Origin of the sequence: Paucisalibacillus algeriensis, assembly GCF_000577245.1 — a bacterium.
In the GTDB taxonomy this organism is placed as follows: domain Bacteria; phylum Bacillota; class Bacilli; order Bacillales; family Amphibacillaceae; genus Ornithinibacillus.
This window is the reverse complement of the sequence record NZ_CBYO010000011.1, coordinates 288357-346027: the sequence shown is the minus strand read 5'-3', so window position 1 is coordinate 346027 and position 57671 is coordinate 288357. Positions and strand designations below refer to the sequence as shown.

Here is a 57671-nt window from a genome sequence, read left to right as displayed (position 1 = left end):
TGAAAAAATACTTTCCGATATACAAAAAGGTTCTGTAAAGAAAGGTATTTTTCTAAAAACTGTTTTTAATTTTACAACTGAATCTGTTGAAACAATTAAAGGAGATAAGGAAATCACCATCCATGAGGTGACAGGTACTTCTTCGAAATCTTCTAATGAAGTATTAGGGACCTGTCCGAACTGTGACGGGAATATTATGGAGGGTAGGAAAGGGTTTGGATGTAGCAATTGGAAAAAAGGCTGTAAGTTTGTTATTTGGAAAAATGATAAGTACTTATCATCATTAAAGAAAAAACCAACCAAGACAATGGTTAAAGGCCTATTAAAAAATAAAAGAGCTTATGTAAAAGGATTAACTAGTAAACAAGGTAAGAAATTTAATGCTTATCTAAGCTATGAAAAGAATCCGGCAAATGACTACTATTCTTGGAATATGGAATTTGAAGATAAGAACAAATAAAAAGAGGATGATATGAGGGTAATTCCCATATCATCCTTTTAATCTATTACGATTCATTTGATAGTTTTAGTATATCAAATAGCTTGAATAAAACACTTAGTAAAATTCCTACGACTGTAGCGAGTCCCATACCAGCAAGTGTTACTTCACCAATGCTGATGCTTGCTCCGCTGATACCAATTACTAGGATTACACATGTAAGAATTAAGTTCTGTGACTTATTATAATCCACATTTGCTTCAACTAACATACGAATACCACTTGCTGCAATGATACCGAATAATAGTAATGAGATTCCTCCAAGTACAGGAACAGGAATGGAATTAATTAGTGCTGCAAGTTTTCCAACAAATGAAAGTAAGATAGATAGTACTGCTGCTCCACCAATAATCCATGTTGAGTACACTCTTGTAATAGCTAGTACTCCGATATTTTCACCATAAGTAGTGTTTGGAGTTGAACCAACAAAACTAGATAGGATTGTTGAAATCCCGTTACCAATGAATGAACGGTCAAGACCAGGATCTTTTGCTAAATCTTTTTTAACGATATTGGATGTTACAAAAAGATGCCCAATATGTTCTGGAATAAGTACTAATGCAGCTGGAATTATTATTAAGATAGCTGACCAGCTAAACTGCATGGTGTGTAATTCCGGAATTGCAATCCAATCTGCTTCTTTTACAGGGGTAAGATCAACTAACCCAAAGAAATAAGCAATAATATATCCACCAACAAACCCAATTAGGATTGGAATTATCTTAAAGAATCCTCGGAAAGTAACCCAACCAATTATTGTAATTCCAAGGGTTAATAATGACACTGTAACAGTGGTCGCATTAATACTTTCCCCAGTTAATCCAGCTTGACCAGCGGCAACTGGTACTAACTCTAACCCAATAACTGCAACAATAGCCCCCATTGCAGCGGGAGGGAATAAAATATCAATCCATCTTGTCCCTACCAATTTCACTAATAACCCAACGAGTGTTAGAATGATTCCGACTGCTAAGAATCCGCCTAAAGCATACCCATAACCAAATTTATCGATAACTAATGTTACAGGTGCAATAAAAGCAAAGCTAGAACCCAAATAAGCTGGAATTTTTCCTTTCGTAATGAAAATGTACAAGAGTGTTCCGATACCATTCATTAATAGAATAGTTGCTGCGTTTACACCAAAGATAATCGGAACTAAAACAGTAGATCCGAACATTGCAAATAAGTGCTGGAAACTTAATGGTAAACTTTGTAAGAATGGTAAACGTTGATCTACTTGTATTTCATCATATTTTGCCATAGTAATTCTCTCCCTTAATAGATTGTTCATCAGTTACCAGGTAAGAGATAATAAAAAAACACCTTGCCCGAAAAAGGACAAGGTGCTATAAAGCATGAGGATATAGAAATGGATAGACCATTTCTATGAATATATAAGACAGCCGTACTGCCTTACACACCTTGCCAGTCTCACAGGACTGAATTAAAGGTAACCGTATGAACTTAAGTACATATTACACGTAATAAAGAATTATGTCAATCTGCTTTTTTAGGATGTATATAAAAGCAAACCTTAGAAAAAATATACACATGAGATACATAACTTTTATATTTACCATGATAGGAATATTACTTGTGCCAACGGTAGTAAATGCTGACAAAATGGTGACTGTTAAACTCAGGAACTATATCGGAAACACAAATGAACTAGACATTAGAATCGAAGGAGACTATTTTAGTTTAGACCCAACATTACATTTACTCGAAGGAGTGAGCTATACATTATCACTAAAGAAAGGAGAGCTATATCTAAAACATGAGGAACAGAAGAAACAAAAAATAAACGGAGGATTAATTTTAGTTCCACGAGACTATGACATAAACCATGTAGTATATATAAATGACAGACCATATTTAGGTGCGATGGAATTCATTATCGAAGAGGATCATTCCATACGTCCAATAAACCAATTACCATTAGAAGATTATTTAAAGGGTGTTGTTCCTTTTGAAGTTTTTTCATCATGGGGACTTGAAACATTAAAAGCGCAAACTTTAGCAGCTAGAACATATGCTGTTTCTAAAATGGACCATGTAATGGATGACACCATCAGCTATCAAGTTTATGGTGGGTATGAGTGGGACGTCAATACAACAAAGGCGGTAGAAGAAACAAAGGGCGAGGTAATAACGCATAATAACCGATTAGTTGAAACATTTTATTCAGCGAGTAATGGTGGTGTAACGGAAAATAATGCGAATGTGTGGGGAGGACAACCTTTAAATTATTTTCCTATTAAAGATGATCCTTTTGATCCAACACATCCTTGGGAATATTCGTTGCACGAGACACAAATTAACTATGAAAGTATTGATTTCAGTAATCCAAACTGGTGGGAAGATACGAAGGAAAAAGATAAAGATATTACCAATACAATAAAAAGTTGGTTAAATCGAAATGGTTATCCAGGTGATATCAAGATATTAACCATACCTGAATTTCAATTAAAAGGAGATCAACTAGCCTCTGGTAGAAGTGTTAGTGGCTCGATAAGCATGACATTTATGAGACGTATTTTAGATGGGTTGGTCTTGTTTGAGCAAATTCAATTAAAAGACGTGAATCTCAATCGAATTCGTCCAATGATTGGTGGGACCATTTTTAAAAGTTATTTAATCGATTCCCTTCAGCTAGAAAGTGGTGTATATACGATGAAGGGTAGAGGGTTCGGACATGGAGTGGGTATGAGTCAATGGGGGGCGCACTTCATGGGAGAGCAAGGAAAAAATTACAAGGAAATAATTTCATTTTATTATCCAGGTACTACAATAATGGATATATCATCCGATACATTGAAGCAATTGAAATAGAAATAGCCCATAATCAGGTGAAAACAGAGGCATTTTAGCCTCTGTTTTTTATGACTTAAAAACCCATGAGCCTATGGTTATTTATTTTTAACGTACAAATTAATATCATAAACATCTTTCATTTCTTTTTTGATAGCATCTACCTTGTCCTGTAAGTTCATGTTTTTGGAATCATTAAGGTGATCAATTACTTCTTTTCGTACGTTATTTAGTTTATCTTTCTCTTTTTTTAGCTTCTTTTGAAAAAAATTATAATAGACAAAAGCAAGTGATATTAAGCCAATATTAAACAAATAATAAGGATTCAATATGATATTTGCAAATGTTGTAAATGGGTCAGAAACATAACGTAAGTCTACAACATAAAGAATCGAAAATAAAACGAGTAAAAGCAGTAAGGCTGCTATAAGAAAGTTATTACGTAATCTCTCAAATCGTTTCTTCTTATTACTTTTCTTAATGACTTCTTTTAATTGGTGTATTGTTTCAGAAGAAAGATTTTCCACGGTTTTTAATGGCATTACTAATCCCCCCTATATATCATATTTATGCTAGTCCGGTAGTATTTAATCATTCTTTTATAAATGTACTTAGTATCGGATACAATCAACAAATATGCATAATACTATACTGTTTACATTAAAGAGTTATATCGCAATAATAGTGAAAAGGGTGAATGATCTTTGAATACAAAGCCTCGGATTGTTGTATTAGGTGCAGGCTATGCAGGCATGATGACAACAAAGAAACTAATGAAAAATCTCTCTCCAGAAGAAGCAGAAATAGTATTAGTCAATAAGCATAATTATCATTATCAAACAACATGGCTCCATGAATTAGCAGCTGGTACAATTAATCAAAATCAAGTTCGAATAATGATTCGGGATATCATTAATCCGAATCGGGTACGTCTAATCTATGACACGGTAGTTAAAATTGATAAAGATGACAGCCGAGTTATATTGGAAAATAGCGAATTGACATACGATTACTTAGTTGTGTGCTTAGGGTATGAAACCAACACATTTGGAATAAAAGGAATGAATGAACATGCATTCTTTATCGAGGATTTCGATTCTTGTCGTTTAATTCGTGAACATATAGAATATCAATTTGCGAAATACAATAATGATCCAGATGCTGACGAATCCAGTCTGAACATTCTGGTTGGTGGCGGTGGCTTTACAGGAATTGAATTTATTGGTGAACTTGTAGAAAAAGTTCCTAAACTATGTAAAAAATATGATATTGATAGAGGAAAAGTGAAAGTTATAAATGTCGAGGCAGCACCTAGTATACTACCTAACTTTGACAAAGATTTAGTAACATATGCCAAAAAATCATTACAAGAACGTGGTGCCCATATCATGGAAGACACACGCATAAATGAGTGTACACAAGAAGGGTTTATTGTAGGAGAAAACAATGAATTAATCAAGGCAGGAACTATTGTTTGGACAGGCGGTGTTACTGGTAATTCGATATTAGGTACATCAGGTTTCGAACTGACAAAAGGAAAGGTAATGGTTCATGGTGACCTGAGAGCACCTGGTTACGACAATATCTTTATACTTGGTGACTGTGCATGGGTAATGAATAAGCAAGAGAACCGTCCATACCCACCAACTGCACAAGCTGCGATGCAACATGCAACAACTTGTGGGAATAATATAAGGGCTCTTATTCATAATGAACCTTTAGAAGAATTTGTCTTTAGCGATAAAGGAACTGTAGCAAGTCTAGGAGTCACAGATGGAATGGGAGCTATTTTAGGTGATAAAAAGTTATATGGTAAGTCAGCGGCAGCTATGAAAAAAATTGTCGATGATCGCTACTTATTTTTACTAGGTGGTCCAATACTCTTATTGAAAAAAGGTAAGGTTCGTCCATTTTAACAATGATTATAACATTATTTTTGCTTGGATTCGACTTAGGGCAATGGATTAAAATTGAACTGTCAATCTAAGTTTTTTAATAAAATGAGGTGGTTTCATGAAAAAAATATGGAAATGGTTTTTAATTGGGATGGCGGCTATCGTTGGCTATATGGTTACTTGTCGTTCATTAGAAGATAAGCGAGATTTTAGATAGTGACTCCCACCTTGCTAATTATAGTAAGGTGGGTTTTGTTACGCATGAATTATTGGTTTCTTCTAATACTAAATTCAGGAGGTGTTGACCATTAATGAAAAAGATTATATTACTAATGTTTTTGTTTGTATTTGCATCCTCTATTGAATTGGCCGCAGAAAACAAGTTAATTATATCGGATGGTGACGTTAACGAAACACTCATGCGAAATGATTTTACTTATCGACACATAGATTCTATCTTTCTTGACCATGAAAAATTGTCATTATTAATGGAACGACTAGAAGACCAAGTATATCAAGAGCCAGTTAATGCTACTTTAGATGATTCCTGGACCATTGTTCCAGAAGAAGTAGGGCAATCGTTAGACCGCCATAATTTTATACGTTTTTTTTATGAATTTTTTTATAGTGATGTTTCGTTCGAAATGAAGGTACCTAAAAAGGTTGTTTATCCAAGAGTTGATACTGAATTATTATCTGATATTAGCTCCAACGAAATCGGTAACTATCTTACCTACTTCCGTGCAAGTAATCGGGAACGTTCCCATAATATTCAATTGGCTGCAAAGGCAATCAATAATCATGTAGTTTTTCCTGGAGAAACATTTTCCTTTAACGAAGTAGTCGGGAAACGTACAGTAGAAAAAGGATATAAGCGAGCTCCTGTAATTGTCAAAGGAGAATTATCTGAAGACATAGGCGGAGGTATATGCCAGGTATCATCAACTTTGTTTAATGCCGTTTCTTTAAAAGGAATTAAGATTGTTGAAAGGTATTCTCACAGTCGTGCAGTACCATATGTTCCACCAGGAAAAGATGCTACAGTGAGTTGGTGGGGACCGGACTTTATTTTCAAAAATGAGTATAGTCACCCCATTTTAATTCGTGCAAAAGCAAAAGACGGACAAATGGTAGTTCGAATATTTACGTCAGATTTTGCAACAGCTAATAGAAAAAGGGACGGTTCCTCCTAGACTGAGGAGGAACCGTCCCTTTACTATTTATTAGGTTAGGAGCATTAAGAGTAGTGAGCCCTATAATTGATGGTCACTTAAGCTTGCTTATGTGCTTCTAATTCAATATTAATTTTCACTTCTTCTCCAACAAGTACTCCACCTGTTTCAAGAGCTGCATTCCATACAAGTCCAAAGTCTTTTCGATTTAGTTTAGTTGAACCACTGAATCCTGCTACTTCATTACCCCAAGGGTCTTTACCGACACCCTCTACAGTTACATCGAACGTCACAGGTTTTGTAACCCCACGAAGAGAAAAATCACCAGTAACAGCATACTCGTCATCTGATGTTCTCTTGATGTCAGTTGATACAAATGTCATTTTTGGATGATTTGCAATGTCAAAGAAATCATTTGAACGTAGGTGGTTATCACGATCTTCATTGAGAGTATTGATGCTATTTACTTCTACAGAGAACTCGATCTTTGCATCTGTTAAGTCATTAGGGTCTGCCTCAATTGTTGCATCAAAATTGGAGAATGATCCCCTAACTTTTGAAATCATCATGTGTTTAACAGTAAATTCTAATGCGCTGTGGCTTTTGTCAACATTCCAAACTGATTTTGTCATAATAATTTTCCTCCCATTGGTTATTATCTGATTCTAAGTTACTTTACGTAAGTAAGTATATATGCATAACAAGCGTAAGTCAAGAGTCTGTAATTAAATTATATTTAATTACGTGTAATTTGGAACACAGTTTTGCCACTTAGCTAACAAAGGATTCGAATATAGTGTTGAGAATGGTCTTACTAGTCAATCGCCGACACGATTTAAGTTGGAAATGAAAATAATAGTATATGCCTGTAAAAGGAGGTGGGAAAAGTGGACAAAGGTACCGTCATTCGTACATCGTTGCTTCTTTTGGCTTTATTAAACCAAATATTAGTAATCTTTGGGAAATCACCACTTCCAATAGATAGTGAGACATTGGAACAGTTTGTATCCTCACTTTTTACCGTAATTATTGCACTAAATACTTGGTTTAAAAATAACTATATAACAAAGAGAGGAATTGCTCAGAGGGATGTATTACGAGAAAAAGGTCTAATTAAGCGGGAGGAGAGAAAATCTAATGGCAAGACCAATCTTAATCATTGACCCTGGTCATGGTGGGAGGGACCCAGGTGGTGGCACAAATCGTTATTGGAAGGAAAAGGATTTAGTGTTAAAAATATCGTTGTACCAATACAATCGGTACAGAGAATTAGGAGTTCCCGTTGCTATTACAAGAACTACTGACAAGTACCTTTCTCCAGATGAGAGAACGCGGATCGTTCGTGATAGTGGAGCAAAATATTGTCACTCTAATCATCTTAATGCTGGTGGAGGGGATGGTGCCGAAGTCATTCATTCCATTTATGATGGGAAAGCAATGGCTCAAAAAATTGCAGATGAATTACGCAAAGAAGGTCAAAATATTAGACGTGTATTCACTCGTACACTTCCGGGGAATTCTAGCTTAGATTATTATTTTATGATTAGAGAGACTGGGAACGTTGTAACTAATATTATCGAGTATGGATTTGCAGATTCACCTGGTGATGATATACAACAATTACGTAATAACCATTTGAAATATGCAGAAGCAGTTGTAAAAGCATTTTGTGAATATGCTGGATACACATACCGAACTCCAACGGGAGAGGAACAAGATGTCCATATACCAATAAATCCAGCACCAGCACCAGCACCAAGTAATACTGGCGGTGGATCAAATGGGGCTAACGGACAGTTTATCCATTTACCTGTTTCAGAGAATGCTTGGCGTATATATCCAATTGATGTAGCACCTGTAAAAGGGAATGAAAAAGGATTTCTGAATCCAGCTAAATTTGGTGGGTTAACATATGAAGTTCTAGGTCAGCCTCAGCCACATGTCTATATTATCCATACCAGTGATTTTGGTAGAGTACAAATTTACGGACATCCTAGTACTGGTGCAGTAATAAATAGCAGTCCAGGTTCTGCAACAACAAGCCCTTCAACTAACACGGATGAGAAGACAGAAAAGCATTTACACTTATCAGCTAGTGAGAGTTCTTGGAGAGTATATCCAATCGGGGTTGCTCCAGTGAAGGGAAATGAGGTTGGTTTCTTAAATCCTAAGAAATTTGGTGGTCTGACGTATGAGATATTAGGTAGTACAGGAGCACATGTTTATATTATTGAAACTACTGACTTTGGAAGAGTACAAATCTATGCTGGACCGAATACAGCATCGACCATTAGTGACGATGATAAACGTGGATCTAATAATACCGTTAAAAATTCCGGTGATCGCTATTTGTATTTACCGGCATCGGAAAGTTCTTGGCGTGTGTATCCATTAAATGTTTCCCCAGTAAAAGGTAATGAGAAAGGATTCTTAAATCCGAAGAAATTCGGGGGATTATCGTACAAAATACTAGGTACTACACAGGCACATGTGTATATTATTCAGACCGGTGATTTTGGCAAGGTACAAATTTATGCGCACCCAAGCACTGGAGCTACTATCTCTAATAAATAAAAATTTATCAGGATGTCTTACTGACTTTCATTAAGACATCCTTAACTGTGATTAAAAGTATTTCGGAATAGAAATATTTCGGTTTCCAAAATATTATTAGTGAAAATTAATTCATTTATTGGTAAAATACTAATTAATTCTAATTTTAAAATGAGGAGAGATTTAATGCAGCAGACTAGTGAATACGAGAAAACATGGGATTTGGATGTTATTTTTCCTGGAGGAAGCGAATCAATTGAATTTCAGGAATACCTAAAAATAGTAGAGACAGAATTGAATGAGTTATCCACTCTAGTTATGGAATATGATCCAGATAAGAACGGAAATAGCTTGTTGTTAGTTGACATTGTAAAGACATTGGAAGCAACTATGAAAAAATTACGAGAATCCTTTGCATACATAAGTTGTTTAAGTGCACAAGATGTCAAAGATGCTAACGCCAATTTATTAGTTGGAAGACGAAATGACTTAGCTGCAAAAATGGGTGGTATTCGTACTACTTTGAATCAAAAGCTAATTTCTATTTCTGACAATACTTGGGCAGGTATATTAGATAGTGAAGAATTACGTGAGGTGGCATTTGTATTAAATGAAACGAGAGAAGGAGCTAAAGAATTACTTCCTTCAGAACAAGAGGTTATTATTAATGACTTGGCTGTAGACGGATACAATGCTTGGGGACAAATGTATCAAACTGTAGTTGGTAATATGACAGTGGAAATTACCGAGGGGGAAGAGGTTAAGTCCTATTCTGTTGGACAGGCAGCAAATAAATTAAGCAGTCCAGACTCTGAATTTCGTAAACATGTTTTTGAACAAATGAGTAAGGCTTGGGAAAATAATTCTGATTTATTTGGACAAACACTTAATCACTTAGCTGGTTTCCGCTTGCAGAAATACAAACATCGTGGTTGGGATGATGTCTTAAAAGAACCACTTAAGATTAACAGGATGAAAAAAGAAACATTGGAAGCAATGTGGAATGCAATCACCAATAATAAAGAGCACTTCGTAAAGTACCTCGATAAAAAAGCAGAAATACTCGGAAAAGAAGAGCTAGGGATATATGATATTGGTGCACCGTTATCTAAAACGGTTAAAACAGTACCTTACACAGAAGGTGCCAAATTCATTATCACTAATTTTAGTAAGTTCAGTCCGAAAATGGCAGAATTTGCACAGATGGCGTTTGAAAAGCGATGGATAGAAGTAGAGGATCGTCCAGGAAAACGTCCAGGCGGCTTCTGTACTAGCTTCCCAGATAGCCAACAAACTAGAGTATTTATGACATACTCTGGAACATCATCCAATATATCTACACTTGCACATGAATTAGGGCATGCATATCACCAGCATGTTATGAATGATATGCACGGTCTAAACCAGGGGTATGCTATGAATGTTGCAGAAACAGCTTCTACGTTTGCCGAAATGATTGTAGCGGATGCAACGGTTAAGGGTGCAGAAACAAAGGAAGAAAAAATTGAATTGTTAGAAGATAAAATACAGCGTAGTATAGCATTCTTTATGAATATCCATTCGAGATTCCTATTCGAGACTAGATTTTATGAGGAACGTAAACAAGGTATGGTTTCCGTAAATCGTCTTAATGAGTTGATGATCGTAGCACAGAAAGAAGCTTATTGTGATGCTCTTAATGAGTACGATCCAACTTTCTGGGCATCGAAATTACATTTTCATATTACAGGAACACCTTTCTACAACTTCCCATACACATTTGGATATTTATTTAGTCTTGGAATCTATGCACATGCACAAAATAGTAATAAGAGTTTTGAAGATGACTATATTGCATTATTACGTGATACGGGTCGTATGAATGTAGAAGATTTAGCAATGAAACACTTAAATGTAGACCTTACAAAGCCTGATTTCTGGGAGAATGCTATTGCACTTTGTGTTAAGGATGTTGAAGAGTTTATTTCTCTATAAACAGGAATAATTGCCAAAAGAATAAACTTAAGCTACAATAGCAATAGCAAAAAAAGTGAAAAATAAGACCACAGGGGGAGCCTTTTGGCTGAGAGTGAACGAGTTAGTTCAGACCCTTTGAACCTGTTAGTTAGTACTAGCGTAGGGATGGTGGCTTTTATGATGGATAAAGTATGCAATGTGAGCGGAATTCCCCATCAGGAAGCTTCCCCTTGGCATTGCTTTTTTTGTGTTTAAAAATCCATATTTCGGGTTTTTATAATACAGTTGGGGAGGAAATAACATGAGTTCTAAAAAAACGTTATTTATGGTTGAGGTAGCTGTATTTACGGCTTTGGCATTAGTATTAGACCTTTTGCCAGCATTTAAGATGCCTAATGGTGGTTCAATCTCTTTTGCTATGATACCTATTTTTATTGTTGCTTTTCGTTGGGGATTAAAAGGGGGACTTCTTGCAGGGTTGTTGTGGGGTGTTCTTCAAATGGCATTTGGTGCTTACATTTTAAATCTTTATCAGGCATTCATTGAGTATGGCTTTGCATTTACTGCTTTAGGAGTTGCAGGAATCTTTGCAAAACCAATTCAACAAGCTCTTAAAGATGGAAAAGTTATTAAAAGGCTAACTTATATTACATTAGGAGTATTTATAGGTTCTGGATTACGTTTTCTAGCTCATTTCTACGCTGGAATTGTCTTCTGGGGCAGTTCAGCTCCAGAAGATCAACCTGTATGGTTATTTTCTTTAATTTATAATGGATCTTATATGTTACCTTCATTTATCTTATCAACAGTAGTGGTGTTTTTCTTATTTATCAAGCAACCTAAAACATTGCTACAATCAGCTTAACATTAGGTATTTCGCTCACATACTAAGAGTAATCTCATAGGAGATTACTCTTTTTTAATACCCAAGTAATTTGTTGGTGACGAGTACTGAGAGAATTAGTCAGTATAATGTAATATATGTAAAAAATCATTTGGATTGTGACACCGGGCAAATAACTTACTTGGGCTGAGTAAAAGAATAAAGGACTAATTGTGTAAAATTACTTGCATATTTTTGAATTACCCTTTCACCGCTGTATTTAGGTCCGCATAGGCTATAGCACAACGGAAAGAGAGGAAGATGTAAATGGAGCTTACATTAGCCCATTGGCTATATGGTATTTTTACGCTAGCTATCATTGTAACAATGATATTCCGAAAAGGTGTCGTTCTTCCAACTTTATTAGGGACATTTATTATCGCTTGGGTGTATAAGGGAAGTATTGTTGATGGATTTACAGCTATCTTTAATGCTAATTTAATTGCCGCACAAGAGTTATTTAGTATTTTCTTAATCATTACTTTTATGTTGGCTTTGTTAAATTCGTTAAAGGATTTAGGAGCAGATGTAAGAATGATTCAACCGATTCAGAAAGTAATGATAAATGGGCATATATCATTTTTTGTATTGGTTGGTGTAACTTATGTTATTTCATTGTTCTTTTGGCCAACTCCAGCTGTGCCGTTAATTTGTGCATTATTGGTACCGGCTGCAGTAAGGGCCGGACTGCCAGCAATCACAGCAGCTGTTGCAATTGCACTTGCTGGTCAGGGAATGGCATTATCTTCTGACTATATTGTACAGGTTGCTCCAAGCTTATCAGCAACTTCTGCCGGAATTGATGCAGGAGTTGTTGCAGATAAATCTTTAATTCTATCTGTAATAGCCGGTGGAATTGCAATATTGCTAGCATACTTTATGTATCGTAAGGGTATTCGTGCTAAGGATGACCCAAGAAATGAAGCAGACTTAAACACATTAAATGCCGCAGAAAACACTACCAACGAAGCAAAAACGAATAATTTATCGAGATGGAGTAAAGTGTTTGCTATTTTTGTACCGCTATCCTTATTAGTAGTAGTCATTTATATGATGTACAATAAACTATTTACTGGGAGTGGTGGCTTAGTAGGTGGAGATGGAGCTGCATTTGTTGGTGGTGTTGCAGTTATATTGTTACTTCTATCGACAGTCGCTTTTGGTAAACATCATGCCCTTGATTATATTTCCAATCATATTACGGATGGCTTTGTCTTTGCATTCAAAGCGATGGGACCAGTTATACCAATTGCAGGTTTTTTCTTTTTAGGTAGTGGTGATTTTGCTGCTAATATTTTGGGTGTGGAAGAGGGGCCGTCGTTCCTATTTGGTTTAGTCGAAGCTACTCAAGAGTTTTTACCACAAAGTGCAATACTTGCTGCGTTTAGTGTATTAATTATAGGTATTATAACGGGACTGGATGGGTCAGGTTTCTCTGGATTACCGTTAACCGGTGCTCTTGCAGCTTCCCTTGAAACACAAGGCATGGATACTGCTACACTTGCTGCCATAGGTCAAATGGGAGCCATCTGGACTGGTGGCGGAACCATTGTAGCTTGGTCTTCACTTATTGCAATAGCAGGATTTTGTGGTGTGTCCGTTATGGAGCTCGTTCGTAAAAACTTCCTACCAGTAATCATTGGATTATTTGTCATGACACTATTCGCGGTTTTTATTCTGTAAATTTAGATAATTATAATTGGTATCTATGTTTGCTTTTGTTACAATTATACTAGAAGTAATAAATTGTTGGAGGTCATATTGTGGCAAATCAAACGGTTGATATTGTAAGTAAGTCCTTAAAAGCATTAATAGATGACAAAGCTTTTTTACCAGAATTAACTGGAGATGGGAGAAAGAAGGCATTTACTTCCTTACTTTCCATCCTCTCAACTCCAGATCATGTTAATAAATCCTACTTAAGGATTGCATTAGAAAATGGTCAAGTTGTTCGAATTCCTTCCTTTCGTGTTCAGCACAATAATGTTCTAGGTCCTTACAAGGGTGGAATTCGATTCCATGAGACCGTAAAAGAGGATGAAGTTGTGAATCTCGCTTCACTAATGACGCTTAAGAACGCATTACATGAGGTCCCTTTTGGTGGTGGAAAAGGTGGCGTCGTAATTAATCCACGTGAATTTAGTGAAAGGGATCTTTATGTGATTTGTAAGAAATATGTTCAATACTTTAGTGATATTCTAGGTCCGGATAAGGACATCCCTGCACCTGATGTTGGAACAGGAGAACGGGAAATGGATTGGATGATGGCAGAGTATAAAAGTATTCGTCCTGGTGAATCATACCTTGGTAGTTTTACTGGAAAAAGTGTGATTAATGGAGGCTCCTTAGGGAGAAGAGAAGCAACAGGTAAAGGGGTCTACTTTACATTTCGGTATTTATTACATGATTTTGTCCAAGATAAAGAGAGTTGGTTAGCAGAGCGGGACAATATATTTGCGAAGACAGCATTGTCTTTGAAAGATAGACCTTTAAAACTTGCCTTTCAAGGATTTGGCAATGTAGGCTCAATAGCGGCTCTATCCGCCTATCAATGTAATCATCTTAATAATAAAGTTGTAGCGGTTAGTGACCGAAATGTTACCTTATTCAATTCTGACGGTTTAGATATCCCATCCTTAGTTAAGTTTGTTACCAAAAATAAAGGGGATCTTCCTATTAATGAATCTCAACTGAACGAAGCGAGTATAAAAGCAACTATTTTAAATCGTGAAGATATCCTTATGCTAGATGTCGATGTATTATTTTTAGCAGCATTAGAAAATCAAATTCATCATGATAACATGAAGAAAATTCAAGCCAAGATCATTGTGGAAGGTGCCAACGCACCAGTGACAACCGAAGCGGATGATTACTTAAGTGAAAAAGGAATTATTATTATCCCAGACATATTAGCTAATGCTGGTGGGGTTATCGTTTCGTATTTAGAGTGGCTACAAGGAAGAGAAACGCAATTCTATAGTGAAGAACAAGTATTTGAAAAACTATATGATAAAATGAAAAAAACCTTTGATTCCGTGTTTCCGCAGTTCTTTGGTGATCCATTCTCATTAAGACAAAATTGTTATATCCATGCAGTTATGAAGTTATCGACAATTTTATATCGACAAGGAAAGTTATACTAATATATTGGAATGAACTTGGCTTACAAGATTAATGTAAGCCAAGTTCATTTTAGTACTGAAAAGAAGGGGGAGATAGCAATAGCTAACGCTAAGCAAAGTACAAATATGGACCCTACCTTGGTTTTTCCTTTCCAAAGTGTAATTGAAAAACCAAGTGTGTAAAAGAACATAATTAGCATTATTACCCAAATTAATAATCTCAATCTCTAATCTCCTCTATTCTAGGTAAGTCGCTCTGTCTCCCGAATTTTCCAAGCTTAACTTGAGCTGTTACATTTATCTTCATATCTGGATATGTTTTCATCCAATCAAAATCCTCCCAATCTGAAATAGTACTAAATTTCTTTCTTGCTAATAATGACCAACCAAATGGCTCTGACTTGTATTCTTCTTGAGTTTTTTTAACGAAGTCATTAAATTTATTGTTAAGATTATCTTCTATTGATTCTTTTAGCTTATTTCTTTTCTCTTTGTCCTTATGATAGTCAGTCATACTGTGATTGGACAACACTTCCAGTAATAATGGAACAGTAACATCGATAGTTGGGGTTCCACTTGTTAGCTTCATGTTGAATTCTAATGGACTAGCATTATCCATGCGAAATGCAATTCGATACTTCTCATCAAATGGATCAGGGATTGTACCTATAAAATATCCTGGTTTTAAAGATGGGTTTAATAATATAGCTATTCTTGTTTCTTCGATTGTTAACGTATCAATCATCTTAGCTTCCTTAAATACTGCTGAACCTAAAAATTCTGTTACATTTGATTCTCCTTGAAAATCAAACTCCCCAGCAGTTATTTGTTGAGGGTTTTCACCTGATTGGCTATTTTCGTCTTTTATCGTTGTACCATATATTCCTAAAAATAAATCAGCATCTGCTTCAGTAATGCGAAAAAATTGGTATAATTGTGATTCGGGTATATTACCCATTTCATTCCCCGTAGCTAGTATTTTTTCAAAATATTCATGTGGTCTTGTTTCTAATAAAGGCTTATTATTTTGAAAGAATGTGGCAGTTTCTTCTTTTGTAACTAATAATTTGATGTCTCTTTTTATTTCCATCGATTTAGTTGCATCATAAATCCATCTAATGAAATTCTCGTCTCTAGCAAAATCCTCTGAAATAATAATCATTCGTAACAAATCATATGTAATCTGCTTTGCAATAACCGTATTCGCCATATTTCTAGAGGAAATGAAGTCATCCGCTACAAAGGATATTATCTCTCTTGGTGGTTCCTGTGACCCACCACTTTGTGCAGAAGAACCTGCCTCCGGGTTTGAAATCAAATATGTGATTCTAACACTATTCTCATTATCCTCTACTTTGTCAATTCCAATTGCAATTACAAAGGTAAGCTCTTCTACTTCTTGTTGATCCCAGCATCCACTTAGAATTAGCAAAAGGGCTGGAATCAGGATAAACTTACCTAATATCTCTTTTATTAGCATGTTTAAATTCTCCTTTAAGCTTTGCAATCAACCACATTAAAAATGGTAAGAGGAAAAAGAGAGGTGTTGCAATTAATAGCAACTTTTCTTTTATGTCAAAAATAATAAAGGTAGGATTTTCTGGAATCATACCTATAAATACAACTAATGTAGCTAAAGAAGGGATCAGGTATTCAAAGTGTTTTATTTTGAATAAATGTCCTAATAGAATAGCGTTGATATACAAATATATACTAAATCTTACAAAGGATGCAATAAGCCAAAATGGTAAAAAAAATGCCTCCATATTGATTATAAAACCAAGTGAAATGGTCCGTATTACTTCATGATACGGATAATTTAATTGCATAATAGTTTTGTAGTCAAATAAAAAAATATAACAAACCATCGTAATACTAATGTTTATAATAATGAACATCAGTGCTAACCATGTCCCTTTTTTAAAAACTTTTACACTTTTAATATATGGATAAAATAGAAAAAGATATAGGAAGTCAGCATAAATTGAAAGTCTTAGTGAGCTTTCTTTCACTACATCCCATGCTCCATCACCCAAAATTGGGAATAAAAACGCAGCATTTCCCTGTCCAATTGTTAAGATTAACGCGAGAAATAATGACACTTGGAGATAGGGAAATACTGTCCAGGCAACTGAGCCGATTTGTTCGAAACCTCTTGTTGCGCCATAAGCACATACAAGCATTAATATTCCATAGATGATGATAGTGGGGGTTTTCGTGAAATACATGGTTCCGATAATATCCGTATAGATAGCTGTATCAACAATAACTGCCACAAATGCAACAAGCAAAATTGTTAACAGTATAATAAAGCTAAAAAATTTTCCAAATAGGTGATCGGATACTTCGACTAAACTTTTGCCTTTATAATTGGTAAAAACTTTTATTAATAAGTAGATAGGAATAATTGTTATCAGACCATTAATGATAGGTGCCATCCAACCGGCGTTCTTTATGTACTCAAATAATATAGAGGGTGTGTTGTCCGTTACCTTTGTCCCAACCATAAGTAAGACTATTGCAATATATTCTTTTATTCCTATTAACTGTTTTGATTGTTCCATTTGTACCCCCCTTATCGTTTTTTCAAATCTTTTGGTTTTAAATAACCAGGTCTAAGCATTTCTTTCTGTAATACCTTTCTAAAAATCTTATCGCCGGATGATGCATAGCTTGGTGTTAAAGGAGATAGATATGGTACGCCAAAGGACTTAATGGAAACCATATAAAATATTCCCATGGTAAATAATGCTGTAATTCCATATAAACCCATAAAACTAGCAGAAAATAATAGTAAAAACCTGCTTATTCGGACGGTGAAATTCATACTAATATCACCTATTGCAAAGGAGCTTAAACCACCTAAGGCCACAATTATGACTACGATAGGACTTACGATATTTGCTTGAACAGCTGCCTGCCCTAAAATAAGTGCCCCTACAATACCAATAGTTGGACCAATAGGACTTGGGACACGCAATCCTGCTTCTCTTATCAATTCGAAGGCAAATTCCATAATAAATACTTCAACAGCAGCAGGAAATGGCACCTTTTCTCTAGTAGCAGCAATTGCTAATAATAAATCAGGAGGTACCATTTCTGAATGATAGGTTACCACGGCTACATATAGAGATGAGGTAAATAACGTAATAAATAAAGCTAGTATGCGTAGTAACCTTGTGAAATTCCCGTACGGAAAACGTAAATAGTGTTCTTCTGATGTATGATAGAATGACCAAAATGTTGCAGGAAGCACTAATGCATCTGGCGAATTATCCATTAGTAATACGATATATCCATCTTCTATAAAGGAAGTAGCACGATCTGGTCGTTCTGTATATAATATTGTGGGAAAAATTGAATATTTTCTTTCCTCAATATATTGCTCTAGTAGACTAAGATTTTGAATAGCATCTACATCCAGAGCATTAACTCTGTTTTTTACATTTTGTAATAATTTATCACTCACTAGATCTTTCTCGTATACAATAAATACATCATTTTTTGAACGTTTGGAGATCATGAGTGATTCGACCACTAAGCTCTCACTTTTTACTCTTTTTCGAATTAGCGATATATTGGTAGTTGCCTTTTCATTAAAACCTTCCTTCGGTCCCTTTACGACGTTTTCGTTTTGTGCTTTTTCTACTGACCTACTTTCAAATTTAGCTGCTCCAAGTAAGTATGCATGGTTCTCCCCCTCTACAAATAGTGCAGCATTTCCTTGATTAATCTGGGTAATTATCTCCCCAACTTTGCTAATTCTCTCTATGGATTGAATCATAATAATATCTTCAACTTTTTGGGAAGAACCTTTATTATTAAGTAAAGGACCAATTACATAATCTTCTAGTGCCTTGGAGTCAGTTATAGTATTTATAAAGAGGATTGTTGATTTTTTATTTATTCCAGATATTTCGATGGAACGAAATACTACATCTTGGTTGTCTGGGTAGGAATAAATGGATTTAAATGAATCGATTGTCTTCTCAAGATTAGATTGAATATCAGATTCTTTGAGTTTTATATCCTTACTGGAAGATTGTTCATTTGCTAGGGTCTTCCTGTGAGTTTTTCTAAGTGATTTCTTCAACATATAAAGCCACAACTCCAACTATTGTTTTCTTATACGTTTCCACCTAATAGGAAAAATTATGTAACATAACCAAAAAAATAAAACCCTACAAGTTTAGGGTTTTAACGTAAATAGGGTGAAATATGATCAATTGCTTTTTGTAATTTTTCACTATTTCGTTGATACATTTGTTTTGTCATTTCATTATCGGTTGCCAGAGCAAATAATTCTAAATCAGCCTGACATTTTTTCATTGTTGCCAATAAGAGTGGCTTCTGGGATGGGCTTGGTATTACTAAAGTATCATCGTATAAATCAACTGTTAATTGCCCATCACTATCTACCTGTCCTAGAAATACATTCTCAATACTAACATTCATTTTTTCTAATTCCGTCTCAAGCCACGTAGGATTTAGTGATATATTTGCTAGTGGTTCGAGTAGTGGTTTACCATCCATAATGACAGTTTGTGGTTCACGATCGGGAGCAAGGGTTAAGGTTAAATCTTTTGCTGTAATTGGGCGATTCTCCCTTTTAGGTAACACATTTAACTTGCCAGTTGGTTCAAGAACAGCAAATTCGACATCTGCCACTTTAAAAATATTTCTTTCGCGAAGACTTTCTAGTAAGTCATCAGTCGAATAATGTTCTTTTTTTAGGTTATCTTCCATAATCTTTCCGTTTTGAATAACGACACGACTTTTACCTTGAGTGAAATTCCGAAATGCCTTACTCTTTAAGGAAATTAATTCAACCAAATAAGGAATGATAAACCAAATGAACATGGATATTAATGCAAAGTGGATAGGGCTTTCCAGTGTGCTGACATGGATAGCGACTATACCGCCTAACACAATGCCAGTAATATATTCAAAAATATTTAATTGTGACAGTTGCTTCATCCCAAGCCATTTAGTGAACAAGAACAAAATAACAAGGAGGGAAATAGCTCGAATGATAATTTGAATCCAATCTGGCATAACAATTTATCCTTTCTATTGGTTGTATTGTGGTTCCTCTCTAGATAGCATTAGGACTTGTTTTTCTAAGTCTTTTTTTATCTCAATTATTATCTCCTCAGTTTCACGGTATGCATTTCTGGCGTTGGCTTCATTTGTTTGGTTGACCAGTATTGCTAAGGTAGCTTCTATGTTTTTAATACTTGCATAGCATGTTTTTACCTGCGAACCTACTGTCATGGTAAACCTCCTTACGTTTAACCTTTTGGTTTGAAAATTAATGCTCCTATGAAACCGAATATTATCGCTGCGGAAATACCAGAGCTGGTAACCTCAAACATACCTGTTACCACACCGATGATGCCATGTTTTTCTGCTTCTTGCATGGCTCCATGGACTAAAGAATTACCAAAACTTGTAATTGGTACAGTTGCTCCTGCACCTGCAAAATCGATTAAAGGCTCATATAATCCTAGTCCGTCTAGAATAGCTCCGGCAACGACTAAGATACTCAATGTATGTCCAGGACTTAATTTGAAAACATCAAACATTATTTGGCCAATTACACAGATTAAACCACCAATAACAAAAGCCCAGAAAAAAATCATGTTACATCACTCCCAGCTTCTATGGATACTGCATGAGCAATACATGGAATAGGATCTTTTTGATTCACACTTAAAGGGGAGTGAAGTGCCCCAGTTGCTACCACTAGTATTTTTTCCAATTTACCTTTTTTCATTAAATCCAGGAAATGACCATAAGTCACAACTGCAGAACAAGCAGGTCCACTACCACCCGCAAGTACAGGTTGATCTTCACGGTATACGGTAAGTCCACAGTCAACAAACTTTTCTTCTGGTAGATTTATATCATTTTTATGAAGTAAGTCTAATGCAACTTCCCTTCCAATATGTGCTAAATCACCAGTAATAATAAGATCATAATAAGAAATGTCGACCTCTCTTTCCTTTAGGTGAGAAATAATTGTATCTACTGCAGCTGGTGCCATTGCACCTCCCATATTAAACGGGTCAGTCATTCCCATATCAACAATTTTACCAATCGTTGCTGAGGTTATTTTTGGACCATGGCCTGTTTTAGCAACTAAGGCACATCCTGCACCTGTTACGGTCCATTGAGCAGTAGGTGGTTTCTGTCCACCATATTCCGTTGGATATCGAAATTGTTTTTCGGCTGCAGCATTATGACTAGATGTTCCGCTTAGTATATACTCTGCACCATTTGAATTAATCATAAATGCAGCAAGTGCTAAACTTTCCATTGATGTAGCACATGCACTAAATAAGCCAAAGTAAGGTGAACCAATTGTTTTAGCGGCAAAGCTAGTTGGTGTTATTTGATTAATTAAATCCCCACTGATAAAAAAAGATACTTGTTCTTTTTGGATGGGGCTATTTTTGATGGCGTATTGGCATGCTTCCTCCATCATCATTTGTTGGGCCTTCTCAAAGGATGCCTGTTCTAACCACATATCATCATGTAGGATATTAAAAGCATGTGGAATGTTTCCATTTGCTTCAAATGGACCTCCAACAGTCCCAGTTGAAATAATGACTGGTTTATTTTCAAATATCCATGTGCGATGTCCGGCCAACATTAGAATCCACCCCACGTTATAATAATTGTTTTTATTAAAGCTACAACAAATGCAGAGAAAACACCAAATAGAATAACGGAACCTGCAAGTTTAAACATGTTACCACCGACCCCAAGTACAAATCCTTCTGTACGATGCTCAATGGCAGCAGAGATAACAGCATTACCAAATCCAGTTACTGGAACAGCAGATCCTGCCCCAGAAAATTGGCCAATTCGGTCATACACGCCAAAACCTGTTAGAAGCATTGTAATAAAGATTAATGTAGCAGTAGTAGGATTTCCTGCGGTTTGTTCGGTGAAATCAAAGTAATATATATAAAATGTTGAAATAAGTTGGCCGATAAAACAAATTAATCCACCTATCAAAAATGCTTTTATACAATTTTTAAGGATAGGACGTTTAACCTCTCTTTTATCTTGGAAATCTTGATATTCTTGAGCTTTTGGAGGGAGGTTTTTCTTTTTTTTATCTGCCATATTCATTCCTTCTTTCTATATTTTCTCAGTACTTGGAGTTATGTTTGTTCCTTAAGCAATTTACTTATGTGTTTAAGTTGTTTCTTCAATTCTTTCTTGGAAATAGAATTATTCTGTATTTGTTTTTCAAGTGCTTCCAACTCTATGATAATCTTCTTGTCTGTAGCAAGCTCGACACTAATGTCATCCTTCTTAAATTTCTTATCCATTTCTTTTGATAATTTTTTATTAGTATCTGATAATTGAAACCGTTCGTGATGCGGTACCTCTATGGCAATAATAAGTAATTCGTCGGAATTGACAGCAAATACTTTTTGGATATTATCCTTTTGGGATAATACTTTCTTTGCTTCGTTTGCATATTTCTGATCGTAAGTTTGTTTAGAGGAGATCTGTGTAATATTCACCTTTTCTCCTGTGTTAGATGGTCCAGCTTCATCATTAGAGCAACCAACGATTAAAAACAGAGATAGGATCCCATATATGATTTTGAATTTGTACTTCATCATTTTTTCACCTAATTCTATAAATGATAGAAGAGGGGAGTTACCCTCCCCTTCATTTAAAAACCTTTGTATTGTGGTTCTTCCTGTTCAATTTGTTGCACACGGGTCTCTACACTATCGAGTATATTTTGGGTTTGCTGTGCAGCTTGTTCATACATCTGTTTTGCTTGTTTATTCTCTGTTTGAAGTGCAAACTGTTCGAAGCTTGCTTGCACACTTTTTAAACCAGCAACGGCTTGTTTGATTTGGCTTCCGACTGTCATGTATCTTCCTCCTCAGGGAATAGCTTTCACTTTATAGCATCGTGAAATATTATCGAAATATACTTGTTAGGTGTTTCCAATTTGCACAAAAAAGGTGCCCCAAAATTGGAACACCTTTAGTAATTAGCATTATGATTGTTATTTATCCTATAAAAAAACTGGAAATTTGTTATTATTTTCCTACTGTGAAAATTACTTCGTTTACTTTACTATTTGAATCCTCGGGATGTTCTTTAGTAGTATCTAAAGTATCAGGAATAGATATGGATAGGGTTCCCTCATCAATCCAATTAACGGATAGTATTGGCCAATGGTAATCAAATAAATTGTTAACAATAGCTTCGTTTTCTAATGGAAGGACTTCCCAATTCTCCAAATCAATTACGACAACATTAGATAATGGTAACTCATGCGTAGGTTCCCTATTAAATTTTAGGAACAACTTTGTTTCCTCTGGTGATAATACAACGTGATCAAATAGAGCTAGATCAGCTACTAATAAGCCTGTGTTTTCACTTGATTCATCCAATAATAGGTATGAACATTGACCATCAAGACATGAGAATTCTAATAAATAAATATTATTTTCTTCTTTATTTACAATTTGTTGAATATCCATTTTTTCGATTACAGCTTGTCGGTCTTTAGCTGCATGTAAATAGGCACTAAGAATAGGAATTTGCTTTAGATTTACACGCAGTACCTCATCAGCTAATTTAAATTCAATAAACTCATCTACCTCTTCGTTATCGGTCAATTCCTCGATAAGTTCTGGTTCTTTGGCTACCTCTTCAGGAGGGGTATTTACTTTTACAATTGCAGGCTCGCTATTAGAGCAAGCAACTAGGAAGCATACTATAAAAAATAATACTCCAAATGATTTACGCATAATGTTTTCGACACTCCTGTACAAAGTGTTATTTTGTTCTAATTATACATTATCATTTGGTATCAATAATAGAAAGATCTTTAACATATAAAAAAATCCCCTATGTAGGGGGGAGTACTTTACTACCCGTCAATAATTGTTTAGTTGGCTATTTTTCCTCGACATTTTCCTTCATGCTAACTGCTTTGGTTATTCGGTTTGCACGAATCATGAGTAATACGATTAGAAATATAATAAGTGAAATAGTGATTACTACTGATATCATGGGCGAAACCTCCGTATTATGTTTTCGTATAATAATCCAAATTAGTTATCATTTGTTCATAAATTTTGGTAAACTAAACTTAATAATGGTAATGAGATGAATTTTTATTGTGTGTTTTTCTTGATAAATTATTTATAGGAGCAGGGGGGAGAGAATTTATGAAAACTTTTTTGTTAAAATCTTTGCAAATTGTTGATAGTCAAAATGAAGAAATTGTTAAAACAGACATTGATTTGTTAGATGGTCTCATTATTAACCGAGAAGATGATAATAATACATGGCTTATAGAGGCATTATTAGACAAGAATTATTTAGAATTCTTTAAGGATGTGCAGGAAAAGAAAGAGCAAGTAATGATTGAGGCAAAAATCACAAAACTAACCAATGCACCTGCAACATTTATTACATCGATTGATAGCATTAATAAAATTGGAAAACATATTAATATTATGTTTATGGGGAAAATTATTGATAAAAGAAATAGTAAAATCGAAGAAATGCTTAGTAAATTAATCGAGAAGGGATATGAAGGAGAAGAATTATTAGATAAATTTAAAAAGCTTCTATAATTAAAGGCTAGACCTTTTTACCAGCCTAGCCTTATCATATTTTAGCAGATAGAAAAGCATACATAAATTCGCATTTCATAATTTCGTTTTGATTAGTTATACACCCATAAGAACTCCAGGTTATTTGTTATTTTTGTCGTAAGCCTCTAGTAAGAAATCTACAATATGAACAGCTCTCATTGTATCCGATAGACCTTCACGTTCAATTCCAAGTTTCATTTGTAGTAAGCAACCAGGATTTGCTGTGACAATTGTTTTTGCCTTTGTTTTTTTTGCTTGTTCCATCTTATAGTCCAAAATTTGCATCGACATTTCTGATTCAACAATGTTATAAATACCTGCAGAACCACAACATCTACTTGCATCTTTCATCTCAACATACGTAACACCCTGAATGGATTGTAATAGCTTCCTTGGCTCCATGAACGTTTTTTGACCATTCTTTAAGTGACAGGAATCCTGGTACGTAACAAATTGTTCTTGTAATTGTAGATTTTCTTTTTCAAAATCTAATTCAACTAATATGCTTGTGATATCTTTTATTTTTCCAGAGAATTCCTTGGCACGTTCTGACCACGTTGGATCATCTTTTAATAAATAATCATAATCCACTAAAAATGCACCACAACCACCAGCATTTGTAATGATATAATCAGCACCAACATGCTCAAATGCTTCAATATTTCTTTTTGCCATTTCTTTGGATTTTTCACGTTCACCACTGTGACCATGAAGTGCTCCACAGCAATTTTGAGTATCTGGAATTACAATTTCACATCCTGCATATTGGAGAAGCTTCATAGTTGCATCATTGGTTTTCATAAACATGGTGTCCATTAGACAACCAGAAAAGAATGCAACTTTTTTCTTTTGCCTCTGTAGGGCAGGTAAATGGTTTGGTCTATTTTTTAGTTCTTTCTTTATAGGTACAGGTGGAAGTACCTTTTCCATTGTTCTTAAAGATTCCGGGAAAAAGTTCATAAAACCACTTTTTCTTGCTACCTTTTGTAAGCCAGAACGCTGATAAAAACCAAGCAGATTCGTTGCTGCAACCATCCTATTTTGATGTGGAAAAAGATTGTTAAACACAATTCCGCGCACTGCTTTCTCTGGTATAGATGATTTTTTATTCTGATTTATAATATCACGAGCCTGTTCTAATAGATGACCATATCTTACACCGGATGGGCAAACGGGTTCACAGGCTCTACAACCTAAGCATAAATCAAGTGAGCGCTTAACATCTTCGTCTGGTTCAATTTCTCCATCCACCACTGCCTTCATCATGGCAATTCGTCCACGTGGGGATTGGGATTCATCCATACCAGACTCAATGTAAGTAGGGCAGCTTGGAAGGCAGAAACCGCAACGCATACAGTTAAGCAATTCATCATAATCCATCTTTTCTTTAAATTCAAGAGCAATTCTTTCTTTTTCTACTGTTTTCATTTTTGAACCACCACTCTTTTTTTGTCTAACTCAGCAAATACCTTGCCTGGGTTCATAATGTTATTTGGATCAAACGCTAATTTAATATTACGCATCAAGTCAAGACCAGCTTTACCAACTTTTAAATGTAGGTATGGAAGTTTCATTGCTCCTACACCATGTTCACCAGTTATGGTTCCGCCTAACTCAATCGCCTTGTGGAATATTTCTTCAAATGCTTTTTCAACACGTGCCATTTCTTCTTTATCTCGAATATCGGTTAGACAAGTAGGGTGGAGGTTCCCATCTCCAGCATGACCAAATGTACAAATAGTTACTTGGTTTCTTTCCGCTATTTCTTCTATAGCACTTACCATCTTAGCTATTTCAGAACGAGGTACAGTAGCATCTTCTAAAATAGTAGTTGGTCTTAGACGGGCAAGAGCTGACAAAGCTGCTCTTCTCGCAGTTGTTAATGCCTCAGCTTCTTCATTAGATTTTGCGAGTGTTACTTCAACAGCTTCATTTTCCTTACAAATATTTGCAATTTTAATCATGTCATGTTCGACAACCGTTTTAGGACCGTCTTGTTCGATGATTAAGACGGCTTTAACATTGGTGGGCAAGCCAATCTGGGCAAAATCTTCGACTGCTCGTAAGGTAGGTTGATCTAAAAATTCCAGAGTAGCTGGAATAATTCGATTGGCAATTATTGCTGATACAGATCGTGCTGCAGCATCAAGGTTTTGATAGAGTACTAGCATTGTTTGCTTCGTTTCAGGTTTTGGGATTAGTTTTAATGTTGCTTCTGTAACAATCCCTAAGGTACCTTCTGATCCGACAAATAATCTGGTGAGGTCATAACCAGCAACATCCTTTGCTAGTTTTCCACCAGTTTTTATGATCTCCCCATTTGGTAACACAACTTCTAGCCCCATCACATAATCACGAGTTACACCATATTTTAATCCGCGTAGCCCGCCAGAATTCTCATTAATGTTTCCACCAATTTGTGAAATCTTCATAGAGCTGGGGTCAGGTGGGTAAAAGAATCCTTTGTCCTCAATAGCTTCGATAAGTGTTTGGGTTACGACTCCTGGTTGTGTTCGTACGGTTAGGTTTTCTTCGTCTATTTCCAGGATTTTATTAAAATGTTTCATTAATAACACGATCCCACCATAAAGTGGAGTTGTTCCAGCGCTTAGGTTTGTCCCGGAACCACGAGGTACAATCGGGATGTTATGTTGATTACATAACATCACAATTTCGGCAACTTCTTGTTTATTTCTTGGTGACACAACTGCATCGGGGAAAGATTGGAATCCCGGTGTAGCGTCGTAAGAATAAGATAGTAAACTAGTTTTTGAATCTTGATAGTTTTCATGACCGACAATAGATTGTAACACTTTCTTTAAATGCTCTTCTAACATATAGGCATTCTCCTAATTTTTACTTTCATTCTATAAAAGAAAATGAAATTCGCATATAGATTTTCATACAAAAAATTCAATGAATTTACCTCTTATTTTAGATTTTTATCCAAAAAGTGTAGTCCCATATAAAAAAGGGTAATAGAATATGTGTTTTTAGGGTTATATCCTGTTAATTGTTCGATACGACTTAATCGGTAATGTAACGTATTTATATGAATGTGGAGTTCTTTGGCTGTATGTTTTAGATTCATATTATTTCTTAAGAGTACTTTCAAGGTCTGAAATAGAGGTTCCTCATTTAATAAGCTAGAAAATACTCTATTAACAAAAACCTCTTTGACTTCTATACCAATTTCATCAAAACAAATTTCTAATAATAAATCATCATAGGCAGTAATAGCGCCTTGTTTACCAATTGATTGTGCTTTAATTGCTCTTTGGTAGGATTCCTTTAGGAAAAATGAATCTGATCTAGTTCCAATCCCAATAGATAATATCTTGATGCCTAACGTAGCAGACACATAGCTTTGCAAGGAGTGTAATTGCGATTTTAACTGGTGTAATTCATAGTGCTTTTCTTCCGTTAAAAGTAATATGCGATTATTCCCCCAGCGAATGGCAATACATTCAATTTTTAAACGAAGAAGGCTTAGAATTTCCTTTATCTGGTTGTTGGGTAACTCTTGTTTAATGTCAATAATCGTGCATCTAAAGGGGGGAGGTATATCCACTCCGAGTATATTACCTCTATTAATAAATTCCTTGGTCAGTTCTTCCATTTGAATCCAATCAAAGAAATATGCCTCTACAGCTCTAGCATGCCATTCTGTTTCCTGTACATAGATATTTTCACGAATCAATAGTTCGGTCATTTTTTTCATTACCGAAGCAAATGGGATAATTTTATCTGGGTCACCAGTAATTCCGATAACACCTATTACATTGTTTTTAATTGTGATAGGTAAATTCACACCAGGGCGGATTCCCTCCAACTTTTGGACATGTTTTTCCGATAAGATTGTAGTGGAGTTGTTTTGAATAGTGAGAAAAGCTCCTTCATGAAAGTCTCCTATTCGGGAAGAATCCGTACTGGCGATAATAATAGCTCTCTCATTTAGGATTATGATATCTTCATTAATTAGTTTTTTAGTCTCGTTGATGATCTTCTGGCCTAATTTAGATGTTAGTTCCATTTTTATCCTCCAAATTTCTCTACAAGTCTTTCCAAATCCATTATTTTGATTTATAATCTTTGAATATTATACTTAAGTTTAACCTAGAATTAGTGGTTGGTCGACAAAATCACGACTTCCTATGTGTGGTTGTTTAATGAGTATTAGACAATTTGTCGATAGTAGAGGAAATAAAAAAGAAACATGCTATAATAAAATAGGAGATTTCCTGAAAATACAGGAAATATCAAGGAGTATGAATACTCATGATCTTACCAAAGTCATTTTTACGCTGGATAAACAAATTATCGCCAGTTAGAATTATTTTATTTTTTTATTTATTAGCTGCTATTTTTTCAACGGCATTATTAAGTTTACCTGTTGCGTATCAGGATGGGGTAGAGGTAGCATTTATAGATATAGTCTTTACTGCCGTTAGTGCATTAAGTGTGACTGGGCTAAGCACCATAACCATTTCAGAAACATTGAGTACTACAGGGATTTTTATTCTTGCATTTATTCTTCAGCTTGGCGCAGTTGGTGTTATGGCAATTGGTACGTTTATTTGGCTGTTAATCGGTAAAAAGATTGGGCTAAAGGAACGGCAATTAATTATGACAGATCAAAATCAAACGAATTTTGAAGGCATGGTACGTTTGATTAAGCAGATTTTCATTGTTTTATTAACGGTAGAATTTATTGCATTTATCATCTTGGGTACATATTTTCTAAAGTATTATCAGGCACCTTCTGAGGCGTTTTTTCATGGTTTTTTTGGTACAATTAGCGCTGTTACAAATGGAGGTTTTGATATAACCGGGAATTCACTTATTCCATATAAAGATGACTATTTTATTCAGTTTATAAATATGTTGTTGATTATTTTTGGAGCCATAGGTTTTCCGGTATTAATTGAAATTAAAAGCTTTTTATTTTCAAAGAGGAATAGTCAAAGGTCCATGCATTTTAGTTTATTCACTAAGGTAACGACTTTGACCTTTGGAATCTTAATTGTTGTTGGAAGTATTGTTATTTACTTATTAGATATGCGTAATTTCTTTGTAGGGAAGAGCTGGCATGAAAGTGTATTCTATTCACTTTTTCAATCTGTGACCACTAGGAGTGGTGGGCTCTCTACAATGGATGTAAGTTTGTTGACGGAGTCCAATCATTTGTGGATGTCTTTCTTGATGTTTATTGGTGCATCACCTAGTAGTGCAGGGGGAGGAATCAGAACAACTACATTTGCTTTAGCGGTTATTTTTATAATTACATACGCACGTGGTGGTAGTAGTATACGAATTTTCCGAAGGGAAGTTCATGAAGAAGATCTTATGAAGGCCGTAACAGTTACATTGATGGCTATGTTAATGGTGTTTGTTTCAGTCCTGTTTATTACTACCTATGAACCATTTTCCATCACTGAAATAATGTTTGAGGTTACGTCAGCATTTGGAACCGTTGGACTGTCCTTAGGTATTACAGCTGAGTTATCAACTTTCACAAAAATAATTCTCATGATATTAATGTTTATCGGTAGAGTAGGAATCATTACATTCCTATTTATGTTCAAGAAAACAAAGAGAACAGGGGATTATCACTATCCAAAAGAACGTATTAGTATTGGATAAAATAGATAACAAGCGAGGAGAATCCTTTATGAATCAAGAACACTTACTGTTACCAATGAATAATCAGTTATTATCTTTCTTAAACGAAGCTATATTGTTTGTTGACAAAGGTGGAACCATTCTTGAGGGAAGTGATAAAGCCCTTTCTATATTAAATCTCGATTATTCAGAGGACAATTCGATCGTTGATTACTTAGATTTTCACTTATTATTGGAATCTCCAACTTCCCATCTGTTGATGGAAATTAAGAAAGAAAAAGGAAAGTTATTAGAAGTTAAATCGCTAGTAGTGAAAGAAGACTTGTATTGTTTAATCATAAATGAGCTTTCTATTCGGAATAGAGCGGATGAAATTAAACGGTTTATTAATCAAATTTCGAATAGTTCAGTTGAGGGAATTATTCTATACGGTAAAACAGACATAATCGATTGTGATGAAACATTTGCTACGATGTTTGGCTACTCCAAGGAAGAATTAAAAGGAAAATCAATGGAGCAATTAATTGATCCTAAAAGCTATAAAAAATTGGCTGATTTTGAACATCTTGCATTTAATGGTGTACTTGAACTTAAAGGTGTTCGAAAGGATGGGACCCTTTTTTATATTGAGATGTTTGAATATCCATATTACAAATATGGTAAGATTATTAGGGCTGCAAGTGTAAAAGATGTTACCGAACGAATTGAAACAGAGAATAAAATCGAGTATATGGCTTATTATGATGATTTGACGGACTTGCCAAACCGAAATTTTTTTAATAAGGTTTTAAAAGAAGCGATTTATCAAGCGAAAGAATCTAATGAACAACTTGCTGTTTTTTTCTTGGATATAGACTATTTTAAAGAAATAAATGATACATTAGGATATTCTTTTGGGGATGAGTTACTACGTGCATGCGCTGGGCGTTTAAAAACGTTCCAACAAATGGACACCTTTATTGCTAGAATGAGTGGGGATGAATTCTTAATTTTACAACGTAATACTACAAAGGAAGATTCTAAAAGGCTAGCGAAAGAAATAATTGCTGAATTTGAAATACCAATCAAGATTCGTGAATATGAAATATATACTACACTAAGTATTGGGATAAGCTTATATCCTAATCATGGTAAAACAAATTCAGATCTTATTAAACATGCAGACTCTGCGATGTACGTAATTAAAGGAAAACATAGAAATTATTATAATTTATTTGAATCATCCATTTCAGAAAACTTTAAGTCAATGTTAACGATGGAAGCAGAGCTTAGAAAAGCGCTTAGAGAAAACCAATTTGAGCTTCATTATCAACCACAAAAGAATTTAATAAAAGATGAGGTTGTTGGACTAGAAGCTTTATTACGTTGGAATCATCCTGATAAAGGAGAGATTAGTCCTACAGTGTTCATTCCATTGGCAGAAAAAACAGGGCTTATAATTGATATAGGTGACTGGGTGTTGTCAGAAGCCTGCAGACAGAATAAAGAATGGCAGGATAAAGGCCTTAAGCCATTGACAGTAAGTGTTAATTTATCTGCAAAACAGTTTTATCAGCCCAATTTAGTAGAGAAGGTAAAGCAAGTACTTGACGAGACCGATCTACATCCGAATTATCTTGAGCTTGAGATAACAGAAAGCATGGCAATGTCAAATGAGGAAGAGATTTTAGAGACTTTACATCAGTTACGTGAATTAGGTGTGCTAGTTTCAATTGATGATTTTGGAACTGGATACTCTTCATTTAAGTATCTAAGTGTCTTTCCGATTACAAAGTTGAAGATTGATAAAATGTTTCTAAATGAAAGCCAAAAGGAAAATCAAGCGATTGTAAGATCAATTATTCACATGTCACACTCTTTAAATATGAAAGTTATTGCGGAAGGCGTTGAGACTGCGGAACAGTTAAACTTTCTAGCTAATGAAAGATGTGATGAGATGCAAGGGTACTATTTTAGTAAACCATTGCCAGCTAAGCTGCTGACTAATTTCTTGGCATAGGGTAGATAGATCTAAAGGGGACAGACCCCCAACATGGTAATTTGAGCTATAAGCTAATTGCCATGTTGGGGGTCTGTCCCCTGTGCTGAGTTTATTCCTTTTTATATTCAATACTAATAATCTTTAGTTGATCGTTTTCAAAGCCAACCATGAATTCATACGTTATGTTTTCATTTATTTGTTCTTCTTCATTCGGTTGATTTTTAATTAACGTAACATCTACCTTTATAGATGCATGGTTGTTGTCAACAATAGTAGTCGTTTGATGGTTATATTCAACATCTACAATCTGAATATACCCTTCACGGAAGGAGGGGTATGAGGTTTGTGTTTGAATAGAATCCCCTAATAATGAGTATGCAGCAACGTAATCTCGGATAATGATGCTATCTAAGAAATATTCCATTACATATTCAGCATCTTGTTTAAATTGTGTAGTGTCAATTGTATTCAATAAATCTTCTGTGTTTGTAAATGTTAGTTGACTATTTTGTGCCTCATTTGACCAATTTTCAATCTCCGTAATCACATCGATGATGGGAATACTGAATCCTATTGTACCATCCTCTGTTCCTACTGAGTTAATACCAATGACTTCACCGGTAGTACGATTTATTAGTGGGCCACCACTATTACCATGTGTTATGAGAGCAGAGATTTGATATGCATTATTATAATCATACCCGTCTACAGTAAAATTACGTTCAGTTCCTGAGATTATACCGAGGGTAACTGTATTTTGAAAACCATGTGGACTTCCTAAGGCAATTACCTCGTCACCAATTTCTGCTAATGTATCCGAGTCGATTGCTAATCCGGTTTCACCAGCAAGCTGTGGTACGCGAAGGACCGCAATATCAGTGTTATCACCAATCCCTATTACAGCGGCAGGGTAAACGCGTGCATTAGCTGTTCTAACGTAAATGGTGTCGGCATCTTGAATGACGTGTGCATTGGTTATAATATCGCCTTTTTCATTATAAAGAAAACCTGATCCTGTAAGAGACTGATTATTACTCTGCGCTTCAATTTGAACAACATTTTTTTCGGCTTCATGAACAATTGATTTTAAGTTTATCGTATCATTTTCAGATTGTATTTTTTTAATCATAGGGTTGTTAACTACTAAATTCGTGGATTGCCATTCATAATATAGATAGATTGAATATGCAATACTAAGAATAATTAGGATGATGGAAACAACAATTGGTAATTTTCTTTTCATTTTTATCATAGCTTCACTCCGTCAGATTACTTAATAATTGGTATACCAGGTAATCTTTTTGACTTTAATATCAATATTTTGAACGTCTTGATCTATATCGTAATGCGTAAATTCAAATTTTCCACTTTCCTTAGGATATAAAGTATCTGGGAATACATAAACCTCATTGGATAGAAATTCCGTATCATTCGTAAGTAATGAATACTCTACTAAGATAGAGCTGATTGGAATGGTAGCAATACTCTTAACCTCACCTTTTACAACCAAATTACCTTGGTCATCATTTTCAAGCTTAACAGTATCCACTTCAATTGCATCCGTTTCATTCATTTCGCGTTCTTCAGCAGCTGTATCAATCGCTTGTTGAATTCGCTGTTGTTGGGTGATTTCAAATGATACTTTTTCTTTTTCAATCGTCGTCTGTAGACTGTGTAGTTTTTCTGAGTTTGGTGCATATTTAATTCCATCTTCCACAATTAATTGTGCATCACTAAATTGTTTTTTAGAGAGTTGTTCACTTGCTTTGGTATATGTGAAATCAATTATTTGATTACGGATGTTTTCTGTTATTTGGATAGCTTCAGGATTTTTAATAGAATCAGCTTCCCAGAGTAATACTTTTAATTCATCAATCGATGGATTCTCACCAAGCAAGCTTCTTAACTGTTCAATTTTTATGATATTACGGTGAGAAACAATTTTGTCTACTAGTGCAGTTGCTGCAACACCATCAAAGTTCTTTAATGAAGATTCCGCATCACTAATTAGGGTGAGTGCAGATTGAAAATTACTATTTTCTAACTCCTTATTTGCTTCTTTAAGTATCTCATCTATAGCAAATGTTTTTTGGATGAACTCTAGAGCGGCTTGACCCTGAATAAAATTAGGTTTCTCATCAACTGCTTCTAAAAAATAGTCCTTTGCAGATTGATAATCCTCCTTTTCCAAGCTTTTTTCACCAAGTTCATAGTATTTCTTTGCCTGACTGGTCTGGTTTTGTAAGAAGCTATTAAAAAGGTTAATTGCAAGTAAAACAACAAATAACGTTACAAGAGGAATAAACCAATATTTATTAAATCTTTTCTTTTTTGCAGAACGTAAATGGATATCATTAGGAAGCTTCTCTCCACAAAGTACACAGAAAGTTTCCTCCTCCTTAACAATAGAACCACAATATGGACAGTGTAACAAATAATCACCAACTTCCATTAATTATGTTTAGGAAAATATAAAGGATTAATCCTTCAAGTAGCACCCGTCTAACTGGTGCTTCCGCTTTTTATCTGTTCGATCTTATTCGTCAATAATTTTACTTATATCTTAACATATTTCTCTTTATTTAGGGGTGAGATATGGTATGATATAAAAGGTCAATGGTATTTTTCGCAGATAGGAAAGTTTATAATCTTTCTTGCCTGCATGACTATGGTATTCTCCCCAAAGTCATATGAATACCTAGTTTTCTAAAAATAGTGAAATTATACATATAATAGGTTTAGGAGGTGTCGCATCATGGGAATGGAAACAGTATTTGGTATTCTTTGTTTTGTCATCCTTATCTATTTCATAGGAAGTCTAATTTGGGATAATGAGAAATAAGTAAAACAAGAGTAGAAGTATTAAAATAGGTTGTCTTTATGGATGGAAATCCAAAAGACAACCTTATATATAACTAGCCCTACTTTTTATCTCGTTTTGGCTATTTCACTAAATGGATAAAATACAAATTCAGACTTACCTATAATTTCATCATCCATAATGAAGCCTAAGCCATTTCTAGAATCTTTACTAATGGACCGGTTATCACCCATGACAAAGTATCTTCCTTCTGGGATGGTAATCGGACCAAAACTGCCCGTATGATTTTTTGCATCCTCAGTTAAAAATGTTTGATCATGAAGCTCGTTATTTATATAGAGTTTATGATTTCTTATCTCAATCGTCTCACCGGGTAGGCCTATTACACGTTTTACGTAATTTTTTTCTGGCCGATGGATAATCACAATATCTCCTCTCTCAGGTTCGTCAATCATGTATACAAATTTATTAAATATAACACGTTCTCCATCTTGAAGAGTGGGGTCCATACTGTCGCCCTCAACAATGGAAGTTGCGAATATAAAAGTTCGTAATAAAAATGCTAGAATGATGGCAATAACAATCGCCTTACCCCATTCTACCCATTCGTTTTTTTGTTTCGCTTCGGCCAAAGAAGACATTCCTTTCTTCGTAAAAAGTTCATTGATGTGTTCTATATATAGTTATTATAGCAAGAATAAGGGAAATTAAGTGTAAAAAATGATTTTGAAAGGTAAAAACAATAAAAAATGTCATCCTAGTTGTTCAAAATTATGACGTATGCTAAAGTAATAGAAATAGTAAAGGAGGTATTGTAATTTATTTATGTACGATACTGACAAGCTCCTAAAAGAGATAGAGACACTGAGAAATACAATGAGTACTGTAGCATTGAAACAAGGAATTACTAGTTTAGAATCCATAGCACTTAGCCAAGAATTAGATCGTTTATTAAATATGTATGAACAATTTAAAAAAAATAAGAGTGATACTCAAAATAGAGAAAAGTTAAATCAAAAATAACTATCGTATAGCGAGTAGGGGGGATATATCCAATATATCCCGTCTATTGCTCAATTTATTCAAGTTACTTTAATAGATAATTCTCTAATCGATCAAGTCCCTTTTCTAATGTTGCTTGATTGTAGGCATAAGATAACCTCATATATCCTTCCCCAAAAACGGAAAAACTTCCACCTGGTACTAGTGCGACTTTCGCTTTCCTCACCAAGTCTAACCCTAATACAAAAGAAGACATCTCAGAAGTAGGAAATTTTGGGAAAAGATAAAATGCTCCATTAGGACTATTTACGGAAAGTCCCATTTTAATCAGCCTATTATACACATAGTCTCTTCGAACTTGATAAACCTCTTTCATTTTAATGGGGTCATCTAATCCATTTGTCAAAGCTTCAAGGGCTGCGTATTGACTTATAGATGATGCACAGGATACACTGTACTGATGAACTTTTAGCATGTGTCCTGCTATCCATCTTGGTGCAAGGACATAACCAATTCTAAATCCTGTCATAGAATGTGATTTAGATAGCCCGTTTACAACGATCGTACGGTCTTGTACTTCCGAAAAGCTAGAAATACTAACATGTTTCATATCGTATACTAATTCACTATAGATTTCATCTGCTAGTATGAATATTTTTTTATCCTTTAATACAGCAACAAGCTCTTTTAGTTCAGATTCTGTAAAAGACGCACCAGTTGGATTGGAAGGGTAGGGGAGAACAACACATTTTGTTTTTGATGTAATGGCATTCTCCAGTAACTCCTTTGTCAACTTAAACTCATGTTTTGTTGTATCAACATGGACAGGATTTGAACCAGCAAGCTTGATAAGTGGTTCGTAGCCTGGATATATTGGTGCTGGCAGGATAACCTCATCCCCAGGGTTTAATATCGTACGAAAAACAATATCAATTCCTTGGGATGCTCCTGTTGTAACGATAATTTCATCTTCAGGATGGAAACTTACATTATAATTGGTTCCATATAAATTTGCGATTGCTTTTCTTAGCTCGATAATACCAGCATTATTGGTATAGGTTGTTTGATTTGCTAATAATGCATCCATTGTTGCTTGTTTGATGTGGTCAGGTGTATGGAAATCTGGTTGACCTATCGTAAGGGATACCACATTTTTTTCATCGGAAACCATGTTAAAGAATTTTCGTATGCCAGATATTTCAATTTTATTTACATGTTGGTTTAGTAATTTTTCCATAATCTTTCCTCCAGGATGCTAGATAATTAACTTGCTTTCTGTTGGCATTTCTTTTTTACGCTTTATTTGCATGAAAATAACTGCTCCAATTATAAGTGACATTCCTATCATTTGTACAAAAGTAAACGTTTCTTGAAATATAAAAATTCCAATCAGAGTAGCTACTACTGGTTCAATAGTTGTCAAAATGGAGGCTTTGGATGCCTCCGTTTTATTTAGACCATATGTATATACGATATAAGCAATTGCCGTTGGGAAAAGACCAAGTCCAAAGGCGTAAAAAAGAACTTCTGGATCAATTAATAGTTGTATTTTCTCATGAAATGGGAAAAAAGGAATAAGTGAAACAGAAGCAATAATAAATGTAAATGTCGTAATACTCAAGCTAGAATACTTTTTTAAAGCAAATTTACTAAAGATACTATATAAAGCATAACCAACCCCAGAACCAAGTCCAAAGAGAATGCTTTCCATGGATACTGAATTTAGATTTAGAGGAAGAAGTCCTACAACAAAGCACGTTCCTAGTAGGGTCCCTGATAATGCAAAAAGTTTCTGTTTCGTAAATGCTTCCTTAAACAAGAAATAGGAAAATATAGAGACAAATGCTGGACCAGTATATAGTAAAGCGGTTGCGACCGGTATTGTTGATAATTCGATTGCAGTAAACATACAATAATTGAAAAATATAATACTAAATATCCCTGTTCCAATGAAGTATTTTAGATCTTTCACCGATTTCAAATACAACGTTTTTGGTGATTTAATGACTAAATAGATAATTAATAAGATAGCAGTAGAGGTTGCTCTTAACGTAACAACTTCCATCGGTGTAAATCCATATGTATATAAATTTTTTACAAACCAACCAATTGTACCCCATAATGCAGCACCGAGCATGATTAAGAATACTGCTTTGTTCAAATACATTACCACCTCTCTAGAGCCTTAAGATAATTATAGCAAATTATAGCAAATATAAAGAAAAATAAGTAATAAGCAGATACTAGTCGTATAGATTTCCGTAAATCAGTTTAGAATGATGGATAAGTAGCGAAGGGTGGAAATTATATGGAACAAGGTTTCGTTGATTGGATTAAACTATCACATTTACAGTCATTAGGAATACCAAAGGAGGTCTTTTTTACAATAGTAATATTTTTAGGGATAGTTGGATGCTATTTTATGATTCGTCCTGTTACATTTATCTTAATGTCAATAAAATCTGAAAGGCTATTAAATTACTTACTAAGTGGGCTTTCGTTTATTGTTATTTTTTTCATAGTAGTTCTTTTGATTGGAGAAATAGAGTTATTAACGTATCAGTTATTCAAAGTTACCCTACAAGCTTTAGCGTTATTTGGCCTATTATTATGTGTAGTACATCTAATTAAAACCGTATTTCTTATGAGAAAGAAGGCATAAAAATGTCTCAGTTAGGTATTTACCCTTACTGAGACATTTATTATCGAAACGTTTTTCTTGGAGGCCATTCCATTTTCCCGAGTGACGATGGTGTGAAATAAGAAGATGAATATTGTCGAGTTTTATTAGGTTTCTTACTTGCTGGTTTCCAATCAATATATTGATAGATTATTTTCTTTGCTTGAGATAATGACATTTTCGTTTGGGGATTGCGAAAATCTCGATCAAGTTTTCCTAAATGTTTAAGATTTTGGAAGTCTTCCTTTGTTGGAGGGATATGAAAATAATAATCATCCACCTGAACTAAGAGGGTAGAATGCTGGTTACTTAATTTTGGATGCTCGGAGAAGTGCAACCCAATTTTTTTTGCATGCTTTTCTTTTAATAATCGTTTAATTGTTTCTTTTTTAATAAAGTACAAATGTTGTGGTTCTGGTGCGGTTTTTGCATGTCGGTTTACCGTATAGATAGCTCTTGCTAAGTCAGGCAGTGAAATGGTATTGTTATTTGTCATCGTTATACCTCCTTTCATTGGTTTGTATTAATAGTATCTTAAAGCTTGTCCACTTTCAAATGTTATTTATAATAAATGTCCACTAGTGAGTGTATATGTACAATTTTGTTAATGACCATTTCATACATAATTGATAGAAAATGTGCGGCACTTAAGATTACTGTCACAGCATCTAACCCGCTCTGGAAATACACTCCGCTTTGACTGGTGAGCCTCCTCGTGCTATCGCACTGTGGGGTCTCACCTATGCCTATCCTCCCGCAGGAGTCTCCGTGTATTTCCTTCGCTAGAACAGAGTGAATAATTTAACAACTATCTATAAGTAGAAAACTAAACTAGCGCAGGCAGAATACGTAGACTCCTGCGGGAACAGCACGTGGCCGAAGACCCCACAGAAATGGTCTTTCCTCGAGGAGGCTAAGGCCGTGCTCGCCCCTGTACTGGAAGTGAAAGCGGAGTATTCTGCCGGAGCGGTATCGTACCACTATACTCACTAACTATAGGGGAATTGGACTAGTTACCAAGAATTTTCTATCTAATGTATATCAAAATTCATAAAAAGAAGACATGAAAAAATCCGAACTTATACAAATTCTAACGGAAGAATTCTGATTATAGTTCGGATTTCTCTTTCATTTTGACTAATACTATTTTGTGCCAATCACTATTGCATGTCTTCTATGAAAGCAACCATTTCTTTTATTTGTTCATCGTTAAGTGTCAATCCATTATAGTATTTAATTGCGTTTCCTTCTGGGCTAACAATAGATAACTGTACACCATGCATAAAGATATCTTCTTTAGTTTTCTCTACTGGTACTTTAAAGGATTTCACAGCAAACTCTTTTATTGTGTCAAAATCGTAGCCGGTCAAGAATGTCCAATTGTCTTTATCAAAATCAATTCCTCGTACTTCGCCATATTCTTTTAACACCTCTGGGGTATCATCTTCTGGATCAATACTGAAGGATACAAATTCTACATCTTCGATTCCTTCATCTTTTAAAGCGCGATCTATTTTTTGTTTTGAATAAGTCATTTGTGGGCATTCTGTTTCGCATGTTGTATAAATAAAGTCAGCAATCCATATTTTTCCATCAAAGTCACTTTTACTTACTTGTTCTCCATTTTGATTGGTGAAAGTAAAATCATCTACGGGGTAAGAATAATCACCTTCATATTTTGGACCACATGCAGAAAGTAATAGTATAACTCCAGTTATCATTATAAAAAGAATTTGTTTTTTCATAAGTGTCCTCCGTTATGTAATTTCATTAGGAGATGGAAAGAATCCTTAACTTTCCCGTCTCCACATGTATGAGTTCTTTTCTAACCTATCTTATCATTTAATATCTGTCAAAACTATGGATAATCTGTTACAACTTATGAAAAGCATCCTAAGTTGTAGGTTCCAAGAAGGGAAAGACCTTCTCACCAAAAGAGGAAGCCTATACCGGCTTCCTCAGTCTAGTAATATCCTTTTCCATAGCCTTGATTATAAGCAGTCCCATAACCATAATTATATCCATATCCATATGGCACAGGCACTGGATAAGGAGAAGGATAGGGTACGGGATATCCATAGTATGGATTGAATGCGTTATATAAAAGTGGGCCAGCTACCAATCCAGTCAAAAATGGGACAATCGGCAAAATTCTTTCATCAGTTTGATTATAAAAATTGTAAAATCCTTGAACTTGTTGATAATCCATTAAACTCTCCCTTTCTACATCAACTTATTACCAATATATGCGGGCGTGATGGATTTGGGAGCATGGTTATGCTTTTTTTAAGGTGAATACTGTTATTTCGGGTTTACAGAAAAAGCGATAGGGTAGTCTAGTAGTTCCTATACCTCGGCTAACAAATAAATTTAAATTACTAGTTTCAAATGTATATTTACCCTCTACATATTTTTCCGCATAAATAGGGGTATATAAATGTCCCAGAAACGGTAGTCGTACCTGACCGCCATGGCTGTGCCCTGATAGTTGGACATCTACATGGTGTTGCTTTGTAATATCGGCAAAGTCTGGTTCATGAGAAAGGAGTATAGTAAATAAATCTGGACTAGTATGTTGTAGTGCTTTAGGTAAATTAGGAGAACCGAGAATTACGTCATCAATACCTGCCAAAATGATACGATCTACATCTATTTCAATTACTTGATGACTATTTTTTAGTAGGTTGAAATGGGCCTTTTCCATAACCTCCTGAACAATCTCCGTTCCATAACCGCCATGATCATGGTTTCCGTAGATCCAATACTTTCCCTTCTTTGCATAGAGGTTGTTTAATAGTTGTGTTAGTTTTGGACTCCAATCATATTTATTTGGTTCATCTACTAAATCGCCAGTGAAAACAATAATATCTGGATTTAATCCATTAATTTGATTTATTAAATCTTGGAATTGTTCTAGCGTATATTGAAATCCAATATGCGTATCCGAAAACTGAACTATTTTAAAGTCATTAAACGATGCCGGAATTTTTTTCGATACAATAGATTCGGTTTTGATTGTTAGCAATCCAGGTTCAACATTTCTAGCATAATAATATGTACTGCCTGTTAGCCCAAGTAAGGTAATGGTACCGCCTATTAATTTTTTCAAGAATGATCTTCTATTCATATGTCACCTTCTTGAACCTTAATGTTAATAAATTATAGCATACATACCTTTATAGTAAAGTATGATAGGGCATAAAATATCGTGATTTTTGACTTTTTTAATAAATAGAAATAGTATGAATGTATATTGGCGATAGGAGGAATATTTTTATGGGAAATGAAACGGTTATTGTAACCGGTAGTTCTAGTGGTATGGGAAAATATATGGCAAAAAAATTTGCAGATGAAGGAATAAATGTAGTTTTAACGGGTAGGACAGAAGATAAACTTGTAGCTGTAAAGAATGAATTAGCTGAAACAGCAAAGGGCGAGCTCCATATTATACCCATGGATGTACGAAAGCCTGAAGATGTTGAGCGAATGGTTTCCGAAACGGTGAATCGTTTTGGTAGAATCGATCATTTAGTAAATAACGCTGCCGGAAACTTTATTTGTTTTGCTGAAGATTTATCGGTAAATGGTTGGAATTCTGTTATTGATATTGTTCTTAATGGTACATTTTACTGTTCAAGTGAAGTCGGACGGTATTGGATTAAGGAGAATATTCAAGGATCCATCCTTAACATGGTAGCAACATATGCATGGAATGCTGGAGCCGGAGTTATTCACTCATCGGCAGCTAAGGCTGGTGTCTTAAATATGACAAGAACACTTGCTGTAGAATGGGGTACAAAGTATGGAATTCGGGTAAATGCTATTGCACCAGGACCAATAGAAAGGACAGGTGGGGCTGAGAAGTTATTTCTGTCTGAAGAAGCGGCAAAGAGAACGCTAGAATCTGTACCGCTTGGTAGACTTGGTAAACCAGAAGAAATAGCTGAATTAGCATTTTTCCTATTATCAGATAAAGCAGCTTACATAAATGGGGAAGTTATAACAATGGATGGTGGCCAATGGTTAAATAAATTTCCGTTCTAAGGTTTATAAGAAATCATAAGGAAAAGGCTGGGACATACTTAAGTTTTGGGTTACTTTCTATATACAGTAAAGTTATGTCCAAGCCATTTTATTCAATTACAATGAATACATGTATGTGATGAAATGTTTTTACCTTCAATTTGAAGGGTACAGTGATTGATGTTGAATGAATTCTTTAATATTTCATTGCCTTTAGTAATCAATTCATCTCGATCAATATCCTCCTCAACGACTATATGGCAGCTTAACATTGGTAATACTGACGTAATAGACCAAATATTCAGGTCATAAACATTGACTACGCCTTCTATTTTTATCAGTTCTTTAAGGATATCATTAGGTTGAATGTTATTCGGCTTCCCCTCCATTAACACATGAAGAGAATCTCTGGTTACCCGAAATCCAGAGATAATGATAAGGATTGCGACAATGATACTAGCAATGGGGTCAGCCATATACCACCCGAAGGCTATGATTAAGAGACCGGCAACGATAGCTCCAACTGAACCTAATAAATCGCCAATAACATGTAATAGAGCACTTCTAATATTTAAATTATCCTTTGAATCACCTTTCATCAATAGAAACGCGACACCAATATTTACAAAAAGTCCAAGGGTAGCGATAAAAATCATACTAGAGTCCACCTTTTGGGGTTCAACAAAACGAGTTATCGCTTCATAGAATATATAAAGAGAAATAATGATTAACGTAACACCATTTAAAAATGCCGCTATAACTTCAAATCGTTTATAGCCATATGTTTTCTCCTTAGTAGCCTTACGTTCTCCAATTTTAAAAGCAACTAGACTTAAGCCTAAAGCAGCAGCATCACTTAGCATATGACCTGCATCAGAGACCAGAGCCAAACTATTCGTTAGAAATCCACCAATTGCCTCTACAATCATAAACGTAAAAATAGCTATAAAACTGATTAGAAGAACACGTTTATTTGTGGTATGGTGATGGTTATGGTAGTGATTCCCCATTTATTACCCTCCAGTCGTATGTTTTGAATGGTCAATTGTTTGTTCTTCATTACATGATAATCATCTTTTGAGTAAAAATACATGTTTTTCTTATGGCGGTTTTTAACTAGTCTTAGCTTTTTAAATATCTTAGTTGATGGGGATTAGTTGATCCCTGCATTTCTAATTCATTCGAGATATTTGTAACCTCTTTTATTATTTTAATTTCAATTATTATGCGCTATGTCGTACATGCTAAAATTGGTAAAAGTATGATACACTAATTATAGTTAATTTGAAATCCTTAAAATAACTAAAAAGTGTAACCCCCTTCATCTGGATTTGTACCTGAGTAAGTTTTGTAAAAAGGAGCGGGTATTATGAGTTTATTACAAGATAGGGAACTGACATCACTAACAATTGCGGATATGATGATTCCATCTGAGAAAGTTGCTCATGTTCAAGTGAATAACCCTTTGGAGCATGCCCTTTTAGTTTTAGTTAAATCAGGTTATTCAGCAGTGCCAGTATTAGATTCAACGTACAAATTAGAAGGTACAGTTGGGAAAACTAAAATACTAAATGAAATATTAGGACTAGAACGATTCGAAATTGATCGTTTATCCGAATTACAAGTTAAAGATGTAATGGTAACAGAAATACCAAAATTACTTAAAGAAGATACGTTAGTAGATGGCCTAAAAGCATTAATAAATTATCCATTTGTTTGTGTAGTGGATGAGGAAGGGTATTTTGATGGTATTCTCACAAGAAGGGCAATTCTAAAAGAAATAAGAAAAGATATCTATTCTGGAAAAAATAAACCAACAAGCTAAAGAGAAAATCCTTTGCAGATTATGCAAAGGATTTTTTTGCATGGAGTATAAGTTAAAAAAATATTACCCAATGATTTCATCAATAAATGAGGAAAAGGGAAAAGATAACTGTTTTTAAACAGGTTTCAGGAGTATTCACTTAACGTGTTACTGGGTTTATTTAATCTGATCTAGGTCCAGATTAAATAAACTAAAGGAGTTTAAGTTTTTCATTGCCCAAATGCAATCACCATGTTAAAGTGAAAATTATAAAAATTAGGAGGTAGCTGCACCATGAAAATGATGGACGCCAATGAAATTATTGATTTTATATCCAATAGCACGAAAAGTACACCTGTTAAAGTTTATATAAAAGGAGAAAAATTACATACCTTACCATTTGGAAATATTCAATCATTTGTAGAACAAAATAGTGGTGTCTTATTTGGAGAATGGAAAGAAATTTCTAATTTTCTCGAAGACAATAAAACTGTCATTACAGATTATGTGGTTGAAAATGACCGAAGAAATTCAGCTATTCCATTATTAGATTTAAAAAATATTAATGCAAGAATTGAGCCTGGTGCTGTAATTCGGGACCAAGTAGAAATCGGTGATGGTGTGGTAATCATGATGGGGGCTATGATTAATATAGGTGCAGTGATTGGCGAAGGTACGATGATTGACATGAATGCAGTGTTAGGTGGTCGTGCAACTGTAGGGAAGAACTGTCATATTGGTGCGGGAACCGTGTTAGCTGGGGTTATTGAGCCACCATCTGCAAAGCCAGTTGTTGTCGAAGATGATGTAGTAATCGGTGCGAATGTCGTTGTATTGGAAGGTGTAACGATTGGAAAAGGTGCAGTTGTAGCGGCTGGTGCTGTAGTTACGAAAGACGTTGCGCCAAATACGTTAGTTGCTGGAACACCAGCAAAAGTCCTTAAAGATATTGATGAGAGAACGAAAGCAAAAACGGAAATTAAGCAAGAGCTTCGTAAATTAGATAATTAAAGTTGGGTGAGGAGTATGGAGTTTGAGAAACTTAAACAAATTCGTCGATCTTTACATCAAATTCCGGAACTGGGATTTAAGGAATTTAAAACACAAGAATATCTCTTGCAGATAATAAAGGAGATATCAACAGAACAAGTTGAAATTCGAACTTGGAGAACAGGAATCCTTGTCAAGGTTCCCGGTACAAACCCTAAACAAACCATTGGATATAGAGCTGATATTGATGGACTTCCTATTAAAGAGAACACAGGATTTGATTATTCCTCCAAACATATTGAAAATATGCATGCCTGTGGTCATGATTTTCATATGACTATTGCTTTAGGAGCATTAAAATCTATCATAGACAATCCAATACAGGATAATGTCGTATTCGTTTTTCAGCCTGCAGAAGAAGGACCAGGTGGTGCTCTACCAATGCTACAGTCACAAACTTTTAAAATGTGGAAACCAGACTGTATTTTTGCGTTGCATATTGCACCAGAATATCCGGTTGGAACAGTTGCCAGTAAGCCAGGTTTACTATTCGCTAATACAAGTGAACTCTTTATCGATTTTAAAGGGAAAGGTGGTCATGCTGCCTATCCTCATTTGACAAAAGACATGACAGTAGCAGCAGGAAGTTTTATTTCACAGATTCAATCAATAGTATCACGAGCTTTGAATCCGCTTGATAGTGCAGTAGTTACGATTGGAAAAATGACGAGTGGTAATGTTCAAAATGCAATTGCTGAAACAGCTAGACTAGAAGGAACAATACGTACCTTAAATCCATCCGTAATTAATACGGTTAAGAATAAATTAGAAGCAATAGCTCGTGGATTTGAAGTGAGTTATGATTGCGAAATTAATTTGGATTATGGCTCAAACTATTACCAGGTATTCAATGAATCCAATTATATTAGTCTATTTAAACAAGCAATGCATTCAACGCCAATTCGTTATGTAGAAGCAAAAGAAGCGATGACTGGCGAAGATTTTGGTTTTATGTTACATGAGATACCTGGATTTATGTTTTGGCTTGGAGTAGACTCTGATTATGGATTACACCACGCTAAAATCAATCCAAAAGAAGAGGCATTAACTGTCGGGGTCCTTGCAGTAGTTAAGGTTTTACAAACATTATCTAATAATGTTGCCTAGGTCGCATATCTTCTTTACTTTCGGTCAAACTATACATGTAAATTTGTATACTTAGAGGAGTGAAGAAAATGGCAAGAATCGGGGTAGAAGGGTCCCTTACAGATGTAAAAGAAGCATTAATGGCAATGGGGCATGAGGTCATTGAATTGAAATCAGAAGCTGATACTGCTCACTGTGATTGTTGTGTGATTTCCGGACTGGATAAGGACGTCATGGGTATGACAGACACAAGTATTGCGGGTCCTGTTATCAGTGCAAGTGGTCAAAATGCTGAAGAAATTGCACAAATGGTTAACGAGAAATTAAGTTAATGATAAAGAGGCTTCTCAATTTGGAGAAGCCTCTTTAAATTTAGTCTAATAAAAATAAAAAATATTTTTAAAAAATTAAGTAAAAGTTATGGTAATTTATTTCGGTAACCGTTATATTAGTAATTACGTGTTATAGAAATTTCAACATTGGGGGAGGAAAAATAGGGTGGATACATTTAGGAAGCTTAAAGAATTTTATTGGCCGTATCGAAAGTACTTTTTCTGGTCGCTTTTCTTCTTGTTCTTTGTAACGGTCATAACAGTTGTCTATCCAATAATCTTACAGATAACAATTGATGAAGTAGTTGCGAAAGAGAAGTATGAATTAATACCATGGATAGCTACTGTATTTTTTGTTTTGATGTTAATTAAAGGGATTGCCACTTTTTATCATCAGTTTTTAGGAGAGCGTTTTGGGGTTGTCACGGTTTATAAATTACGAGACGCTCTGTATAAAAAGCTCCAAATTCTATCTTTTAAATATTATGATAACGCAAAAACAGGGGATATCATGTCTCGTCTCACTTCAGATGTGGAAGGGTTCCGCTTTTTCCTGTCATTTGGATTTGCTGAATTAATTCGTATTATTTTATTAATTGGTATTAGTTTAAGTGTAATGTTTTATTATTCTGTTCCGTTAACGCTGGTCACAATGGCAGCTATGCCGTTTTTGATTATTGTTGTAATGAGATTTGAAAAGGTTGCACATCCAGCATTCCGAGGAATTCGTAAATCATTTGGTAAGCTAAATACGAGAGTACAAGAAAATATTAGTGGAATGCAAACTGTAAAATCTTTATCGCGAGAGGATTTCGAAATAGGAAGATTTTCTAATTCTAATGATGACTATCGTAAAAATTACATTAGCACCTCTGAACTTTGGGCAAAGTTCTTTCCATTGATGGAGTTCATTGGTAATGTTTGTGCGGTAGCATTACTCGCTTTTGGCGGTTATCTAGTTATAGCTGGAAATCTTGCGTTAGGAGAGCTAATGGCTTTCTTCAGTTTAGTTTGGTACATTATGGGACCTCTAATGAACGTTGGTTATGTTATTAATATGTTCTCTCAGGCTAAAGCATCTGGGGAACGACTAAGAGAAATCCTAGAAGAACATGAAGATATTATCGTAAAAGAAAACGCTGTAAAAGACCATATTGAAGGCCATGTGACTTTTAAGGATGTAACATTGACCTATACAAAAGATGATGACTCTGCTTTGAAGAATATTAGTTTTGATGCACCTCCAGGTAAAACTATTGGTTTGATTGGCTCTACTGGATCAGGTAAAACAAGTGTTACTCAATTAATTACACGTTTTTATGAGCCGGAAAGTGGCGAGGTGTTAGTAGATGGCAGGCCTGTTAAAGAATATGATTTAAAGACGTTAAGGAATCATATTGGTTTTGTATTACAGGAATCGTTCTTATTCTCCACCTCTATCCGGGAGAATATTGCTTATGGTAATCCGGATGCTACAGATGAACAAATTATTGAAGCAGCAAAACGAGCTCAAGCACATGATTTTATCATGGAAATGCCAAAAGGATATGATACTTTACTAGGTGAAAGAGGTATGGGGCTTTCAGGTGGTCAAAAACAACGTATCGCGATTGCTCGAGCAATATGTGTCGACCCTAGTATTCTAGTATTAGATGATGCTACAAGTGCAGTAGATATGGAAACTGAATTCCAGATACAAAAAGCTTTAAAGGAAGTAATGAAAGGCAGAACATCATTTATTATTGCCCATCGAATCTCTTCTTTAAAGCATGCAGATGAAATACTAGTATTAGAGAATGGAAAAGTAGTAGAACGTGGAACACACGATGAATTGCTTCGTAAAGAGAATGGAGCATATAAACGAATTTATGACATTCAATATCAAGACCATGATGCAATCATGAATTCCGTGAATTAAAGGGGGGGACGTAGTTGGCTACCAAAGATATGAAGTTAAAAGAAAAACGACATTTAAAACGATTTTATTATTCGGTCGACCAGGCAATTGAGAAACCCTTTAACTGGAAACAAATATGGCGTTTAATTGTCTATTTAAAGCCATATACAAGAACGTATTTACTAGGTGCAATACTCGCTATGGTCGTATCTACTGCAATTAGATTAGCAATACCTCTTTTGATTGGTAAAGCTGCTTTTGACACTGCAATCAAAAATGAAGATACAACATTATTAATTAACCTTGTAATAATAATAGGAGTTCTATATTTAATAAGCTATATTGCCAATTATTTACGAATTAAATGGGTTAACCTACTTGGGCAGAATGTTATCTATGATTTACGGCAACACTTATTTACCCATGTACAAGGATTATCGAATAACTTCTTTGATTCGAGATCAGCTGGATCTATCCTAGTAAGAATTATGAATGATACGAACTCGCTACAGGATTTATTCTCAAACGGTATCATCAACCTTCTAATGGATATTGCGACATTAATTGGTATCGTTACGATATTATTTACCTTAAGTCCGAAATTAGCAATCGCAGTATTGGTAATTTTGCCATTAATGTTCTATATTTCGACGGTTCTTAGAAGGAAGATCAGACGTACTTGGCAAGAGGTCCGAATTCAACAATCTCGAATGAATTCACATTTAAATGAGAGTATTCAAGGTATACGTATTACCCAATCCTTTACTCAGGAAAAAGAAAATACAGAGTTCTTTGATGGATTAAATACAGATAACTATAATGCTTGGATTAATGCTACGAAAAAGAGCGCTATGTTCCGCCCATTTGTAGAAATGAGCAATGCTGTTGGTACGGTAATACTTATTGCTTACGGAGCCCATTTAATTATATTAGGCCCATCAAACGGTGGAATTGAACTAGGTACATTTATTGCATTTGCCTTCTTCCTTGGGATGTTCTGGGATCCAATTTCACGTCTTGGTCAAATGTATAATCAGTTATTAGTAGCCATGGCATCATCTGAACGTATTTTTGAATACTTAGATGAGAAGCCAAATGTTGATGAAGTTGAAAATCCTTATGAATTTAAAGAAATGAAAGGACATATTGAGTTTGATAAAGTTCAATTCTCCTATGACCAAGATCGAATTGCTCTACATGAGATATCACTTGAAATGAAGTCGGGCCAAACAATTGCTCTTGTTGGTCATACTGGAAGTGGTAAATCAACAATTGCAAACTTAATTAGTCGTTTCTATGATCCAACACAAGGTCAAGTAAAAATTGATGGTCAAAATTTACGTGAAACATCACTAAAGAGTTTACGCCAACATATCAGTGTAGTACTTCAGGATACCTTTATCTTTTCAGGTACTATCATGGAAAATATTCGCTTCGGTCGTCCAGATGCTAGTGATGAAGAGGTAATCGAAGCGGCTAAAACAGTAGGGGCAGATGACTTCATCTCGCGTTTAGCGAAAGGCTATCAAACAGAAGTAGAGGAAAGAGGTAATATTCTTTCTGCAGGAGAAAGACAATTATTATCCTTTGCTCGAGCGCTACTTGCTAATCCAAGTATTATTATTTTGGATGAAGCAACAGCAAGTATTGATACAGAAACTGAATTAAAAATTCAGGGAGCCCTTCGCAGACTACTGAAAGGAAGAACTTCTATCATAATTGCACACAGGCTTTCTACTATTAGAGAAGCAGATAATATTTATGTTTTAGAACATGGAAAGATATTAGAAAATGGCAGCCACGATGAGTTAATGGAATCCAAAGGTGAATATTATGAATTAGTACGTTCACAGTTCCAAATGCTTGATGCAATATAAAAGATGAAGAAGCAAATCCTAAAGGAATTGCTTCTTTTTCTTTCAATTGGTAAAGTATTAATTATCACGTTATGTCAGGGAGGAACTACTGTGAGAAAAGAGTTTGCGGTAATTGGTTTAGGTCGATTCGGAGGAAGCATTTGTCAGGAATTAAATAGAGAAGGTATGGAAGTATTAGCGATTGATCGTGATGAAGAAAAAGTTAATCAATATAAACATATCGCCTCTCATGCTGTAATAGCAGATTCAACAGATGAAACGACACTAAAGGAATTAGGAATTAAAAATATAGATCATGTAATTGTTGCAATTGGAGACAATATTCAAGCAAGTATCCTAACAACAGTTGTTCTTGTTGAATTAGGTGTAAAGCGAATAACAGTAAAAGCCCAGAATGATTATCACGCAAAGATTTTACATAAGATTGGTGCACATCAAGTGGTACACCCAGAAAGAGATATGGGTCGAAGAATAGCACATAGTATTATTTCTAATAATATTGTTGATTATCTAGAGCTTTCAGATGATCATAGTATTGTTGAAGTCAAAGCAGGAAAGAAGATGGTAGGTAAGTCAATTATTGGACTAGATATCCGTGCAAAATACGGATGTACCGTAGTAGCAATAAAGCAAGGAACCAACATAAACGTCTCACCAACACCGGATGACATACTAACTAAAGATGACATCCTAGTAGTCGTAGGAGCAGATAAAGACATCGCTAGATTTGAAAGACAATTGGTGATAGATGAGTAATGAAAATTAGCAGAAAATGTTTCTGTGGTTACTCTTCCATCGAAAGCCTTGTCTTGCAAGATGATAGGCAAGGGTGACACCGCAGTAACAAAAGCTGCGATGATTTTCGCGAGTAGATGCGTCCCTTTGCTTGGTAGTAAAAGCAAAGGGCGTTCTGGTAGCGGGTTTGGCAAGAGAGCAAACAAAAAGGAAGTTTCTCCATAACTCGGGAAACTTCCTTTTTAAATTACACTTCCATAATAATCGGTAAAACCATAGGGCGACGTTTTGTTTTCTCATAAAGGAATGGTGCAATGGTATCGGTAATTTCATTTTTAATTTCTGACCATTGTGTTGTTTTTCTTTCCATTACCTTATTTAAATGAGTCGCAACAAGTTTTTGAGCTTCATTTATCATATCTTCTGATTCACGCATATACACAAATCCGCGAGAAATAATATCAGGGCCAGCAGCAATCTTAAATTCCTTCATGTTAATGCTGACAACAACGATTACCAGTCCTTCTTCAGAAAGGATACGACGATCACGTAGGACGATGTTCCCAATGTCACCGATACCGCTTCCGTCCACAAATACATTTCCAGAAGGGATTCTTCCAGCAACTTGTGCACTATCTTTACTTAGTGCAAGGACATCTCCATTATCCATAACAAAAGAATCTTCTAGAGCCACTCCACACATCTCTGCAAGTTTTGTGTGTTCAACTAACATTCGATATTCTCCGTGGATTGGCAAGAAGAACTTAGGATTCATCAATCGAAGCATTAACTTTTGTTCTTCTTGACTACCATGACCAGAGGTGTGAATGTTATTCAACTTACCATGGATAACATCTGCACCTGCACGGTACAACATATTGATGATTTTGCTAACACTAAGTGTATTTCCTGGGATTGGTGAGGAAGAAAACACTACTGTGTCACCTGGTATAATTTGAATTTGTCTATGTGTACCGTTAGCAATACGCGATAATGCTGCCATTGCTTCACCTTGTGATCCAGTACATAGAATGGTTACCTCATTTGCCGGCAGGCGATTAATTTCATTTGCTTCAATAAAAGTACCTTTTGGAGCTTGAATATACCCAAGTTCTTGTCCTAAGTTAATTGCAGACTCCATGCTCCGTCCAAATACAGCAACTTTACGGTTATGTTTTACAGCTGCTTCAACCATTTGTTGAAGTCTGTAAATATTGGAAGCGAAAGTAGCAAAAATAATTCTTCCATCAACTCGGCTAAAGATTTCACTAATATTTTGTCCAACAACTTTTTCGGACAGTGTAAAACCTGGAACTTCACTATTTGTACTATCAGATAGAAGGCAAAGCACTCCTTCTTTTCCTATCTCTGCCATTTTTGTTATGTTAGCTGGATCCCCAACAGGTGTGAAGTCGAATTTGAAATCACCAGTATGAACTATATTACCTGGTGGAGTTTTTACGACAATACCGTATGAGTCCGGAATACTATGTGTGGTACGGAAAAAGCTTACGGATGTTTTTCGGAATTTTATGACATCATCTTCTTGAATGGGAATTAATTTCGCATTTCTTAATAGTCCATGTTCTTCTAATTTGTTTCTAATTAAGCCGAGCGCTAGCTTACCTGCGTAAATCGGTACGTTGATTTCACGCAGTAAATATGGAATTCCGCCAATATGGTCTTCGTGACCATGAGTTACAATTAAGCCTTTAATTTTATCTTGATTTTGCACTAAGTACGTATAATCTGGAATAACGTAATCGATTCCGAGTAGTTCGTCTTCAGGAAATTTAATACCAGCATCTATTAAGATAATTTCATCTTGAAATTGAACTGCATACGTATTTTTTCCTATTTCACCTAGTCCACCTAATGCAAATACCGCTGCTTGATCATTTTTAACAAACTTCATACCTATATAGTCTCCAAGTGAAATTCTTCTGATTTCTTTTCGTATTCTAGATGGGCTTCTTTAAGTGGCTGGATAAATTCAATATTAAGCTCTCGGTCTTTTAATTTTAGTCTTACTTCTTTTTCAGATTCTGCTTCTACGTAGAGGCTCTTAGAACGTTCTCGTATTGGTACTTCATACGAAGATTCTTGATAAATTACTTTGAATATCATACTATCTCTCCTGTCTCTCTCTAAAACATAAATTTTCCATTCAAAAAAATCATAAAAAGAAAAGCTAATAAGTATTAATAATAGAGCCTAAGCTTTTTATGTAGTCATCTCCGGGTAGATAATCCGGTAATTATAATTTTTTATACAATTTTAATACATTGATAGTCATCCGGTCTATCATCCAATATAACTAATTCCACATTTAATTCCGTTTAATCCATCACTTAACAAAAAGACAGGTAATAATGTTGTTAGATAAATCATTATCGGTAGATTGGCATATCATTATACCCTGTCTTTACTTCTTCTTTATTCTTTAAAAGTTGTCGGTACACGTCCCCGGCCTAAAAAATCTTTCCAACGCTTCTTTAGCTTTTCTTTTAGGCGACGTAACATAAGGACATACACTCCTTTCCCAAGATTAAAGAAAAGCATATAAAAACTTCTACCGTCCAATCCCTCTTATCTATAGTATAGTATGGATTTGAAAATATTGAAATAAAAATCATTCATTTACTATAAAAATATTTTATAGAGAAACCCAAAGAAGGTTAGTTAGATACCAAGGTCCAGTTTACTTATCTATATTTTTGTCATTATTATTATTTCTATGCATTAATATATAAAAGGGTTTGACACAGTAAATGCGTCAAACCCTTAGTTAATCTATCGATTTTGAGTTCTCTGGAATTTCAAATGGGTTTTCTTTATTAATGTGGTCATAAAACATGACACCATTCAGATGGTCAATCTCATGTTGAAATACAATTGCTGCATAATCTTTTAATCTAAGTTTGATTGCATTGCCTTCAAGGTCAGTAGCTTTTACTGTAATCCGTGCATATCTTGGAACAAAGCCTTCCACATTTCGATCAACCGATAAACAGCCCTCACCAACAGTTAGGTATGCTTTTTCCACTGAATGGCTTACAATTTTCGGATTAAATAGTCCATAACTGAAGAGTTTGCCACTAATGTCCTCGAAATGTAACGCTATCATTCTTTTTTCTATTCCTAACTGGGGTGCTGCTATACCAACACCAGGTCTAAGATTGTATTTGGCACATACTTTTTCATCTTGACTATTCTTTAAAAACTCTAGCATATCTTGTAATAATGAAAGCTCCTCCTCTGAGGGAGGTAAAGATACTTCATTAGCAACTTTGCGAAGAGAGGGGTGGCCCTCACGAACTACGTCTTCCATTGTTAGCATGTATTTCACTCCATTTCATTTCTTATAATGATTCTTTATAATTTATCATATTATAATCATTAAAATAGTTTATCATAAATTTAGTTTTAAAGGCATATTTTTACTTTAGACATGCTATATAATTAGTGATTTCATCTATGTGGTTTTGTGATATACTAAGTATCAGTTCAGTACAAACTAATCATCGTAGAACTGTAAGAGGGGGACATATTAACGTGATGTTTAAACATGTATTGGGAATATTATCAATAGGATTTGTTTTGTTTTTAGCAGGATGCGGGAATAATCCAGAAACGGAGATATACAACCATTTAGAAGCTGCTGTCCAGTTGGAAGATGATTTTCAAAAACAGCAAGATGAAATTACCAAGCTTGAACAAGAAGAACAAGAGCTATATAAAGAAATAATTGAGCTGGGTATAGAAGAGATGGAACAAATTCAGGAACTTATAAATAAAGCTATTGCTTCTATTGAAGAACGTTCTGTGAATATCCAATCCGAGAAAAAAAGTTTAGATGCATCTCGTGAGGAATTTGTGAAATCAGAAGCTCTAATAGAAGAAATAAAAGATGAAGAAGTTAAAGGGAAGGCTGTATCGATGTATGAAGCTATGATAAAACGTTTTGAGGCATATGAAACACTTCATAAAACATACAACGAATCGTTGACATTAGAAAAGGAATTATACGAAAAGTTCCTAAAAGATGACCTTGAAGAAGAAGAATTGCAAGCTCATATTGAAAAAGTTAACCTAAAATATCAAGAGGTAATTAAAGCAAATGAAACATTTAATGACTACACTTCGAAGTATAATGAATTAAAAAAGAACTTTTATGAAGCTGCAGAAATTAATGTTACTTATATAGAAAATAATTAATATTTGTACTCATCGCTATAGCGATGAGTATTTTTTTGTTATTTGAACTATATACATGAAAATGATACAGAAAGTATGTGAAACTATAACAGTTAATTAGCAAATATACACGAGATAATAAAAAGCGCTGAAAAAAATAGATAAACTTAAATCAAAGTAGTTGACCGAATGGAATTGGATACGCTAAACTTTAATTGTGTTAAAAATTGTACCAGTAATTTTTGCGAAGTTTATGTAACAGTTTATTATTATTTCTACACCAGGATAGACACCTGCGTTTTACACATATACAAATTCAGCAAATAGGTACAGATTTTCCTAGTTTTTGGGAAGGATAGTAAAGATAATTTTAAAAGGATATAGGAAAGGAAGAGGTGAACTATTTTGAAACACGTTTTAGAAAGTGTTGAAAGTCAGTTCGAAATGTTCCAGATTCTTAATGAAGATGGAAAGATTGTCAATAAGGATGACATGCCAGATTTATCAGATGATGAATTAAAAGAGCTAATGAGAAGAATGGTTTATACTCGTATTCTTGATCAACGTTCTATCGCTTTAAATCGTCAAGGACGTTTAGGGTTCTATGCACCAACAGCTGGTCAAGAAGCATCCCAATTAGGAAGCCATTTTGCGCTTGAAAAGGATGATTATATTTTACCGGGATACCGTGACGTTCCTCAGTTGATTTGGCATGGTTTACCACTCTATCAAGCATTCTTATTCTCTAAAGGACACTTCCATGGGAACCAAATGCCAGAGGGAGTTAATGCACTTCCACCACAAATCATCATTGGTGCTCAATATGTTCAGGCTGCTGGTGTTGGTTTAGGACTTAAAATGCGCGGTAAGAAAAATGTAGCAATCACGTATACTGGTGACGGTGGTACTTCTCAAGGTGATTTCTATGAAGGTATTAACTTTGCTGGTGCATATGGTGCCCATAATATATTTGTTGTTCAAAATAACGGATTTGCTATTTCCGTACCGAGAGAAAAACAAACTGCTGCTAAAACATTAGCCCAAAAAGCAATTGCTGCTGGTATTGAAGGAATTCAAGTAGATGGTATGGATGTACTTGCTGTTTATGCTGCAACAAAACATGCTCGAGAACGTGCAATTGCAGGTGAAGGACCAATGTTAATCGAAACAATTACTTACCGTTATGGTCCACATACAATGGCTGGTGATGATCCAACACGTTATCGCTCTGCAGATCTTGATACAGAGTGGGAGAAAAAAGACCCATTAGTGCGTTTCCGTAAATTCCTAGAAGGTAAGAAGCTATGGTCTGAGGAAGAAGAAAATCAAGTGATAGAAAAGGCTAAAGAAGATATTAAAGAAGCAATTAAAAAAGCTGACCAACATCCTAAACAAAAAGTTACTGATTTTATTTCTAATATGTTCGAAACACTTCCTAGTAACTTAGTAGAACAAATGGAAGAGTATAAAGCAAAGGAGTCGAAGTAAACAATGGCACAAATGACAATGATTCAAGCGATCACTGATGCACTACGCGTGGAACTGAAAAATGACGAAAACGTGTTAGTGTTTGGTGAAGATGTCGGCCAAAACGGTGGTGTATTCCGTGCAACTGAAGGTCTACAAAAAGAATTCGGAGAAGATCGTGTATTTGACACGCCATTAGCTGAATCAGGAATTGGGGGACTTGCGATCGGTCTTGCATTACAAGGATATCGCCCAGTACCTGAAATTCAATTCTTCGGCTTTGTATATGAAGTAATTGATTCTATTAGTGGACAAATGGCACGTTTGCGTTACCGTTCTGGTGGTACACATACTGCACCGATTACAGTCCGTTCACCATTTGGTGGTGGAGTTCACACACCTGAACTACATGCAGATTCACTGGAAGGATTAATGGCTCAACAGCCTGGTTTAAAGGTAGTTATTCCATCTACACCATATGATGCAAAAGGACTATTAATTTCATCTATTCGAGACAATGATCCTGTAATCTATTTAGAGCATATGAAACTATATCGTT

The 57671-nt window shown here is 35.1% G+C and carries 56 protein-coding genes and 1 riboswitch (2 of these 57 cut by a window edge); of the genes, 26 read left to right on the top strand and 30 right to left on the bottom strand.

Annotated features, from left to right (window positions below):
- Nucleotides 1-460: the 3' portion of a type IA DNA topoisomerase gene (locus tag TY11_RS08965; protein ID WP_042145203.1), read on the top strand. Its footprint begins 1709 nt before the window's first position; 460 of the gene's 2169 nt are visible here — the last part of the coding sequence; its start codon lies off the left edge, out of view; the stop codon is at nt 458-460.
- 46 nt (nt 461-506) lie between these two features.
- Here TY11_RS08965 and uraA read toward each other — a convergent pair whose 3' ends face one another.
- Nucleotides 507-1760 carry a uracil permease gene (gene uraA / locus TY11_RS08960; protein WP_042145200.1) on the bottom strand — a complete coding sequence of 418 codons (1254 nt, stop codon included), beginning with the start codon at nt 1758-1760 and terminating at the stop codon, nt 507-509.
- A 335-nt stretch (nt 1761-2095) separates the two neighbouring features.
- Between uraA and TY11_RS08955 the strand changes: the two genes are divergently transcribed.
- Entirely contained in the window at nt 2096-3331 is a 1236-nt protein-coding gene (locus TY11_RS08955; protein WP_231495799.1) for a SpoIID/LytB domain-containing protein, read from the top strand.
- Nucleotides 3332-3408: 77 nt separating this feature from the next.
- Here the strand turns inward: TY11_RS08955 and TY11_RS08950 are convergent, their stop codons facing one another.
- Nucleotides 3409-3852: a DUF2663 family protein gene (locus tag TY11_RS08950; protein ID WP_042145196.1), complete on the bottom strand. Its 444-nt coding sequence runs from the start codon at nt 3850-3852 to the stop codon at nt 3409-3411.
- Nucleotides 3853-4014: 162 nt separating this feature from the next.
- On the opposite strand from TY11_RS08950, the gene TY11_RS08945 reads away from it, so the two are divergent.
- Nucleotides 4015-5226, top strand: a complete 1212-nt coding sequence (locus TY11_RS08945) for an NAD(P)/FAD-dependent oxidoreductase (RefSeq protein WP_081755880.1) — start codon at nt 4015-4017, stop codon at nt 5224-5226.
- 290 nt (nt 5227-5516) lie between these two features.
- Nucleotides 5517-6398, top strand: a complete 882-nt coding sequence (locus tag TY11_RS08940; protein WP_042145193.1) for a VanW family protein — start codon at nt 5517-5519, stop codon at nt 6396-6398.
- 77 nt (nt 6399-6475) lie between these two features.
- Here the strand turns inward: TY11_RS08940 and TY11_RS08935 are convergent, their stop codons facing one another.
- Nucleotides 6476-7009, bottom strand: coding sequence for a YceI family protein (locus tag TY11_RS08935; RefSeq protein WP_042145191.1), 534 nt, complete (start codon nt 7007-7009; stop codon nt 6476-6478).
- A gap of 255 nt (nt 7010-7264) precedes the next feature.
- Between TY11_RS08935 and TY11_RS08930 the strand changes: the two genes are divergently transcribed.
- The 6 genes from TY11_RS08930 to TY11_RS08905 all read left to right on the top strand — a co-directional run bounded on the left by TY11_RS08930 (nt 7265) and on the right by TY11_RS08905 (nt 14912).
- Nucleotides 7265-7540, top strand: a complete 276-nt coding sequence (locus tag TY11_RS08930; RefSeq protein WP_042145188.1) for a phage holin — start codon at nt 7265-7267, stop codon at nt 7538-7540.
- Nucleotides 7515-8951 carry an N-acetylmuramoyl-L-alanine amidase family protein gene (locus tag TY11_RS20840; protein ID WP_052345785.1) on the top strand — a complete coding sequence of 479 codons (1437 nt, stop codon included), beginning with the start codon at nt 7515-7517 and terminating at the stop codon, nt 8949-8951. Before TY11_RS08930 ends, TY11_RS20840 begins: the two co-directional genes overlap by 26 nt.
- Before the next feature lie 165 nt (nt 8952-9116).
- Nucleotides 9117-10904 carry a M3 family oligoendopeptidase gene (locus TY11_RS08920; RefSeq protein ID WP_042145186.1) on the top strand — a complete coding sequence of 596 codons (1788 nt, stop codon included), beginning with the start codon at nt 9117-9119 and terminating at the stop codon, nt 10902-10904.
- 63 nt (nt 10905-10967) lie between these two features.
- Nucleotides 10968-11070: riboswitch (TPP riboswitch) on the top strand.
- 117 nt (nt 11071-11187) lie between these two features.
- A complete protein-coding gene (gene thiT, locus TY11_RS08915) occupies nt 11188-11751 on the top strand; it encodes an energy-coupled thiamine transporter ThiT (protein WP_042145183.1) in 564 nt (187 codons plus the stop codon).
- Between the two features lie 285 nt (nt 11752-12036).
- A complete protein-coding gene (locus TY11_RS08910) occupies nt 12037-13452 on the top strand; it encodes a hypothetical protein (RefSeq protein WP_042145181.1) in 1416 nt (471 codons plus the stop codon).
- Between the two features lie 80 nt (nt 13453-13532).
- Nucleotides 13533-14912 carry a Glu/Leu/Phe/Val family dehydrogenase gene (locus TY11_RS08905; RefSeq protein ID WP_042145179.1) on the top strand — a complete coding sequence of 460 codons (1380 nt, stop codon included), beginning with the start codon at nt 13533-13535 and terminating at the stop codon, nt 14910-14912.
- A 199-nt stretch (nt 14913-15111) separates the two neighbouring features.
- Here the strand turns inward: TY11_RS08905 and TY11_RS08900 are convergent, their stop codons facing one another.
- From TY11_RS08900 to TY11_RS08850, 11 genes are all read right to left on the bottom strand, one after another.
- Nucleotides 15112-16371 (bottom strand): Ger(x)C family spore germination protein, encoded by a 1260-nt coding sequence (locus TY11_RS08900; RefSeq protein WP_042145176.1) that lies wholly within the window; start codon nt 16369-16371, stop codon nt 15112-15114.
- Nucleotides 16346-17455: a GerAB/ArcD/ProY family transporter gene (locus tag TY11_RS08895; protein ID WP_042145173.1), complete on the bottom strand. Its 1110-nt coding sequence runs from the start codon at nt 17453-17455 to the stop codon at nt 16346-16348. Before TY11_RS08895 ends, TY11_RS08900 begins: the two co-directional genes overlap by 26 nt.
- 11 nt (nt 17456-17466) lie before the next feature.
- Nucleotides 17467-18987 carry a spore germination protein gene (locus tag TY11_RS08890; RefSeq protein WP_042145171.1) on the bottom strand — a complete coding sequence of 507 codons (1521 nt, stop codon included), beginning with the start codon at nt 18985-18987 and terminating at the stop codon, nt 17467-17469.
- Nucleotides 18988-19088: 101 nt separating this feature from the next.
- Complete coding sequence (locus TY11_RS08885; protein ID WP_042145169.1) at nt 19089-19946, bottom strand: DUF421 domain-containing protein; 858 nt, start codon at nt 19944-19946, stop codon at nt 19089-19091.
- Between the two features lie 15 nt (nt 19947-19961).
- Nucleotides 19962-20165, bottom strand: a complete 204-nt coding sequence (locus tag TY11_RS08880; RefSeq protein ID WP_042145166.1) for a DUF1657 domain-containing protein — start codon at nt 20163-20165, stop codon at nt 19962-19964.
- Nucleotides 20166-20182: 17 nt separating this feature from the next.
- Nucleotides 20183-20533, bottom strand: a complete 351-nt coding sequence (gene spoVAE, locus TY11_RS08875; protein ID WP_042145164.1) for a stage V sporulation protein AE — start codon at nt 20531-20533, stop codon at nt 20183-20185.
- A complete protein-coding gene (gene spoVAD / locus TY11_RS08870; RefSeq protein ID WP_042145161.1) occupies nt 20530-21546 on the bottom strand; it encodes a stage V sporulation protein AD in 1017 nt (338 codons plus the stop codon). Before spoVAD ends, spoVAE begins: the two co-directional genes overlap by 4 nt.
- Nucleotides 21546-22025 (bottom strand): stage V sporulation protein AC, encoded by a 480-nt coding sequence (gene spoVAC, locus TY11_RS08865; protein WP_042145159.1) that lies wholly within the window; start codon nt 22023-22025, stop codon nt 21546-21548. Before spoVAC ends, spoVAD begins: the two co-directional genes overlap by 1 nt.
- A 38-nt stretch (nt 22026-22063) precedes the next feature.
- Nucleotides 22064-22531 carry a hypothetical protein gene (locus TY11_RS08860; RefSeq protein ID WP_052345784.1) on the bottom strand — a complete coding sequence of 156 codons (468 nt, stop codon included), beginning with the start codon at nt 22529-22531 and terminating at the stop codon, nt 22064-22066.
- A gap of 56 nt (nt 22532-22587) precedes the next feature.
- Nucleotides 22588-22794, bottom strand: a complete 207-nt coding sequence (locus tag TY11_RS08855; RefSeq protein WP_042145157.1) for a DUF1657 domain-containing protein — start codon at nt 22792-22794, stop codon at nt 22588-22590.
- Nucleotides 22795-22966: 172 nt separating this feature from the next.
- On the bottom strand, nt 22967-23683 hold the full coding sequence (locus tag TY11_RS08850; RefSeq protein WP_052345783.1) for a hypothetical protein: 717 nt from the start codon (nt 23681-23683) through the stop codon (nt 22967-22969).
- A gap of 423 nt (nt 23684-24106) precedes the next feature.
- Here TY11_RS08850 and TY11_RS08845 point away from each other — a divergent pair, with 423 nt between their 5' ends.
- The gene (locus tag TY11_RS08845; RefSeq protein WP_042145155.1) at nt 24107-24517 is read left to right on the top strand and encodes a YwpF family protein; all 411 of its coding nucleotides are present in this window, start codon (nt 24107-24109) and stop codon (nt 24515-24517) included.
- A gap of 120 nt (nt 24518-24637) precedes the next feature.
- Here the strand turns inward: TY11_RS08845 and TY11_RS08840 are convergent, their stop codons facing one another.
- The 3 genes from TY11_RS08840 to TY11_RS08830 form a co-directional block, all read right to left on the bottom strand.
- Nucleotides 24638-25966: a (Fe-S)-binding protein gene (locus TY11_RS08840; protein WP_042145153.1), complete on the bottom strand. Its 1329-nt coding sequence runs from the start codon at nt 25964-25966 to the stop codon at nt 24638-24640.
- Nucleotides 25963-27375, bottom strand: a complete 1413-nt coding sequence (gene glcD / locus TY11_RS08835; protein ID WP_042145151.1) for a glycolate oxidase subunit GlcD — start codon at nt 27373-27375, stop codon at nt 25963-25965. Before glcD ends, TY11_RS08840 begins: the two co-directional genes overlap by 4 nt.
- 92 nt (nt 27376-27467) lie before the next feature.
- Nucleotides 27468-28571 (bottom strand): CdaR family transcriptional regulator, encoded by a 1104-nt coding sequence (locus tag TY11_RS08830; RefSeq protein ID WP_052345782.1) that lies wholly within the window; start codon nt 28569-28571, stop codon nt 27468-27470.
- 245 nt (nt 28572-28816) lie between these two features.
- Here TY11_RS08830 and TY11_RS08825 point away from each other — a divergent pair, with 245 nt between their 5' ends.
- Both TY11_RS08825 and TY11_RS08820 read left to right on the top strand, forming a co-directional pair.
- Entirely contained in the window at nt 28817-30181 is a 1365-nt protein-coding gene (locus TY11_RS08825) for a TrkH family potassium uptake protein (RefSeq protein ID WP_042145150.1), read from the top strand.
- 28 nt (nt 30182-30209) lie between these two features.
- Complete coding sequence (locus TY11_RS08820; RefSeq protein ID WP_052345781.1) at nt 30210-32159, top strand: sensor domain-containing protein; 1950 nt, start codon at nt 30210-30212, stop codon at nt 32157-32159.
- A 91-nt stretch (nt 32160-32250) separates the two neighbouring features.
- On the opposite strand, the gene TY11_RS08815 is transcribed toward TY11_RS08820, so the two are convergent.
- The 3 genes from TY11_RS08815 to lepB form a co-directional block, all read right to left on the bottom strand.
- Nucleotides 32251-33393, bottom strand: a complete 1143-nt coding sequence (locus TY11_RS08815) for a S1C family serine protease (RefSeq protein ID WP_042145148.1) — start codon at nt 33391-33393, stop codon at nt 32251-32253.
- A 21-nt stretch (nt 33394-33414) separates the two neighbouring features.
- Entirely contained in the window at nt 33415-34575 is a 1161-nt protein-coding gene (locus tag TY11_RS08810) for a hypothetical protein (protein WP_042145287.1), read from the bottom strand.
- A gap of 494 nt (nt 34576-35069) precedes the next feature.
- Complete coding sequence (gene lepB, locus TY11_RS08805; protein ID WP_042145146.1) at nt 35070-35603, bottom strand: signal peptidase I; 534 nt, start codon at nt 35601-35603, stop codon at nt 35070-35072.
- A gap of 184 nt (nt 35604-35787) precedes the next feature.
- Here lepB and TY11_RS08800 point away from each other — a divergent pair, with 184 nt between their 5' ends.
- The gene (locus TY11_RS08800) at nt 35788-35985 is read left to right on the top strand and encodes an aspartyl-phosphate phosphatase Spo0E family protein (protein WP_042145144.1); all 198 of its coding nucleotides are present in this window, start codon (nt 35788-35790) and stop codon (nt 35983-35985) included.
- A 64-nt stretch (nt 35986-36049) separates the two neighbouring features.
- On the opposite strand, the gene TY11_RS08795 is transcribed toward TY11_RS08800, so the two are convergent.
- Both TY11_RS08795 and TY11_RS08790 read right to left on the bottom strand, forming a co-directional pair.
- Nucleotides 36050-37201 carry an aminotransferase A gene (locus TY11_RS08795; RefSeq protein ID WP_042145142.1) on the bottom strand — a complete coding sequence of 384 codons (1152 nt, stop codon included), beginning with the start codon at nt 37199-37201 and terminating at the stop codon, nt 36050-36052.
- Between the two features lie 18 nt (nt 37202-37219).
- On the bottom strand, nt 37220-38125 hold the full coding sequence (locus TY11_RS08790) for a DMT family transporter (RefSeq protein WP_052345780.1): 906 nt from the start codon (nt 38123-38125) through the stop codon (nt 37220-37222).
- A gap of 147 nt (nt 38126-38272) precedes the next feature.
- Between TY11_RS08790 and TY11_RS08785 the strand changes: the two genes are divergently transcribed.
- Nucleotides 38273-38626, top strand: a complete 354-nt coding sequence (locus TY11_RS08785) for a hypothetical protein (RefSeq protein ID WP_042145138.1) — start codon at nt 38273-38275, stop codon at nt 38624-38626.
- A 40-nt stretch (nt 38627-38666) separates the two neighbouring features.
- Here TY11_RS08785 and TY11_RS08780 read toward each other — a convergent pair whose 3' ends face one another.
- The 4 genes from TY11_RS08780 to TY11_RS08765 form a co-directional block, all read right to left on the bottom strand.
- Nucleotides 38667-39140, bottom strand: a complete 474-nt coding sequence (locus TY11_RS08780) for a YkyB family protein (RefSeq protein ID WP_042145136.1) — start codon at nt 39138-39140, stop codon at nt 38667-38669.
- Between the two features lie 664 nt (nt 39141-39804).
- Nucleotides 39805-40389 carry an SCO family protein gene (locus TY11_RS08775; RefSeq protein WP_042145134.1) on the bottom strand — a complete coding sequence of 195 codons (585 nt, stop codon included), beginning with the start codon at nt 40387-40389 and terminating at the stop codon, nt 39805-39807.
- A 218-nt stretch (nt 40390-40607) separates the two neighbouring features.
- Nucleotides 40608-40853 carry a hypothetical protein gene (locus TY11_RS08770; protein ID WP_042145132.1) on the bottom strand — a complete coding sequence of 82 codons (246 nt, stop codon included), beginning with the start codon at nt 40851-40853 and terminating at the stop codon, nt 40608-40610.
- A gap of 66 nt (nt 40854-40919) precedes the next feature.
- Nucleotides 40920-41771 (bottom strand): metallophosphoesterase, encoded by an 852-nt coding sequence (locus TY11_RS08765; protein ID WP_042145130.1) that lies wholly within the window; start codon nt 41769-41771, stop codon nt 40920-40922.
- A gap of 149 nt (nt 41772-41920) precedes the next feature.
- Here TY11_RS08765 and fadH point away from each other — a divergent pair, with 149 nt between their 5' ends.
- Nucleotides 41921-42688, top strand: a complete 768-nt coding sequence (gene fadH / locus TY11_RS08760) for a 2,4-dienoyl-CoA reductase (protein ID WP_042145128.1) — start codon at nt 41921-41923, stop codon at nt 42686-42688.
- A gap of 92 nt (nt 42689-42780) precedes the next feature.
- Here the strand turns inward: fadH and TY11_RS08755 are convergent, their stop codons facing one another.
- Entirely contained in the window at nt 42781-43677 is an 897-nt protein-coding gene (locus TY11_RS08755) for a cation diffusion facilitator family transporter (RefSeq protein ID WP_042145126.1), read from the bottom strand.
- A gap of 359 nt (nt 43678-44036) precedes the next feature.
- Between TY11_RS08755 and cbpB the strand changes: the two genes are divergently transcribed.
- From cbpB to TY11_RS08720, 7 genes are all read left to right on the top strand, one after another.
- Nucleotides 44037-44492: a cyclic-di-AMP-binding protein CbpB gene (cbpB, locus tag TY11_RS08750; protein WP_042145124.1), complete on the top strand. Its 456-nt coding sequence runs from the start codon at nt 44037-44039 to the stop codon at nt 44490-44492.
- A 273-nt stretch (nt 44493-44765) separates the two neighbouring features.
- Complete coding sequence (gene dapD / locus TY11_RS08745) at nt 44766-45482, top strand: 2,3,4,5-tetrahydropyridine-2,6-dicarboxylate N-acetyltransferase (RefSeq protein WP_042145121.1); 717 nt, start codon at nt 44766-44768, stop codon at nt 45480-45482.
- 15 nt (nt 45483-45497) lie between these two features.
- Nucleotides 45498-46628 (top strand): N-acetyldiaminopimelate deacetylase, encoded by a 1131-nt coding sequence (locus TY11_RS08740; protein WP_042145119.1) that lies wholly within the window; start codon nt 45498-45500, stop codon nt 46626-46628.
- Between the two features lie 68 nt (nt 46629-46696).
- Nucleotides 46697-46939 (top strand): YkuS family protein, encoded by a 243-nt coding sequence (locus TY11_RS08735; protein ID WP_042145117.1) that lies wholly within the window; start codon nt 46697-46699, stop codon nt 46937-46939.
- Nucleotides 46940-47105: 166 nt separating this feature from the next.
- Complete coding sequence (locus TY11_RS08730) at nt 47106-48857, top strand: ABC transporter ATP-binding protein (RefSeq protein ID WP_042145116.1); 1752 nt, start codon at nt 47106-47108, stop codon at nt 48855-48857.
- 29 nt (nt 48858-48886) lie between these two features.
- Nucleotides 48887-50713, top strand: coding sequence for an ABC transporter ATP-binding protein (locus TY11_RS08725; RefSeq protein WP_081755883.1), 1827 nt, complete (start codon nt 48887-48889; stop codon nt 50711-50713).
- A 90-nt stretch (nt 50714-50803) separates the two neighbouring features.
- Nucleotides 50804-51469, top strand: a complete 666-nt coding sequence (locus TY11_RS08720; protein WP_042145111.1) for a potassium channel family protein — start codon at nt 50804-50806, stop codon at nt 51467-51469.
- 226 nt (nt 51470-51695) lie between these two features.
- On the opposite strand, the gene rnjA is transcribed toward TY11_RS08720, so the two are convergent.
- The 3 genes from rnjA to def form a co-directional block, all read right to left on the bottom strand.
- Nucleotides 51696-53363: a ribonuclease J1 gene (gene rnjA, locus TY11_RS08715; RefSeq protein WP_042145109.1), complete on the bottom strand. Its 1668-nt coding sequence runs from the start codon at nt 53361-53363 to the stop codon at nt 51696-51698.
- 2 nt (nt 53364-53365) lie between these two features.
- Complete coding sequence (locus TY11_RS08710) at nt 53366-53575, bottom strand: DNA-dependent RNA polymerase subunit epsilon (protein WP_042145106.1); 210 nt, start codon at nt 53573-53575, stop codon at nt 53366-53368.
- Nucleotides 53576-54236: 661 nt separating this feature from the next.
- Nucleotides 54237-54788 carry a peptide deformylase gene (gene def, locus TY11_RS08705; protein ID WP_042145104.1) on the bottom strand — a complete coding sequence of 184 codons (552 nt, stop codon included), beginning with the start codon at nt 54786-54788 and terminating at the stop codon, nt 54237-54239.
- Nucleotides 54789-55006: 218 nt separating this feature from the next.
- Between def and TY11_RS08700 the strand changes: the two genes are divergently transcribed.
- From TY11_RS08700 to TY11_RS08690, 3 genes are all read left to right on the top strand, one after another.
- A complete protein-coding gene (locus tag TY11_RS08700) occupies nt 55007-55666 on the top strand; it encodes a YkyA family protein (RefSeq protein WP_042145284.1) in 660 nt (219 codons plus the stop codon).
- A 423-nt stretch (nt 55667-56089) separates the two neighbouring features.
- A complete protein-coding gene (pdhA, locus tag TY11_RS08695; protein ID WP_197025076.1) occupies nt 56090-57133 on the top strand; it encodes a pyruvate dehydrogenase (acetyl-transferring) E1 component subunit alpha in 1044 nt (347 codons plus the stop codon).
- A gap of 3 nt (nt 57134-57136) precedes the next feature.
- On the top strand, nt 57137-57671 hold the 5' portion of the coding sequence (locus TY11_RS08690; protein ID WP_042145100.1) for an alpha-ketoacid dehydrogenase subunit beta. 443 nt of this gene lie beyond the right edge of the window; 535 of the gene's 978 nt are visible here — the first part of the coding sequence; its start codon is at nt 57137-57139; its stop codon lies beyond the right edge, outside the window.

What these genes read in the sequence shown, in the direction of transcription:
- uraA (WP_042145200.1), bottom strand. Translation starts at nt 1,760, where the DNA reads ATGGCAAAATATGATGAAATACAAGTAGATCAACGTTTACCATTCTTA.
- TY11_RS08950 (WP_042145196.1), bottom strand. Translation starts at nt 3,852, where the DNA reads ATGCCATTAAAAACCGTGGAAAATCTTTCTTCTGAAACAATACACCAA.
- TY11_RS08940 (WP_042145193.1), top strand. Translation starts at nt 5,517, where the DNA reads ATGAAAAAGATTATATTACTAATGTTTTTGTTTGTATTTGCATCCTCT.
- TY11_RS08935 (WP_042145191.1), bottom strand. Translation starts at nt 7,009, where the DNA reads ATGACAAAATCAGTTTGGAATGTTGACAAAAGCCACAGCGCATTAGAA.
- TY11_RS20840 (WP_052345785.1), top strand. Translation starts at nt 7,515, where the DNA reads ATGGCAAGACCAATCTTAATCATTGACCCTGGTCATGGTGGGAGGGAC.
- TY11_RS08920 (WP_042145186.1), top strand. Translation starts at nt 9,117, where the DNA reads ATGCAGCAGACTAGTGAATACGAGAAAACATGGGATTTGGATGTTATT.
- thiT (WP_042145183.1), top strand. Translation starts at nt 11,188, where the DNA reads ATGAGTTCTAAAAAAACGTTATTTATGGTTGAGGTAGCTGTATTTACG.
- TY11_RS08910 (WP_042145181.1), top strand. Translation starts at nt 12,037, where the DNA reads ATGGAGCTTACATTAGCCCATTGGCTATATGGTATTTTTACGCTAGCT.
- TY11_RS08900 (WP_042145176.1), bottom strand. Translation starts at nt 16,371, where the DNA reads ATGCTAATAAAAGAGATATTAGGTAAGTTTATCCTGATTCCAGCCCTT.
- TY11_RS08895 (WP_042145173.1), bottom strand. Translation starts at nt 17,455, where the DNA reads ATGGAACAATCAAAACAGTTAATAGGAATAAAAGAATATATTGCAATA.
- TY11_RS08890 (WP_042145171.1), bottom strand. Translation starts at nt 18,987, where the DNA reads ATGTTGAAGAAATCACTTAGAAAAACTCACAGGAAGACCCTAGCAAAT.
- TY11_RS08885 (WP_042145169.1), bottom strand. Translation starts at nt 19,946, where the DNA reads ATGCCAGATTGGATTCAAATTATCATTCGAGCTATTTCCCTCCTTGTT.
- TY11_RS08880 (WP_042145166.1), bottom strand. Translation starts at nt 20,165, where the DNA reads ATGACAGTAGGTTCGCAGGTAAAAACATGCTATGCAAGTATTAAAAAC.
- spoVAE (WP_042145164.1), bottom strand. Translation starts at nt 20,533, where the DNA reads ATGATTTTTTTCTGGGCTTTTGTTATTGGTGGTTTAATCTGTGTAATT.
- spoVAD (WP_042145161.1), bottom strand. Translation starts at nt 21,546, where the DNA reads ATGTTGGCCGGACATCGCACATGGATATTTGAAAATAAACCAGTCATT.
- spoVAC (WP_042145159.1), bottom strand. Translation starts at nt 22,025, where the DNA reads ATGGCAGATAAAAAAAAGAAAAACCTCCCTCCAAAAGCTCAAGAATAT.
- TY11_RS08860 (WP_052345784.1), bottom strand. Translation starts at nt 22,531, where the DNA reads ATGAAGTACAAATTCAAAATCATATATGGGATCCTATCTCTGTTTTTA.
- TY11_RS08855 (WP_042145157.1), bottom strand. Translation starts at nt 22,794, where the DNA reads ATGACAGTCGGAAGCCAAATCAAACAAGCCGTTGCTGGTTTAAAAAGT.
- TY11_RS08850 (WP_052345783.1), bottom strand. Translation starts at nt 23,683, where the DNA reads ATGCGTAAATCATTTGGAGTATTATTTTTTATAGTATGCTTCCTAGTT.
- TY11_RS08845 (WP_042145155.1), top strand. Translation starts at nt 24,107, where the DNA reads ATGAAAACTTTTTTGTTAAAATCTTTGCAAATTGTTGATAGTCAAAAT.
- TY11_RS08840 (WP_042145153.1), bottom strand. Translation starts at nt 25,966, where the DNA reads ATGAAAACAGTAGAAAAAGAAAGAATTGCTCTTGAATTTAAAGAAAAG.
- glcD (WP_042145151.1), bottom strand. Translation starts at nt 27,375, where the DNA reads ATGTTAGAAGAGCATTTAAAGAAAGTGTTACAATCTATTGTCGGTCAT.
- TY11_RS08830 (WP_052345782.1), bottom strand. Translation starts at nt 28,571, where the DNA reads ATGGAACTAACATCTAAATTAGGCCAGAAGATCATCAACGAGACTAAA.
- TY11_RS08825 (WP_042145150.1), top strand. Translation starts at nt 28,817, where the DNA reads ATGATCTTACCAAAGTCATTTTTACGCTGGATAAACAAATTATCGCCA.
- TY11_RS08820 (WP_052345781.1), top strand. Translation starts at nt 30,210, where the DNA reads ATGAATCAAGAACACTTACTGTTACCAATGAATAATCAGTTATTATCT.
- TY11_RS08815 (WP_042145148.1), bottom strand. Translation starts at nt 33,393, where the DNA reads ATGATAAAAATGAAAAGAAAATTACCAATTGTTGTTTCCATCATCCTA.
- lepB (WP_042145146.1), bottom strand. Translation starts at nt 35,603, where the DNA reads ATGTCTTCTTTGGCCGAAGCGAAACAAAAAAACGAATGGGTAGAATGG.
- TY11_RS08800 (WP_042145144.1), top strand. Translation starts at nt 35,788, where the DNA reads ATGTACGATACTGACAAGCTCCTAAAAGAGATAGAGACACTGAGAAAT.
- TY11_RS08795 (WP_042145142.1), bottom strand. Translation starts at nt 37,201, where the DNA reads ATGGAAAAATTACTAAACCAACATGTAAATAAAATTGAAATATCTGGC.
- TY11_RS08785 (WP_042145138.1), top strand. Translation starts at nt 38,273, where the DNA reads ATGGAACAAGGTTTCGTTGATTGGATTAAACTATCACATTTACAGTCA.
- TY11_RS08780 (WP_042145136.1), bottom strand. Translation starts at nt 39,140, where the DNA reads ATGACAAATAACAATACCATTTCACTGCCTGACTTAGCAAGAGCTATC.
- TY11_RS08775 (WP_042145134.1), bottom strand. Translation starts at nt 40,389, where the DNA reads ATGAAAAAACAAATTCTTTTTATAATGATAACTGGAGTTATACTATTA.
- TY11_RS08770 (WP_042145132.1), bottom strand. Translation starts at nt 40,853, where the DNA reads ATGGATTATCAACAAGTTCAAGGATTTTACAATTTTTATAATCAAACT.
- TY11_RS08765 (WP_042145130.1), bottom strand. Translation starts at nt 41,771, where the DNA reads ATGAATAGAAGATCATTCTTGAAAAAATTAATAGGCGGTACCATTACC.
- fadH (WP_042145128.1), top strand. Translation starts at nt 41,921, where the DNA reads ATGGGAAATGAAACGGTTATTGTAACCGGTAGTTCTAGTGGTATGGGA.
- TY11_RS08755 (WP_042145126.1), bottom strand. Translation starts at nt 43,677, where the DNA reads ATGGGGAATCACTACCATAACCATCACCATACCACAAATAAACGTGTT.
- cbpB (WP_042145124.1), top strand. Translation starts at nt 44,037, where the DNA reads ATGAGTTTATTACAAGATAGGGAACTGACATCACTAACAATTGCGGAT.
- dapD (WP_042145121.1), top strand. Translation starts at nt 44,766, where the DNA reads ATGAAAATGATGGACGCCAATGAAATTATTGATTTTATATCCAATAGC.
- TY11_RS08740 (WP_042145119.1), top strand. Translation starts at nt 45,498, where the DNA reads ATGGAGTTTGAGAAACTTAAACAAATTCGTCGATCTTTACATCAAATT.
- TY11_RS08735 (WP_042145117.1), top strand. Translation starts at nt 46,697, where the DNA reads ATGGCAAGAATCGGGGTAGAAGGGTCCCTTACAGATGTAAAAGAAGCA.
- TY11_RS08725 (WP_081755883.1), top strand. Translation starts at nt 48,887, where the DNA reads ATGAAGTTAAAAGAAAAACGACATTTAAAACGATTTTATTATTCGGTC.
- rnjA (WP_042145109.1), bottom strand. Translation starts at nt 53,363, where the DNA reads ATGAAGTTTGTTAAAAATGATCAAGCAGCGGTATTTGCATTAGGTGGA.
- TY11_RS08710 (WP_042145106.1), bottom strand. Translation starts at nt 53,575, where the DNA reads ATGATATTCAAAGTAATTTATCAAGAATCTTCGTATGAAGTACCAATA.
- def (WP_042145104.1), bottom strand. Translation starts at nt 54,788, where the DNA reads ATGCTAACAATGGAAGACGTAGTTCGTGAGGGCCACCCCTCTCTTCGC.
- TY11_RS08700 (WP_042145284.1), top strand. Translation starts at nt 55,007, where the DNA reads ATGTTTAAACATGTATTGGGAATATTATCAATAGGATTTGTTTTGTTT.
- pdhA (WP_197025076.1), top strand. Translation starts at nt 56,090, where the DNA reads ATGTTCCAGATTCTTAATGAAGATGGAAAGATTGTCAATAAGGATGAC.